The following is a 48,021-nucleotide window of genomic DNA, read 5'->3' as shown; positions in this document are numbered from 1 at the left end:
GGTGGTTGTGTGCAGGCGGTCAGGTGGGTCCCGTCGTCCCCATGTGTGCGGGAAAAGCCCGAAGGATTTAGCTTTTGCCGTGCCCATGGGGGCGAGGGGTTAGGAAGCCTCAGCGGCACCGTCGCGCTGGGCCTTCGGTTTGCGGGGACGACCGCCGACGTTCCTGGGATTCGGTTCGATGCCGAATCCTTTAAGGTCTGCTTCGGTCCAGCCGTGTGTGGTCGCCTGGCGGTGAAGCTGGCTCAGCTTCCGTTCTGATTCCGCGAGTGATTCACGCGCCGCACGGAACCTCTCGGAAGCGGAGGCGATGTCGCGGATGAAGGCGATGCGCGCTTCGCGGTCGGCGTCAAGTTTGCGGGCGGCGGCCTCTTCGATCTGTTGAATGTTCATGACCACCATCCTAGCGACGTGGCGCGCGAAGACCAGCGCCTCCACAGACGGCCGGAGCTGGTGGCTTTGCTGTTCCCGGACGGGAGGTTTGAAAACCGGGCAAAGTCCTGAGGGAGGAGCAAGCTATACATTTACTCATGGGTAAATGGCTTGTCAGCTCGACCGGGCGTCGTGCTTCTGACACACTGGTGTGTGAGCCCCCGATCTTTCGGGGTCGCTGCGCTGGGCATGTGAAGGGATGTTTCGGGGATGGACGACTCACCAGAGGCCAAGCGCCTTGGTAAGTCGCGCCGTGACAATGTTCCCGGTGGCCGCACCCGCAAGGTCGAGGTGTACGTCACGGATGAAGAGAAGGCGGCACTGGTCGCCCGGGCGATCCAGGAGAACGTTAGTGTTCCCCGGTTGTTGTTTGATTCCGCGTTCTCGGAATCGGGTGAAACGGCGACTGACCGCCGCAACGTCGCTGTGGAGCTGTTGGGCATCCGGACGTTGTTGGGTGCGATTTCGAACAACATCAACCAGATCGCCAGGCACGCCAATGCTACGGGTGAGTTCCCTGAAGATGCGGCTGCTGCGGTGGACGCGGCACGGCGGTTGATGGTGCGTATTGATGATGCGGTTGTGTCGGTGATGCGTCCATGATGCCGAACATCACCAAGGGCACGCGCATGGTCGGGCTGATCATGTACCTTGCTGGTCCGGGGCGCTCCAACGAGCACACGGACATGCGGCTCATCACTGCGTCCGATGCCATTGTCAGCGTCGGGCATGGCGATGCCTTGAACGCGGCGAACGCGAAGACGCTGGCTCAAGAGATGGACATTCCGAAGGCTGTCTTCGCCGCGGACTCCACGGGCAAGCATGTGTTCCATGTGTCGCTTAGTTTGAAGGCGGAGGACGGTTCACTCTCTGACGAGCAGTGGGCCAGTATCGCGCAGGACTTTGCCGAGGAGATGGGATTCAGCGGCAGTGACGGGAAGCCGCCATGCCGGTGGGTCGCTATTCACCACGGTGTGAGCAAAGCCGGTAACGATCACATCCATCTGGCTGTTTCGATGATTCGTGAGGATGGCACCCGGTGGAGCCAGCACAACGACCAGCCGCGCTCTCAGAGGGTCTGCGCTGCGCTGGAGGAAAAGTACGGGCTGCGCGTTGGACGTGGCGAGCACGCTGAACGCGGTTACCACCCCAAGGAGCAAGCCGCCGCTCGTGCCCAGGGACTGGCGGAATTGCCACGTGAGACGCTGCAGCGCAGTGTCCGTGCTGCCAGTACGGCGAGCGTTGATGAGGCTGAGTTTGTTCGCCGGCTGCGCGGCACGGGTGTTCTCATCCGACCTCGCTTTGCCCAGGGAAGTACGACCGTTGTTGAGGGTTACTCGGTTGCGTTGAAGCCTGCCAGCCGCTCTGATAAACCTGTCTGGTTTGGTGGCGGAAAGCTCGCCCGCGACCTGACGCTGCCGAGGCTTCGTTCGGGCTGGGACGGTTCGCAGGATGCTGCCGATGCCGCGGCTGTTGAGTGGCAGGCCGTAGCGGGCGGGAAGCGCATTGTTGCCCCCGGACGGGAGGCCCTGCAGCCCACGGCAGAGCAGTGGGAGAAGTACACCGCCGAGGTCGGGTCACTGTACGAGCGGATCAAGTCCGTGCCGGTTGATGACCCTGTCCTGTGGGCGCGGGTTGCGCGGGAAACGTCAGGGGTTTTCGCAGCGTGGAGTCTGCGTACCGAGGCTGTTCCTGGACCGCTTGCTGACACGGCCAAGGCGTTGTCCCGGACAGCGCAGTTGCGTCGGTTCCCGACCAGGACCGAGCACGCACCTCTGCCGAGTGCCAAGGGCGCCGGGATGCTGCTGATGCAGTCTGCTGTCGGTCCGTCGACGACGGCAGGCGAAGCCTTGTTGCTGGCCCAGCTGCGGAACACCATGAGGGCCATTCACGACATGCACCAGGCGTCCGGCAGGCTCGCAGACGCCGAGCGAGTGCGCGTGGCCGCTGTAGATCGGCTGCGGGAAGTGAAGGCACGCATTGACGGTGCCGTCGTGGCCCCGGCCCAGCCGGCCATGGCGTCCCAGCCTCCTTCTGCGACGTCGAAATGGATTAATGCGGCAGAGGCGAAAAAGGGGGTGGACGAGAACCTTGAGCAGCTGAAGTTCCTCATGGAGGTCAGCCGCCCGCCCATCTCGCCAAGTGCCGACCAGGAAGGCGTGGCTCCTGTCGCGGAAACTGCGAAAAGCAAGAACGGCAAGGCGCGCGGAAAAAGCCGCTAACCTCCGGGGCCCAGGGGAGGGCCTCGCGGGCTGAGGGCTCCCGCGGGGATAACATTAGGGGCCAAGGGGACCTTCGGCGCTGGCGAGGGCGAAGGAATCGGAGGGTGATTATGCTACTTACGGCCAACTGGCGCGAGTGGTATCACTTCCGTCACCAGCAAGCGTGCTTTGAGTCCGGGACGAAGTTCGAGGACTATGTGTCTCGAGTCCTCGGTCTGTTCCACGATGACTTCGTCAACCCTGCACCGTCAGGTTCTCTCGGGGATGGTGGGTGTGACGGACTCGCCGAGTCTGGAACGATCTTCTATGCCTGTTACGGTCAAAGGCCAGGACGAGACGCTGAACGGGAGCTCGCAAACAAGATCAAATCGGACTTTGCGCGAGGGCTTGCCGAGTGGGATATGTTCCACACATGGCGATTCGTGACTAACGCCCCGGTCGGGCCAGTTGCCCTCAGGGCCTTCACTGGTCTCCAACAAGATCATGGAGCATCCTCGCAGCGCCCGCTCACGATGCGTATCTTCAGGACCGAAGAGCTATGGGTTGTTGTGGTTGCCACGCTCGCTGCTGCCACCCTCAATGATCTTTTCCCTGGTGCCCCGGGAGTTGAAAACATCGAGCTTGCAGATCTGCTCCCTTTGCTCGACTCGATTGGCTCAGCGGAGGAGGAGCCCGAGAGCGGCGGAGCTGTGCTCCCTGTTCCCGTAAACAAGATGGACTTCAACGAGTTGCCCGAGGCAAGTCGAATCGAGTTCAACGCTGGACGGCTACTCGCTCCACGGATTGACCGCTGGTACGAAGAGTCTTCGGACCCTAATCTCTCCGCCAAACATGGTGAGCGGTTCCGCGCGCTGTATCAAAGTGCACGGACAGTCACTACCAACCCGGTTGAGATCCTTGAAAGGCTGTATGTCTCCGTGGCTGGGGCGAACTTCCGCATGGACGGGCGACGCGCGAATGCAGCATTCGCAGTCGTCTCGTACTTCTTTGATACTTGCCATATATTCGAGAGGCCGTTGGACAATGCTCCTGCCCACTAAAGGGTTGTCGTCGGAGCGAGCTCTCTTGACCATTGGGTCCGAGATTCTCGTTCATCTCCGGGGGCCGATGTCTGTCTCCGCATTGTGGGACGCCTTCAACAGGAGGCAGCGTTCGTCGGCGCGGGTCACGTTCGACTGGTTCTCGCTCGCTCTGGCCGCTCTCTTCGCCCTCAAACTAATAGATGTGACCGAGCACGGCTACCTTAGGCGGTCCATTGTTTCTTGAGAGCCTGACCTCATCTGACAACCGGTTCAAGGGTCTTCGCTTCAAGGACGGTCTGAACATCATCGTCGCTGACCGCACGGACGTTTCTGACCAGGGCGATAGTCGAAACAGCATCGGTAAGACGAGTTTTGTGAAGATTCTCCGCTATCTCCTTGGCGGTGACCTCGCGCCCGAGTTTAAGGCAGCAGAACTTAGCGATCATTCATTCACGGCCACCATGTTGCTCCCTTCAGTTTCACCTGGGGAGTTCGACACAGTCACAGTGACCCGCACAGTCTCCCCCACGACACGCCTCCAGGTCTCGGGATGGTCTGGCCTCGAAACGACCGGTCTCCACATTGATGAATGGCGTGCTCTGCTCGCGAGCAGAGTCTTCCAAATCCCCGAAGACGTAACGCGTCCGACCGTGGGTCAAATTTGGGGACAGCTCATCCGCAGCTACTTCGGCAACCCCATCAAGGGGCACCCGTCAGAAGCGGACTGGGAGTCGGGAGTGAAGCTGGGATTCATGCTGGGACTCTCCCCCGAGATCCTTTCGGGCGCCGGAGCTCTAGACCGGATGACAAAGCAAGGCAAGGCGATTAGAGCTGCGGTGAGAGAGGGTGCGCTTACGCACCTGTCGCTGGACGAACCAAGGCTTCGCGCCCAACTTGCGACCGCACGCCGCCAGCGGGATCACATGCAGAACGATTTGCACGCATTCAAAGTCGACGACCAATACGCTGAGCATCAGCTGAAAGCCGATCGTCTGAGCGCCTTAATCCAGCAGCTCAACGATGAAGCCCTCGCGCTACAACGACGAGCAAGAGAGCTGGACGACGCACTGCGGGAGGAAGCCGGCGAGTCCGACCATGATGCGTTGGCTGCGAAGCTGGTCCGTGTCTACTCGGAGATCGGCCTCGTTCTCCCGGAGACCACTCGTCGGCGCTACCACGAGGTTGCTGCGTTCCACGACTCAGTCGTGAGCAACAGACGGTCATTCCTGGAACAGGAACAGGAAGCCGTCACTGTGCGGCTGGAAGACATCGACACTCAACGCCGCCGCCTGGACGGCCAACGTTCGCTGGTTATGCAACTGTTGAGCGAAACAGTAGCCCTAGACACCTTCCTCAGGGCGCAGCGGGATCTCGCCGAACGAGAAGCCGGTGTCGCTGACCTGGAGCGCCGACTTGAGGCGGCTAACTCGGTCAACACGATCAACGACACCATCAAGCTAAAGACCGCAGAGTTGGTCACCTCAGTGCGCTCCGAGTTGAACGAGCGTGAAGGTAGTGTCGACGAATCGATCTCCCTGTTTGGTGCTCTCGGGGCGGAGATTTACACCGACCGTGAAGCATCCCTCTTAGTCTCACCCACAGCTAATGGAATCCTCAGTGTCACGCCTCGGATATCCGGGGACGCAAGCACAGGTATTCGCAGCGTTGAGACCTTCATGCTTGATGTCGTATGCGCCGTAGCAGCTATCAAGGCAGATAGGGCGCCCGGCATCCTCGTCCACGACAGCCACCTCTTTGATTCGATCGACGGGAGACAGGTGGCCTCGTGTCTAAATGTCGGAGCTCGGCTCGCCGAAGAGTACGGTTTCCAGTACGTTGTGACGCTGAATTCAGATTTCCTCAAATTGGTCGAAAGCCAGAGCGATGGGGCCTTTGATGCTGACCCCTACATCTTGAGCACTCGACTCACCGACGAGACGGACACGGGCGGGCTCTTCGGGTTCCGCTTCGGATAGGCTGCATGCCGCCTCTGCGCGATCCGGCACGCTGGGCTGGCCCCTCCTGAGCGCGACACTAAGCGGCAGCAAGATCCTTCCGCAGGCTATCCAAGAGCTCGTGCACCCAAGGGCCAGGCTCGGGCACGTTCAGGCCGTAATCGTCCCGTTCCCGGATATCGAGTGTTATCCCATTGGCGTACTTCGCTACAAATACCGGGGAACCTTTGTCGCTGCGGTAGTCCTTGGCGCCGCGGATCTCAATCTCGGTTATTGAGCTGCGGGGTACGGCCTGAACAAGAATTTGAGGATCTGCGCCAGCGCTCGTGAATTCCACGTAGCCCAGGATTCCCCGGCTGAATACTGCGAAATGGTAGTCGCGGGAGGCGGGGTTGCTATTTGGAGCGTTGACGATGGTTGCATGCTCGATGTCTGACCCGACGGCCGCAATAAGCTGGGAAATCGCCCGATTGACGTTCTCTGCGTGCTGTTCGTCGTAACCAGAGAGTTTTCCGTGGCTTTTTATGGTGTCTTCATCCACTAGCCGGTGGTTGTTGAAGGTGCCGTTCGATCGTTCGAACCCCTTAAGAATTTTGGCTGCAGCTTGTTCGGTGCTTTCCATTGCATGTGACCCTTCGTCGTTTCGTTTCATGAGGCTGCAACCACCCTACTCGTGGGGATCCAGTCCACATTCCGATGAGCCTGTACCCACAGCGGGGGACCAGCTTTGGGGAGTGGAGTGTGTGTACTGGTGTAGCACGTTCCCATGTTCGTCAGAGAGCCATTGTGCGAGCACAGAGGAGCCGCCCTTCAGTTTGAAGGGCGGCTCCTCTGTTGTTCCCGCCAAGCAGTGCTGTTCCGGTTCAGCTCACCGGCAGCCAGGCCGTGGTGTAGGCGCCGTCGCGCATGAACGTCGCGAACTTCTGTTGAGAGGTCACAACCTCGGCGGGGACTTCGGCGTGCGTGACGATCACCATGAGGCCTCCCCAATCCTTGATGGCATCGAAGGCCTGGGGAGGCATGTCGGCTTCGTATCCCATCCCGATCGGAAACAGACTGAAAGCCACAGCGTTCCCGATCCATTGGGCCGTCCAGTTGGGATCGGAAGGTGCGCCTAAGGGAAGCTTTCCGGGCTTGGAAAAGCCTTGGGACAAGTACCAGTCGTTCAGGCTTGGCGGCCACTGCTCGATACCAGCGCGGAACGCGAAGCCGTCCACGCTGGGGTTCAAGACCGCAACAGCAACGGGGCGGGGTTTCTGGAACGCGGTCCCCCCCGACAGGGATCAGCACTCCCGAAGTCGTCCATGTCATTTCGGTGATCATGGACGCTGCCATGGGTGTGGCCGTCGTAGGTGGGCAGGTTGCGTGACGCGCCCAGACGTGGGGGACGAAATCCGTCGCGGCGTCCAGCCGGACCTTCTGCCCGGCCGCCAGAGGCTGCCCGCAGGCGCGGCAGTCTCCGCCTGCGTGGATGGAACTGCGCATATCCGCAGCAAGCTCCGGGCCGAAGTAGGCGTCCAGGCTGGGGTCTTTTACTACGTCCAGTCGCATCAGAAGCTTCCTTTTGTAAGTTGTGGCATCGTCTAGCGTCCACCTTTGCTTATCTGGTGGGCGCGGGGGATGTTGCTGTTCTTCCGGGCCTTGGTGGCGCTGGGGGCCGGTCCTTTCACGGCGGCGGTTGGGTGGGTGCCTTGGCTGACGTCTGCGAGGATTCGGGCGTCGACGGTGGCTTCGTCTGCTTTGCCGTGGAGGGTACGGGCGAAGTCCTGGCGACGGTCTGCGGTGTCCCAGTTCTCCACGGCCAGCGCGTCGGCCTTGGCAGCTTCCTGTGCGTACCAGGCGGCGTCGTCCGTGGTGGGTCCGCTTTCCATCTCCAAGGGGATGATGTCCCGGAGGTCCTCAGCGCGTGCAGCTGCAGTGTCACCGTCCAGCCGGGAGCCGGTGGCGGCGGCTTCCTTGAAGTAAGCAGCGGAGCGCAGGTCGTCGGCGCGGGAGAAGTCCGGCTTCGCGGCAGGTAGGGTCGGTGCCTCCGGGCTGGATAGCCACGAGGCGACGAGTTGGTTGTTCAACCGCTCGCGGTCGCGGCTGTTGGTGGTGTTGATCATTTCGCGCGTGTGCAGGCTGTCAAGGAGCGGGTCCTCTTCTGCTGCCCACTGCTTGGCCTGCAGCAGAGCGGTGAGCTGTCCTGGCCCGGGGCCAGCGACGATAACGCCCCGCTTGGCCAGCTGTTCGTCCATCACTGTGTGGATCTTGGCAATGTCAGCGTCTTCCTTGGCCCACGCGGTGGCGGACTGGTAGGCGGCACCGATCTGTTCCGGGGTGGCCGTGTCCCACCACCGGTCCTCGGCTAGAGGAGCGAGGGCGACGCGGGCGGCGTTGCGCTCTGCGTCGAAACGCGCGATCGCTTCCCGGCCTTCCTGCTCGCTTTGAGCGCGTGCCTGCTCGATGTGCTGCTGGCGGGCACGCGCAGCTTGTTCACCGAGCCGCGCCGCGAACATCAGTGCCTGGCGCAGGAGGTCATCGAAGATTTCGTTGATTCCATCTGATTCGCTCATGGCCTTACTCCTCTGTGTCGTTTACTGATGGGCGTACATCGGGGAATAGCTCAGGCGGTGGGGACAAGAGTCGGAACGCCTTGATGCCGTCCGGTGCCGTGGCGTGCCCACGGTCAACGCTGCAGCCATCGAACGGGCCCTTGCCGTCCAACAGAATGGGCAGGTGGTGGTCCATGTGGTCTTTCATGAACACGCTCATGCCGGTCTTTCCGTCGAGTCGAAGGTGTTCCCATGCCCGCCACAGCGCTTCGAATCGGATGATGGCTTCGGCGTGCCGCCACCATTCCGGGCACCACGTCGTGGTGGAACCGTTGGCGCTGATCTCGCGCCGGTACATCGGCACCAGGTACTCCTCGACCCATTGGGCGGTCGAGCCGAACACCAGTTCCGCTTCCGGCTCTGGTTCATCTTGCGGTGATGCGTCCCCGGTTGCCGGTGCAGCTTGTGGGCCGGCCGCTTCCGGTTCGGGAGAGGCGGCAGTGAGGACACCGGAGGCGAACATCTCCGAGATCCAGTCCTCGATGGCCCGGAACGACCACAGCGGAGTGCGGCCCCAGTTCAGGGGTTTGGGGGCGTCGCCGTGGGTGACGAGTGTGCGGAAGGTGCTTACAGTCATCTTCTCGGCACGGTCACCAACCAGGGCGACGACCTCTCCGGCCGTCAGCTGGAAATCCTCGACTTCCTCACCGTCCTCTTCCGAACGGGCGGGAGCCTGCTCGAGGGCAGTGTCCGGCAAATCCTTTTCCGGAGGGGAAGGAATCTCCGTCTCAGGCTGGTCTTTCATGGCTGGCTCCGTGGTTTCTGTCGGGAGAGTGTCGGACCAGGCGTCCATGGGGCCGTGGTTCTCACTCATTGCCGGCCGCCGTGATCCATCGCGAGGCCTGAACCGCCAGGGTGGGTGCGGGTGCTTGGGCTTTGTAGGCGACCACGACGGGGTTGGTGTCGGCATCTTTGCGTTCGAGGATGGCTGCGGTCATTTCCTTGCTCTTCTCCGAGGGGTCGTAGATGTTCAGCGAGAGCCATACCGAGTCTGCGTGGCGGCCGTCTTTCCATTGCTGGGTTTTGATCATGGTGGCCGGTGCGCCGGAACGCTTGACCACGGCACGGCCGATGGGAAGTGCTGAGAGGTCCGCGACGGAGAGGATGCTCTCTTTGCCGGCGTCCGGGTTCACTGACCGGGACTGTCCTGTCTTGGATGAGCTCCTGGAGATGGTGTCGTAGGTGTACTCACCGACCAGGGACGAGAACTGGCGCAGGAAGCCTTCCTCATCGATGCCTGAGCCGATGACCTTCACGGAGCTGGCGGAGTAGATTTTCCGCATGCCCTTCTCTCCCCACAGTTCCTCTCCTTGCGAGTAGGACTGCAGGTAGGCCTCGGGAATGATGCCCTTGGAGCCGTAGTGGCTGTACTTGTCGGGCAGGTCCTTCCAGGGGCAGACGTTCGCGATTTCATCGAGCGGCATCAGTAACGGCACTGCGAGGCGGCGCCCAGGCTGGGTCATGGCGTATTCCTCTGCCGCGTCTGCCACAGCTACCGTCAGCGCCGTGGTGAGCGCTGCAGCTGAGCCTCCGCCTTCCTTGGAGAGCACGTACAGGGTGTCCTTGGCGGACCGGACGAACTCTTCGGGGCCGAACTGCGGCCGCGAATCGGAGGCCGAGAGCGGGTTGACCCATTGGAGGGTGCTGACGAATTTGAGGGTCTGCACCATTGCCTTGGCGGTACCCACCACGCCGTCCCGCTGTGCCGGTTCGTATTGGAGCTGCGCCTCCAGCGACGCGGCGTAGGCGGCGTAAATCCCGTTCTCCTGCTCGCGGAGCAGGCGGCTGGGTTCGGTGGGCTTGCCCTGGTTGATCCAGTCATAGACGACGCTGATCGGCTTGTTGCCGATCGCGGCCGCGAGGAACAGGGACGTGAGCATGTCCTTGCCCTCGTTATCGAAGTACGCGTCTCCGGTGACGTTCGGGCCGCGGCCGGCGACCATGAAGATTTCGGCAAGCTTCATGGCCCGCTCGTCATTGCGCACGTAGGACAGTGGGTTCCACCACCAGGTCGCGGCGTCCCCGCTGATCATTTGCGGGTCGAAAGCCCAGACTTGGCCTTTAACAGAGCGGGCAAGGCGCGTCGCGTCGATCACGTCAGGTTTGTTCGACGTCGTGGCCACGGCACCGGGCGCGTCCAGGATCCGCGGGATCACCTGTGTGGAGGACTTGCCCTGACGGGGACCCCAGATTTGCAGGACCACTGATTCGAAGTCGGCGTAAACCTTCTGCGCACCAGCCACGGTGATACCGATGAACGCCCCGATGGAGCCTTGCACGCCGAACCTGGCCGCCGAGGCGGCCACCGACTTCTCGGTGATCTGTGCGATGTCCTTGCCGCGTCCCATCAATGTTGCCTTGTGATCCACACGGGTCCGGCCTTTGCGGGACCGCACCACCAAAAGAAGGACCAGCAGAGCCAGTACCAGGATCAGTACCGCTGTCGCGGCGGCCACCACCGTGGACGACCCAGACCAGCCGACTTTGCCGCCGACCAACAGGAACGGTGTTCCGAACGGGTTGGCGGGGAGTTTCTGCCCGTCGCCGCTGAGCATTGAGCCGCCGTAGATTCCGGCGTCCAGGACGCCGATGATGATCACGCACAGGCCAAGGAGAGCGAAGCCGGCCTTCTGGCCGGACGTCATCGTGTTCCCTCTACGCTGCTGCATCATGGTCGGTCTCCTCAACGTCGGGGTCGGTAATGCCCAGCTGGCGTTCGATCTCTTCCGGTGCCAGGCCTTCCTTACGCAGCACCTCCCAGCGCTGGTTGGTGTCTGCTACCCGGTCCTCGACGGATGTCAGTCGCGTCTCGACGGGGATCCCCGGACCCTGCCCGAGCTTGATCAGGAACTTTCCCCGGCCGAAGGGAGCCTGCTTTCCGCCACGGGAAGTTATGTTCTTCGAGTCCGACCAGGACACGATCCGCTGCCGCTCGGCCCGGGTCATGTTGCGAAGATTCTGGACGGCATCCATTTCAGAGCGGCCCAGGCCGCCCATGACGAGCATTGAGCAACGCTCGGCGAAGCCCTGGGCTTTCTTGCGGTCGGCCTCATCGGCCACTGCATCGAAGTCCTTCAAGGTGTGGGAGATCATCATCTGGCCGACGCCCTGATGCCGGTTCAAACGGGTCAGGGAGTCCGCCCGGTCCACGATGCCGCGACCGATCCGCAGCGCCCGCCAGAGTTCATCGAGCACGACGTTGTAGTTCCGGCGAGGTTCCAGGCCGGCATCTGCAAGGACCTGGGAGACCTTGACGGCCGCGAAACCGGTCGACCACGAGGCGAGCATCGCGGCTGCCTGTTGTTCCGGCAGGGTGTCATCGATGGCGGACAGATCAAAGACGCAAGACCGGGTGATATCCAGCCGGTCTTCTTCCCGTGTGTGTCGGGAGAACATGCCACCGATGGTGCTGCCGTCCGCGATGCCGTTGAGGGACTTCTGCAGGGCATCGGTGGAATCCGCGTACCGTTCGTCGTCTCCACGATCCAGGACCGCGTTGCGGATAGCCTCTGGCCTTTCCGCAATGACCTGGGCCAGGTCTTTGACCAACGGCACGCCGTCGAAACGGTCAAAGAGGATGCGCAGCGCCTTGTCCAAAACAATGGTTTCTTCCTCAGAGATGGAGGAACCACGAGCTACTGTCAGCAACGCCATCAGCAAGGACTTGCGGTGATAGTGGGCCTCTGTCAGGACTTCCTGACGCAACCCACCGGTAAGCCGCTCGGCTGCGCGCTCAGCAATGGCCGAATCCAGCGGGTTCAGGTAGCCGCGGTCATTGCCGAGCCTAATGACCTTGCCGCCCACCATCCGGGTCCGGAGAACGTGCTCTCCCTTCACATCACCCAAGACCATGGACAACACCCCAAAGGCGTCCAGACCCATCATGATCTTGCCCACCAGCGTGGACTTACCCAGCGCCGGGTTGGACATGAAATACGCGCTCGGGTTCGGGATCAGACCCCGCTGGTAGGCAGTGAAGTGGTCCAAGCCGACGATGTTTCCGGTCAGGATGTTCGAGCCTAGAGGAACGCCGGCCAGCGGTGACCCGGCCCCGGATGAGAACGGGAACAGCCCACAGATCTGACGGGACGAACCCCGGTATTCGGCGGGCAGGTCGATGTAGGACGCCTGTCCGCCACCAGCCAGCGCGTACCCGCGTTTGGATGGGGCCATGTACGCCCGTCGACCGGCCTTGCGGATCCGCTCAACATCGGGAAGCTGGAGGGCGGGTACCTCCAGCACGTCGTCGTTCTTGGTGAAGGAACGGAATTTCATCAGATAGCCTCTCGGACACGGGCAGGGACGGCAACGTAGTCAGGCAGCACCAGGCCAAGGGGCAGGCTCGCGGCGAATGCCACGTCCTGTGAGCCGTATGCCGGACGGATGGTCAGCTGCGCGGTGCCGGCAAGGTCTTCGATCTCATAGGACGCTGCACGGGCGTCTGTCGAGCGCATGACCGTTGCGGTGATCACCATGCCGAAGTTGATCAAGGACGCATCCTTGGCCACCTCTTTTGCTGTCTGTTCAGCAGAAGCCAGTTCCGCTGCGGCACGGTAGCTGGGACGGGCGGTGGCCGTTGCGCGGACCTTGGCGGCGTTTACGTCGGCCTCGGCTACGTCCATGGCCGAACCGGCTGAGACCGGGCGGTAAAGCATCGTGACGCGCTTGCGGTCAACGTCGGCGCTGGGGGTCAGCAGGTCCTCGAAGACATTGGAGAAGACGACCCCACGCGGCGCGATGGACATGATCCAGGACTTGGAGAAGCCCGACGCGTGCCGGTACCACTCCCAGCCTGCTTCCGCGGCGACCGGCCCGGCGTTGTCCCAGGTAACAGGAGGCGTCACGCCTTGGCTGTGGGCCGCGTCGAAGTGTTCAGCGAGCATCGGGTCATAGGCGCTCATGACAACCTCGCAGAGCTTTTGCGCGGTCACAGGGTGCGCATCCCCGGCACCGCACACCTCCAAATGCTCTGTGAACTTACCCAGACGGGAGCCAAGATCAAGCCCGATGTCCTGAATCTTGCGGTTCCGTTCCGCTCCCGGACGCCACGTGGTGAACGTCAGAGCAATGTAGGCGCGCGTCACGGCCGACTGCTGCGGGAAGGTGGCTTTGACCTCTTCCATCATTTCCCGAGCCGTAGCGGAAGCCCCGACGGCCATGTTGGCGTCGATCTCGTGCCGGAGACGCACTCCGTAATCAGGTGCGGTTTCGACGGTAACCGATGCAGCGACGATGTCAGAGGTCTTGGACAGGCCAGAGAGCCAGGCTCCCCAATTCGCCACGTAGGAATCGATGTTCTCCCGGTCATCAAGAGCAAGCCCGGTCGGTTCCACTTCGATGACAACGCTGACGTGGTTCGTCGTCGGCATGTGCAGCAGCGCGAACGGCCGCATAAAGCTGTCCTCGAACTGGTGCAGCTCAGAGGTTGCCAGAAGCCCCGGCAGCCGGCACTTGCCCGTGGGGACGTGCCCAACCGGCCCGGAACGGTAAACGTTCCGCCTTGCCCGAGAAGACCGGTCAAACAGGCGTCGGGCGATGATCCGCTGGCTCATTGAACGGCTGTGCTTATCACGCACCGTCAAGGCCGAGAACGCCAGACCAAGGACAACCAGGCCAATAGCGCCGCCCAAGGCCCCGGTGAAACGGAACAAGATGATCACTACCAGCAGGCCGCCGATCAGCAGCCCGGTTTCCAGCGACCCCAGCTTGCCGATACCGCCAGTGCGGGGCTTGCGCCAGTTCCCATAGGTCGGTTCCGCATAAATCGTCGGTTCACTCATGACCAGCGTCCCTTCTTCTGGAGAGCGGTCATGGAGAGATCGGCCATGTCAGGCGAAGGTTCGATGAACCTCACGGGATCAATGACCGGCATTCCCGAAACGAGCGGATGGGTCCACCTTGCGGCCTTGCCGTCCCGCGGCTTGCCGGACACGTGTGTGCTTTCGTTGAGGCTGCTGAACTGGATGTTGTGGCTGTTTTCCATGGTTTGTTTATCCTTTGCTTCCGGACGGGCCCTCGCCCGTAGATGATTCCGCCGCACTCTTAGCGGCCTCTGCGCCCTTCTTGGCGACCCGCGTGGCGACGGCGATCCCGGCACCTACGGGGCCTGCAGCTGCAGCAGCACCCGCACCAGCACCAGCTCCAGCGGTTGCCGCACCTGACCCGGCCGTCGTTGCGCCGGCTCCAGAGGCCGGGTTTGTGGCGGCACCCTTCGGGGTGCTTCCCCCGCTCCCCTGACTCGGTTTGGAGCCCGACTCAGTTGCGCCCTTCGGCCCCTTCTCCCCTGCCGTACCGGGAGAGGAAGAGGAGGAACGGTGCCCGCCCGAGCGGCTACCGCCCGAGAAGCTGCCCTTGTTGATGGCACCCGTGGCCAGCGAGCCGGCCATTGCACCCATTGCCGCGCCGCCACCGCTGCCACCGGCTACTGCCCCGACCATTGGACTGACAAAGCGCATCAATGCGGGCAGTGCGATCAGAGCGATGAACATCAGGCCGAGACCGGCGAGGATCTTCACGCCACCGGTTCCGTCGTCCTCCTTGCCAAAGACGTTCGCCCCAGTGAGCTTGAAGGCCGTCGCGTAAATCAGCGCAGCCGCTGGCTTGTACAGAACGAACGCGATGATCCAGCCCACGCAGCGTTGGAACCACTGCCGGCCCATCTCCGTGTTCGTGAAGGCCGCCGTCGTGGGGAATATCCCCGCCAACACAACAAGAAGGCCCGAACGGAACACCATCAGCACCAGCTGCATGAGGGAGATGATCACGGCGATCAATCCAAGGACGATGACGAGGATGACGCCGATGTTGCCCGACAGGTTGATCATCAATGCCAGGTTCGCTCCGAAGCCAACCCCGGCCGTTGCCTCGTCTATCAACCATTTCGCGAGTCCATCCGAAGCCGTGACGAGCAGCTGGATTGCTGCCACTCCCCCGGCAGAAACCAAGATAAAGCGGACAAGACCCACAGCGACCTGGCGCAGCGGTTCGCCGCGCTGTTCCCAGATCATGCGGCCAGCGCCGATAAGGACGGCAAACACAGCCAAGGAAAGCGTCCAGAACCACAAATGGCCCTGCAGGAACTCGACCTCAGCAGAAGCGGCCGTTCCCGACGAGATCAGCGGAGGGGTATCCACGTTCACCCAGAACGTGCCCAACCACGCAATCGCCTTACCAAAGGCCTCAGTCACACCCTGGGCAACCTGCTCCAGAGCACTACCGGCCAGGTCCTTGACGACATTTCCGGCGGCACAGCCGATTCCGAATAGCCCGCAGTCCGCATCCTTTCCTTCGAGGGGAAGCATGATCAGACTCCCGACCACGGGACGAAGTCAGCCATGTCGTCGATCGGAGACAACGGCGAGAAAGAGGACAGGTCAACCTTCCAGTCACCCTGCACCCATTTCAGCGGAAGCGTCTGCGAGCCCAATCCGCCTTGCGAGTTCTTTATTGCGACGACCACAGCGGCAGTGTGGTCACTGTAAGCCTGAATGCGAAAGCCTGCGATCTGAACATTGGTTCCCTCGCGCGGTGCGCTAAAGGGCGGCGGAGTGGCGAGATATTTGTCGCGAGTCTCACTTGGAGCCGACAGGCGTTCGATCATGATCTTCTGACCGTCCGCCCGGCTCGAAGTACCTACGAAGTTGGCGGCCGCGAAGAGAGCTCCGGTGGGATTATGGGCATAGCAAGTCCGCGCTCCGGAGTCTGTCTTTCCAGGTCCAAAATCCGCTGGAGCGGTAGGGACGGCTGTTTTGCCGTTGAGTTCCCATTTGGATGTGAGCCCAGGGCCGGGGATCGTCTGGTCTCCCTGAGGAAGACCGCAAATGCTGTCCCCACTCGTTGCGGAGGGTTGGGCGGAGTCAGTCGTTACGGTGGGTGTTGGCTGTCCGTTGGGTGCTGCCCCAACAGGCGGGAGCAGTGCATAAACCAGAGCCAGAACCAGGATCACGACGATAACCCCGCCCGAGACCAGGAACCATGGCCGGGTGAAGGGGTTCTCTGCCTTGGGTGTTGATTCAGTGCCCTCGCTCATGCCGAACCACCCGAGGCTGTTACGACGGCCCCTACGAGGCCGGATGCAACCGCGGCAACAATGCAGCCACCGAGGACCCAGATCAGACCGGTCGCAGCCTGTCCGCCACCGTTGCCCTGCCGGTGGTCGAACATCATCTTGCCCGCGACGACCATAACGCCGGCGACGGCCATGGCGAAGACGATCCATGAGACCCAGCCCAGGATGGTCAGCAACCCGTTCGCGCCCGGAGGAGTGCCCTCAATGGGCTTGGGGATCTCCGCGAAGACGGACCCTGCGGCCAGGACGGTGTTGGTGAATACAGACATGTTTCGTTCCTTACTGTGATGGTGTGTGCGCTGCAGTGTGCAGCTGGATATCTGCCACGACGTTGCGGACTTGCCGGGGCAAATCCGGCAACACCGGGCTTAGGCCCCGCCGCCAGTCCTCCACCCACGGCATCCGCCACATGTGGGGCACAGCGCCGGAGACAGTGATGATGAGGTCTTGCAGGTCTTTTGGCAGTTTTGACGGCGCGTCAGAGACGATCACCAAACCGGCCAGGGCCAAGGGATCGAGCGCCCCTGAGGCCCATTCAATGGCTGCGGACTGAGCCGAACGCAGGCCCTTGGCGTTGGAACGGCAGACAAGCAGCGCGCTGTCCTTACCCTCAAGGAGTGGCAGGTCCTCCCGGACCGGCCACGCATGTGAAGCCCGCATGGAACCGTCCAGCATGGAGGCGATGGTTGCTTCCCCCGCCCCGCCGTGGGTTCCCAGAACCCACAGCCCTCCAGGGCTGCCGTCGATTTTGCGCCGGCCCAAGTGCCCGGCACCGGCCATCGGGCCGATACCCTTCTGAGGGCGGGCCGGACCCAGTGGCAGACGGGCCACCGCAACCGGGGCGCTTACGCTTGCTTCCGGGTCTCCGTTCACCGCCTGAATCCATTTCGATTCCTGCCCTGTGGTCATCATGGTTCTTCCTAGTGAGCTTGCGTCGTCTGGCCACGGCGGCCGGTGGTGGTCAGTGTGGTGGGGTTGGCAACGGCATCCTGCAGCTGCACAACCAAGGCAGCTGAGATGCGCACCAGCGCCGCACGAGTAGCCGGTGCCAGCTTGTCCAGCGTGATCGCTCCCCGCTCGGCCAGGTGGGCGTCGTAGGGGACGGTGAACATGCGGTCAGCGGCGACGCCGGTCTGGTGCATGAAGTCCTTCACCAGACGCTCGACCTTGTATTCAGGGCGGCCGTCCGAGACCCTGACGACGATGGCCCGCTTGGCGAGCTCCCGGAAGTGAGGATCGTCGTGGGACTCAAGGAAGTGGAACAGCTCCACTGCCTCACCCATCGAATCCGAAGCGTTCATCATCGGGACCAGGAGAGCGTCCGAGGTTGCCATCGCGCCGGCAAATGCCGAGCTCGTGTACACGTTGCCGGAGTCCATGGCACGGATTGTGTAGAACTGATCGATGAGCGCGGACACAGTCTCAATAGACTCCCGGTCCAGCGGAGCGCGGCGGGTCGGGCTTGATCCGAAGGTGTGCGCAAACGAGGTTTGCGGGAGAGCGTAGCCCTCCAGCTGGGCCTTGGTGGTCACGTAAGCGGCGTTGAGCACCAGCTCCCCGATGCCGCTACGCTGCTCACCCTCTGAGCGGCCCGCCAGCTGGCCGGGATCATCCGAGACTTCCATCATCGCGACGGAACCGCCACGGATGGAGGCGAGGATCCCCGAGACAGAGACGGTCGCCGGGGTTTTGGCCGAGTTGCCCTTCTTATTGGCAACCGTGAAGGCCACAGAACCGCGCTGCCACGTGGCCTGACGGATGATTCGCTCGCAGCACAAAAGCTCAGCCTGCTCGCGGCGTGCAGCTGTTTCACTCAAACCTGGAGCCAGCTTCGAGGAGCCTCCGGTGGCCTTATTGAGCCACCCGTTGAAGCCTTGCTCTGCAGGTCCGTCCTGAAGGAAGTCGTCCAGGTCGTAGCCGTGACCGAGCACGTAGAACAGCGAGTCGTCCTTCTCCCGCTCAGCAACGGTCGTCACGGTGGACGCATTCACGAACTCTGGATTCCACCGCCTGGAGGCCGCGGCTGCGCTTTCAACCATCCCATCCGTTTCCACCGAGACTGGTTCCGGAGCAATGACCGGCGCAGGACGGCTGGCCCGCTCCCGCGTTACAGCAGGGGCGCGGTCCTTCACAGCCACGGCCGTGGCCGGCGCTTCCCGCCGCACAATGACAGGCTCGGCCTGAACTTCCGGCTGAGGAGCCTCAACCGGGTCTGCCGGTCGCTTGTCATCGAGCCTGAGTGTGCCGTCAGGGTGGACGAGCAGCACCTCGATGCCCTCGTCGTCGCTGGTCGTGACGCGCAGGGTCTGGCCCGCCAGTTCTGCTTCCTTCTGCACCATACCGATCAGCGCGCGCCGGACGTCGTTGGTCGACTCTCCGGATACCAGCTGTTCGTTCGTGCCGATCATCAGCACGCCAGTGTTGTCCCCGTTGATGCGGGCACTCATGGGAGGGAACTCCCGGATGGATTCCTTGTCGGTTGCCATGTCATCTCTCTTTCTCGTCAGTTCCTATTTGCCGTATGTGTACGGCCCTGCAGGGGTCGGGCCTGATGGATCAGGCGTCCTTTGGTGCGATTGAAGTGACCAGCCACGGCTCGTGCTGGTCCATCCGATGAAGGAGCAGCACCCACGGGCCGTTGTTCGTGGCGAACTCCGCCATGACCGTCATCGGGTTACCCTGCTCCCGGGTCAGTACCGGTCCGGAATGGATCGTGTTGACGCGGACCCTTGCCGGGTCGATGTACTGGGCATCGACGGCGTACTCCTTCGACAGGTGCGGGAAGATGTCCGTGTACCACTGCCGCTCGGGCACGTCGGGGCGGGCGAACAGGCCCATGACCTTCGTGGCGACGGCCTTGACGTCTTCTTCTGACCTGGCATCCCACGTCACTTCCGGGACGTTGTGATAGTGCTCCTCTGCTCCGTGCTCGTCTGTCGTGGCGCTCGGGATGGGTTCCGTGCTGGAGGCCGGCGAACACGCGGACACGGCCAGCGCGGACACGGCCAGGACGAGGCTCAGCTCTTTCCAACGGTTCATTTACAGCACTCCCTTTTCCTTGAGGATTGGACCGGGGTTGGTAGTGGCATTGGTCGGGACCATGGGATTGGGCAGCGCTCCCGGGAAGAACTCCATATGCAAGTGGCGGCCAGTCACGTTGCCGGTAGCACCCTCGGTGCCCAAGGGGGTCCCAGCGGAGACGACATCGCCTTCCTTGACCTTCACCGACCCGGCTTCCAGGTGGTACATGCCGATGGTCAGCTTGCCGTCCATCGTCTGGCCGGTCACGCCAGTGCCGAAAAGCCCCTCAAGGTTCCGGACCTTGACGATTTTCATGTCGGTGACCGCGACGATGGTGCCGGCGCGGCCCGGCATCGCGAAGTCGATCCCGTAGTGGAAGTTGGCCAGCACTCCCCCGGCCGTGCCTGCAGGGGCGGGACGGGGACCGTAACCGCTAGTCATGATCGCGCCGTCCATGGGGTGTACCCACTTGCCGGCCAGTTGGCCCACCACAGAACCGCCAGCTGCAGGGCACGCGCCGGAAGCGTCGATGCCTGAGGCGGCTTCCCCGCCAAGAGCCTTCACGATCTCAGTAGCAGGACCACGGAACTGGGCGTAGTGGTTCGGGTTGTCGTTGCGCTGCACGCGATGAATCGCGACGCTCGGCTCCAGATCTTCCCAACCAGGAAGATTCTGCAAAGCCTTGAAGAAGTTCGTTGCCGAGATCGTGGGGTCCATGCGGTCCTTGTAGGAACCCCACGCGCCATTCGCCCGCTGCTGGAACAGTCCGCGGGAATCCGGGCCCGCCCCGTCACCGTGGTCAATGACGCGCAGCGTCGATTCGCCAATAGCAGCCTGCACGCCCAACAGCTGAGCTGATGCCGGCAGCGCGAGTGCCTTCGCCGCCTTCATGATCGCCGCAGCGTTCTCCAGCTGCACGCCCGAGAAGGCCCCCACCGCGCCGGGAGTCTTGGACCCACTCACTGATGCGGAAGGTGCCTTGCAATCCGCTGCCGTAGCCGGGGAACCACCCAGAAACACGGGGATCCCCAGCAGAATAGCGATCGGCAGCAGGAAAACAGTGACGGCGGCAACTGCGCCGACTGAACTCTTGTTCACGCGGACACCCCCGTGGCCCTGCTTACCCACGACAGAGGACCAGCTGCTTCCACGGTCAGGACAACATCCGGGCGGCGGACACGGAACACTTCACCAGGGCGGCCGTCGTCGAAGACGCCAGCGGCGGAGTGGCACGTCAACAGGCCGGCGCTCACCAGATCACTGACAACGCCGCCAAGGGACTTCCCCAACCCGGTACGCCGGGCCAGACCGGCCTCATACGTCCCGCGGGCTGCACGGCCCTCTACAAACTCGCGCTCATCCATCAGGCCCAGGAGCTCAGTGAGTATCTTTCGCTGGCCTGAAGGGACAGCGAGGCCGTCAACCCAAGAGCGGAAAGCCTCACGCTCGCGGGCCGCGCGCTCCCTCAAAGTGGCGTTCATCGGCCACGGCGTGCCGAACGGCAGCAAGTTCTTCAAAACTGTCCTCCCCCTGGAACATCGCTTCCTACCTAACCAGCGGCCTCCGACAAGCTGACGGATTATCCATTCGATGGACCGGGCGCTATTGTCCACACAATCCGCCAAAAACGCTTGTCACATGACTCCCCTGTGGAGAAGATCACGCCGCCTCCAGCCAGTGCGGTTCAACATCGTCATATCACATTATATGGCATATCATCGTGAGTGCACAGTTGATAGACAATAGGGAGGTGCCGAAATATGTCCCACTCGCGATTCCTGGCTCCACGGAGGAGTCCTTGAACATGCTTGGGGTCAACGCGCTCCGATCATCGATCCTTAGATATCTTGCCCAGCACCCCGAGGGAGCGACCTCCGGTGAGATTGGGCGCGACATCGACGTGGACTACCGGACCGTCTGGAGATACCTGAAGGAGATCGAGACGCAGGGCGGTGTGACCTCCGAACAGGCCGAAGGCAAAGGGCAATCAGACCGGTGGCGCGTCTACAAATTGAACGTGGACGCGCGAGAAGAAGCCGTCAAGACGTACCTGGGCTTCCTTCGAGGGAACTAGCACCGCCATGTCGCATTTAACGGCACAACATCGCGATTTGGGCGTGTCGCTCACCAATTCGGTCTACGTACATCATTAGGTTGGGACCATGGCTGATCGACTCCCTTGGGGTACCCGGAAAGAACCTGTCCGTCTTGGTTGGGCGATTGAAGGAGCGCGTAAAAAGCGCCTCGATGCCATGGCGGAGCGGGCCGGCGTGTCCAGCGCTGTGTTCCTGGAAGCCATGATCGATCATGTGGAGGCGGAAGTTACCGCCGAAGGGCTGCCGTCCTGGTGGTCCCATCAGAAGGGCGTGCTGCCTCTTCCAGCAGCTTAAAAGCTGAAGGCCCGCACTAGGCGGGCCTTCAATAAGTATGCGTTCAGATCCGAAATCTTGGCGGACGAAGATCTGAACTCTTGTTGCAAGCCACCTCTCGCGAGGCGGCTCCCTTTGCTTTACCTAAAGAAAGGTTGTTGCTGCGTCTATGGTACCGGAACCGGTTACCGCGTCAACGCATGCCCTTGCGGGTGTCGGCGCGACGATTACACCTGAGCAGGCGTGGAGCCTTGCCCCGTTGATCGCGGGAGCACCGTTCTACCGTCCGGGCCGGAAGATCGCCGGACGGTTCCAGTACCGGCGCCCCGCAAGAGCCCCGAAGATCACCAGGGCATTGCCTAAGCAGCCCGCAGCGGTGATGATCCACGGCACAGACGGCAGCGTGTCCACGCTGTGCCTGGACCTCGATGCCCCCACAAGCAACCAGCAGAGCGCCGCGACCGACGCAGCCCGCCTTCGGGCTTTGCTCACCAGCTGCGGCATCGTCTTCGTGGAGGACTTCTCCCCCAGCGGCGGCCGGCACCTGTACATCCCGCTCCAGGAACGCCTGGACGCGGCCGCGGCACGCGAGCTCGTGGAAGCCATGGGGCTCATAGCCCAGACTCTGGACCCGAGTCCGCACCAGAACATCACGGACGGCTGCATCCGCGTCCCAGGATCGGTCCACAAGTCCGGGGGACACCAAACCCTCATCACTCCCCTCACAGAGGCGTACGCCATCCTGCGCCGCAGGAACTCCGCCACCGCCGTAGCTGCACTCCGTCGTGCGCTGGCCCCCCAGTTGGACAGCATCCGTGCCCTGAAAGCACGGAGCGCCGAAACCGTAGCCGCCCAACGCACCGGAACCCTGCACCTGCCAACACCGACAGCCCACAGCACATCCTTCCTTCGCGAGGTCGCCAAGACCGGCTCATACCCGTCGAAGTACAAGAGCCACTCAGAGGCCCGCATGGCCGTCCTGAACCACTTCGCAGGCGGAGGCTGGACCCTGGAGCGCCTGCAAGCCGCCATGCCCTCACAATTCCCCGGACTGGTCTCCCTGTACGGCGACCAGTCCAAGCAGGACCGCCTCCTCCACACGGAATGGGCAAGGGCAGGCGCCTGGACGCAAAAACCCAGCCCCAAACAACCCGGGGAGAAAGATGCGTCTATTAACAACACAAGCCCTACTAACTCACAGGGGGGGACCTCCGAACGCAGCGCTGCCGCCATCCACCAGCTCGCGAACGATCTGGAAAACGTCCTCTACGCAGTCCTCGATCACAGACTCAAAGAACGCGGACGCGAAGGCATCAGCCTACGGCTCCTGATCCGCGGACTGCTGGGCTACATGCGCACCAGGGAAACCGACGTGCTGGACGTCGGTTGCCGGACACTCGCGGCCGCGCTGGGAAAACACCACGTAACCATCGCCCGGCTCCTGCCCGTCCTGGTCGAGGCATCAGACGGGATCCTCACCAAAGTCGCTGACGCCTGGCACAAAGGCGCAGACGTGTACCTCATCCAGCTGCCCGAACACTTCCAACAGCTGGCCCGGCAACTGACCTGGCACCGCGGAAAAATCCATGCAGTACGCCCCGTGTTCCGGGCACTCGGAGACGTCGCAGCGCTCACCTACGAAGCCATCGAACGCGGCCGCCACTCCCCCACCAGCGCAGAACTGATCCGTTCCACCGGGCTCAGCCGCTCCGCCGTCGAAAAAGCCCTGTACGACATGGAAGCCCTCGGCATGATCCACCGCGATGGCCGGCACTGGAAAACCACCGCCACAGCCAACCTCAGCGCCCTTGCCGAACGCCTCGGCGTCATGGACGACTACCGAGCCCAGGTCAGCCGCAACAAGCGCGACCGCGCCGCATGGCATGCCTTCCTCGAACGCTTCACCGAAGCCAGGATCGAGGAAGCAGACCTGTACGACGCTGAACAGGAAGAACACTGGATGCCACCGGATGACCAGTTCTCCCTCTGGCTCGCAGCGTAAGACATCTTTAGTATCTTGGTAGTATCATCTCGGTATCGTCACAGTATCGTCAGGATTTCACTTCCAGGGGTCCCATAGTGGGGTCGCCGTAGTGCTCGCCGAAAATGGATGGGTCTGCAGTTGCTCCGTCCAGCGGTTACATCGGGCGGCCATCATCTGTGCCGGACGGGCCGAGATGCCTGCCCCTGTGCGGGATCGGCGGCAGTCTGCGACGTCCCGGAGGGTCAACCCATCCTGCGGGCATGGACGCCAACCCTGTTGGCCAACGCCGCGACCAACTACTGCCGGTCTGACGAATCTAAGTTGAGGCAGTCTCACTACAGACGATGCATTGGCCTCGAACGCTCAGCTGGGCCTTCTTATTGAAATGACAACCCCCACAATGACTGTCAGCACGCCAAGGATCAAGAGGACTAAAGACGCCGAAAGAATGCCCACATACGTACTGGGGGAACAATCGGGAACCCATGCTGGACCGCAATAGGGAATCATCGGCACGAGGCCGAACATCGCACCGATGAAAGCGAGCCCGCCACCGACCCATAACAATACTTTTGATGCAGTACTTCTCTCCAAGATCCCCCTGTCTGAGATGTCAACAAAAGCTTATGGCATGGGGTCGAATCCCGCCGATTAGCCTCGATCTTTCATGAGAGCCGGTTCTGACGTTTCAGGGCTTACCGGCTGCCTGACGTTGCTGATTTTTGCGTGTGGGTGTGACAATTTTGCCGCTGACCGGTGGCGGCTGGGCGTGATGGTTCCACGTCCATCGTTTTGTGGTTCTTGCTTGTGGTTGGCTGGTGGATGCGCGCGACTATTGCGGGCTGAGTGCCGCGAGCCGGTTCAGGGCCGTGATGAGCAGCTCCGTTTCGGGTGCCTTGGCAGCCAGGTGGACGGTGACCGCGCGGGCGTGCCGGCTGATCTTGGCGGCAATTTCAAACATCCGGGTCCGGAGTTTCTTCGTCCCATCTGGGCGCTTTAGTGCCGGTGAAGGCGAGCATCTGGGTCCAGGCCATGAGTTCGGCGGCGAGCATGACCAGGTGGCACCAGAGCGTGTTCGCAGCGAAGGACTGAAGATTCTGAAGTCCGGTGTCCTTGGCGTTGCGGATCCGGTCTTCGCACCGGGCACGGAGCCGGTGCCGTACTTCGAGGTCGGCGAGCTGGCCGCGTTCCTGGTTCGTGGCGAAGGCTGTGTAGCGCAGGCCGTCGATGTCTGTGATGCGCAGTTGCGCGCCGGGGTGAGATTCTTCCTTGCGCACGATGACCCGCAATCCTGCCGGCCACGAGGAGAGGTCCAGCAGGCCGGTGATCTCGGCGATCCAGGCACCGTCGTTCAACCCCGTCGCTGTTGTAGGCCCGGGTCCAGGCGGTCTTCGGGACCCGGGGCAGGGCCGCTTCGACGGCACCGTGGATGGGGAACCCGACCGTGTAGCCCAGATTCCGGGACCGTGCGGTAAGCCAGTGCAGGAATGCGTGGGTGCCGCCGGCGGAGTCGGCGTGGGCCTACCCCGAAGCCGTTGACCAGGCCCACGCCGACTTCGCCACGCTCCAGCCGAGCACCTGACGCGACTGAACGGCCGGGTTACCGCTGGTCAGCCATATCCGCCCGATTTTCGGCGAGTACGACGGCGACCCCGTAGTGCCGGTGACCCCCACAGCACTGGTTGGAGCGCAGCGGAGACCAGCACTCCCTGAAAGGTCTCGGGGCGTCCGGATCCCGGCGGCGCTATTTTGTCAGTGCCCCCCAGACTGGACACCGGCGGCTGAGAGGCTATCGGTAACTCGCGGAGTAGCTTTTGAACGAATAGCTCGCCGAATCGACAGGTTCAGCGGTCCTCGCCGTCCGGCGACCTTTCGGTCATACGCTTCGGGCATCTATTTGTCAGCCCGTCATTGCGGCACTGTCCACCACGTAACCGTTTCACGCTGGGGATCCTCCTGCCGCACAGTTTGATGTGACAACAGTTTGATGTGACAGGTGTAAGAGCTGACGTTGACAAGGGCCAGCGCCTTCAACCGTCAGAGGACAGGTGAGGTTGTCGTGAAATGAATGGGCTGCCAGCTCCGTGGGGGCTCTGATCATCACCTGTTCCGCAGCGCGGGAAGGATCCTTCGACTTCATCCCCACGTCTTGACCGAGTTGACCCGCACTTAAGTCTCCTGGCGCATCTCGGACCACTACCCTGGACTGAATTCCGCTCCTGGAATCCTAGAGGGTGGGCGCACCGCCGCTTCAGGAACGGGTCGTGTTGATCGCGTTCTGCGGCTCATGGTCCTGCAGGTTTTCCGCAGGAACCATGCTTTTACGCAGGCCCGGCGCAGGTGTCCCAGAGAAGCTCAAGGGTTGGGCGAGCTTCATCCAAGCATTCGCTGGCCGGGATGCCGCGGCTGTTAGCTTCGAATAACCGGGAGGAATCCGCTCCAGCCGCGTCGTTTTGCGAACAGGCCGCGGGCGGAGCGGATTCTTCATCCGGGACTTACCGTGATCGATCCACTCTTTAGCAAAGGTCTCAACCCATGCGTAGTATCTCCCGTATTTCCCTTGTTGCAGCCGCATCTGCCGCACTCATCGGATCCGTGGCTATTCCTGCTTCAGCGGACACCATCAACTCCACCGTGTCCGGCAGCACCCTCACCGCGACCACCTCAGGCGCCACCCTTTCCGGCGTCACCCTGAACGGAACCGGCACCCAGACGGCAACAGCCGCAGCGTCCTCCGCCTGGAGCATCACCGATGCCCGCGGCACCGGCGCAGCCTGGACACTCTCAGCCAGCGCCACAGCACCCACCAGCGCAGCCGGCTCAGCTGAATTGGTGGAGCGGACCCTGCCCGTTGGCAACCTGAAGATCACTCCGGGCACTGTAACGGCAGGATCCGGCGCTGATCCTGCTTCCAACATCACCGGACCCTTGCTGTCGTTGACTGGCTCGGCGCAGGCTCTTGTTTCGGCCTCGGGCACGAGCAAGGGAACCTACAGCCTGACCCCGACCTACAGCCTTGACATCCCGGCCAACGCCTACCGGTCCAACTACTCCGGGGCGGTCGGCTCCACCGCACTGAACCCCTACACCTCAACCATCACCTACACCATCGCCTAGTCGCATTTACAGGGTGCGGCCGGTCCTTCCTCAGCGGCCGGCCGCACCCCAGCGCTACAGCATGCGCCGCAGTATGACAGGCCAGGACAAGCACGCCGCTGTCGCAGCCATTCCCTGCCATCAACAACATCAACGGATCCCTCCGCATGTTTCCCAAGGATTGAGCTTTGAACACACACAAGAAACCCCGCCCCTTAGCCGCTCTGCACACCGCGCTGATGATCTTCGGAGTGCTCCTCACCGCGTTTCTTACCGCCGGAGCGGCTCATGCGGTTGACGACGGAACCCTTGGGATCAGGCCGGAAAAGGAATCAGACTTCTTCCATCTCTCTGTCTACCCAGGTTCGGCCCTGGACGCGACCGCCATCGTCACCAACCACACTTCAGAGCCCGTCACCCTGCTGACCTATCCCGTGGACGGGCAGAGCACGCCCCAGGGGACTTTCGCGCTTGCCGCGGAAGCCGACGAGCGCAAGGGCATCGGCGCCTGGGTGGAGCTGGAGTCTGGCAGCATCACAGTGCCGGCCAAATCAGAGCAGAAAGTACCGTTCCGGATCAGTGTCCCGGCCGGCACCGAACCAGGTGATTATGCCGGTGGCCTGATCATCCAGAGCCCGCCCGTCAAAGGCGAAACCTCCATGGTCGACGGCGACACCGCACTGCGCCTGGACATCATCCAGCGCCAAGGGGTCCGCATCTACCTCAACGTCGCCGGCGAAGCAGTCAAATCCCTCGATCATGGCTCCCTGGATTGGAAACGGGACGGCGACACCCTGACCTTCACCCTGCCGGTACACAACACAGGTAACGTCACCCTGCACCCCACCGCCGACCTCGACGTCAGCGAGTGGACCGGCACGGACACAAGACTGACCTTCAACAAACCCGAAAGCATGTTGCCCGGCGCGAGCCTGGACCTGCAAGCGACGCTTCCGGACGCGCCTCCCGTTCACATAGGACGCGCACAGGCGAACCTCACCTCGGAAGCCGGTACCGCCACGGCCGAAACATCCATTCTTCATGTGTCCTTGCTGGTCATCGGGGTTGCCCTCCTGTCACTGGCAGTGATCGTCTTCGCCGCGTGGCGCATCATCCGGTTCATCCGACGCGCACGCCAGGCAATGGCCAAAGTTTCACAAACCGTGCTGGAACCAACGGAGCCGGGCACCCGGCGGGCCAACCGTCAGAGGACCGGTGCCTCAAGATAGGGGCGGCCGCCTGCGCGCCCCCCACCTGCCAGCATCTGCCTCCACCGTCCCCGCAGCTCCCGGAGACAGTTCCCAGCACCAGGTTCAGGACGATTGCACTGATCCTTCCGGACGGCGCATGCTTGCCTCGGTGCTGACCATCCAGGTGGCGTTCGCCTTGGCGTCCGGCGCAGCCCTGCTGCTCGTCCCTTCCGATGTTTTCGGCCATTCATGGCCTCAGCTGGCAGCTGCCGCCCTCGTCGTGGTGCTGGTCGCCTCCGCCGTTCTCGGTATCCTGCGCTTCACCCGGGCGTACCGTATCGAGAAGATCCGGGCACAGGGCACCGCAAACCTGATCGATACCGTGCTGAGCACCAGCAGGGAATGGCTCTGGGCCGTTGATGACCAAGGGTTTTTCACGTTTTCCAGCAAGACCAGCGCCACCATGCTCGGGTACCAGCCCTGGGAGCTGATCGGCAAGCACTGCCGCCTTGTGATCGGGCCGGAGGACCTCGCCCTCGCCCGACAGGCGGTGCAGTCCACACAGCCCTCTGATGATCACGTCCCGGCAGGGTCAATCGTGCGCTTCCGGCACCGCGACGGCAGCCTCGCCTGGGCGGAAGTGTCCGGAAAGATCCGTCCGGCCACGGACGGACACGGCGGAGGCGTTGAGGGAACCAGCCGTCTCCTCCCACCACAGTCCGTCACGGAAATGGCTGCGTCCGTCAGCAGGGACCGGATCCGGGACATGGTCAGCAGCAAAATGATGCTCACAGCATTCCAGCCCATCCGTAACCTGACCACCGGAAGCCTCATCGGAGCCGAAGCGCTCTCACGCTTCGTCACCGAGGACGGGTCCGGCGCCGACTACTGGTTCCCCGAAGCAGCAGCCGTAGGCCTGGGAGCCGAACTCGAATTCGCTGCCCTCACGGCTGCATTGACAGCCGCAGAAGAACTGCCCGCCCACGTCTATGTGGCCCTGAACATCTCCCCGGAAACCTGCCTTGATCCCAGATTGCCCGTATTCCTGGAACGCGCAGCAATACCACTGGGCAGGATCGTCCTGGAACTGACCGAGCGGCACGCCGTTGACGACTACGACACCCTGGCCACGGTCCTCGCACCCCTGCGCAGCCGCGGACTCCGCGTTGCCATCGACGATGCCGGATCCGGCTTCGCCTCCATGCGCCACATCCTCCAACTGCGCCCGGAGATCATCAAACTGGACCGCAGCCTCATCGCCGGAATCCACGACAACACCGGCCAGCGGGCACTCGGAGCAGCCATGGTCGAATTCGCCAAACAAACCGGCGCAACCATCGTCGCCGAAGGAATCGAAACCCACACCGAACTCGACGCCATAACCGCACTCGGAATGAGCGCAGGACAGGGCTACCTCCTCGGCCGGCCATCCATTCAGCCAAAGGACTGGACACTATGGCGCGCCCCGATCAAAGAAACATAATGTTTCAACGCTCCAGCGGACGGTCGTGCCTCCCACTGGGTGCTGATTAAGCTCCTGATAACCGCCGTCGCCAGCGTCCTGCTGCTGCTCCACCTGCAACCAGTGACATAGATGCCAGACTTCGTAGCCACGACCGACATCGGGCCCGGCGAGATGACCGGCAGACGCGTCCAGCTCCTCGCCGACACAAGCTGCTCCTCAGCACAGTACTGTCGGTCTACAAGCCGCAGGGACTCACGCGCTACAGCCAGGCACGGACCCAGCGGCAATCAAAAGTCCGACCCGCGGCAGGTCAGCGGTGCCCCGGCTCCGAATCCTACAGCCGACAGCCGACAGCCGACAGGTGAGCAACGATCGTCCCTTCTAACCCATTCGATGGTGAAACCTATGCGGCTGTACTGTCGCAAGCGGAAGGCCTGCCGATCCCCCAATCGGTAGGCCTAGCAGCACTGGCTATTTGTACCTCACCCGCCCGTGGTTATTGACGGAGAATGGCGGCTAAATCGCCGCCGTACCCCTGATCCGGCTAGCCCCGAATCGACGAGTTCATTGAGGTCAGCGCCCGCACCAGCCCAATTTCCCAACGCGCTCATCGGATAGCGGATGCGTCATTTAACCGTCGAAGCCGAGGCTTACGATCGGCGGGTTTGCTACTGAAAGGGCAGCCTGCTTTGGATCTCCCCCGGTACTTGATCGGCCCCGCCGTTCTGATGGGCATCATGCTCTTGTCGCCAGTACCGGTGCAAGAAGCGGGTCAAGCCTGACATGGTGAAATAGCCATGCCCTATATCGACATCAACCCGCACCGCCGGCGGCCAAGGTGGTTGGCATACGCTGGCCTCGGCATCCTCACCATCGCGTGCACCGTAGTCGTGTTTCTGGCCTGACCTCCCGTTAGTCGTCACCCGCTTCTGGCGGCAACGGGATCCTAACAACTCTCTGTGGCCGGACATAACAGATCCACTGGCTTACATCGAAACCATCTGCGCGCTGAGGGGTTCGCGCCGGTTCGCTCACACGCTCATCTAAGTCTGCCCAGGTTGCGTGGTCCGACATGGGGGACGCCGGACCACGCGCGCTCAGACTACCCCAGCGCCACGCAACCCGTGAAAAGCAAGCACTGGCGAGGCCTGCCCGGCGATGAGCGGGTGTTTGGTGCACAGAAAACGTGCCGTTTGGGGCGTGCTTTGACGATTCCTGCCGCAAACATGCACCCGCGCTGTGCATAACAGTCGGAGTTCTTGATGCCGACGAGGCATTCTAAGTCCAACAGAACGCCGGTGTTGCCCGGTTAGTGCCGGCGAAGTTAGCAATATAGGGATGCAAGGAAGCAGGCACGCCATGGGTCAAGCCGCAGCTCTTGACGACGTCACCGCGGACGTTCGCAGTTACACCGGTGACCGGTGCGTGGACTTTCACGCGTTCGGGCTCGCCGGCTGCATCGACAGGCTGACGACGCCCCTTCGCCAGGGAGGAGCCTCCGTCCGGTGGGAGACGCCCCACCACGGAATAGAGATACCGGCAACCACTGCCGCGCTGCTCTACCACTGTGCAGAGGAAATACTTAGCAACGCGTTCAAATACGCCCAGGCCACGGAGTTGACGGTCCGTTTGGCCGCTGTCTACCACGGCATCCGGCTGGTCATCATGGACAACGGCATCGGCTTCGACGCCAAGTCCCTCGACGGTCCGCATCATGGGTTCGGGCTGCGTCTGATGGCTATCGCGGTGCACGAAGCAGGCGGGACGATCAACGTTGGCTCCTGTCCCGGACGCGGCACCCAAGTGACCATCACGCTTCCCCTGGACTAGAGACGGCCCGATCCACTGGCCACCCTGGCCTTGAGCACCGTGAGTTGGCGATTTAGCCGGGAATGGCGGCCCTGCAAGGATAGCCACAGGGTTTCCGCAGGATAAGCGGGAGTCCCGTGTATCCCCGAATTCCGAAAGTAGCCTTAAGAGATGTCCCTTTCAGACCCGAGCCCTCGCGGAGGAGATGCCGACGGCGTCCCCTCGGAGGCGTCGGCCGGAGCGGACCAGGCTTCGGTCCCCCAGAACGGCGGTCGCAGGCAGGCGGTCGATCCGGCAGTCCTTGACGAGCTGGCGGAACAGCTGCAAAGCCCGGACATTGCCCATAGGTTTGCCCGTGACTATGCCGCATTGTGGGAACAGCGGCAGCGTCGTCTGACCTCTGCGGTGGAGGGCCAGGACCATGCGGCGGCGCTGGATGCTGTCATCAGCCTGAAGACCTCTTCCGCCATGGTCGGAGGGAGGCACCTGGCATTCCTCGCCGGGAAGCTGCAGGCCCACATCCAGGCAGGCGACCTGCACAGCGGGCAGGCGCTGCTGCTGGCGGTTGCAGATTCCGGTAGGGCGACGGTACATGAACTGCGTCTCGGCTACCTCCTCAAGAAGAAGTCGTAGGGCGGCCGTATGCCCCGGGCAGGGTTAGGTTGGCTCTTCAGGGGTGCCCTGCCTGAGCCGGTAACCCACTCCGCGGACCGTCTGCAGATAGCTTAGGGAGTTCGGATCATCCCCGAGCTTCCGGCGGAGATTGCCGATGTGCACCTCCACGGAGCGCTCATCTGATTCACTGACATAGGCGTCGTCACGGTCGAAATCCCCGCGCGCGACGCGGACCAGCTCGGACCTCGTCCGGACGGCTCCCGCCGCGCACATCAGGTCCTGCAGCAGGTCGAATTCACTTCGCGTCAATCCAAGCGGCGCACCCCGAACGGCAGCCGTGCGCGTCCTGGCATCCAGCGTCAACCCGTTGTACCGGAGAATCGAATCCTCCTGCGGGAGCGCAGGCGGCGGGACTGATGCAGGCGGCGTCGCTCCCGTGGCTTCGTGCCGGGGCCGGCGCATCATCGTGGCTATCCGGGCCCGCAACTCCCGGGGGCGGAACGGTTTGGTGATGTAATCGTCGGCTCCGGAGTGGAACGCTGTCAGCACGTCCAGCTCCTCGGTCCTGCCGGTGAGCATCACGACATACGCGTTGCTGATTTCACGGATTCGCCGCAGAACCTCGAACCCGTCGATATCCGGGAGGCCAACATCCACGGTAACCACATTCGGCAACTGACGCCGGACAACTTCGACGCCCTCGCGGCCGCCACCTGCCGTATGAACGGAAAAACCACTCTGCAATAAAACGGCCTCCAGAAGATTGCGCATGTCCGCGTCATCTTCAATTACTACGGCCACTCCCGGATCGCTCATGGTCTCCACGCCCGATGAATTCCCCGCACCGGCCCAGCGCCAACACGGTATTCATCGCCCCCGGTGTCCACCGTACAAGGCAGAAACTCCCCTTGGGTATTCATTGCTTGCTTCCTGCCCCAGGGCAAGGGGTCAATAGACGTGACGATCGACACAAATGCGGGAAATCCGAAAAGGGCCGCCGGCGATGCACAAGCCCGGCCGGTCGACAGCGTGTGTCACTTCTATTGCCCGTGCCAATGGAACGCCCTTACCGTCGGGCAGGATGCTCCTTCTGCTGTTTTTCAACTTTCGCCGGGCCAGGCAGGGTAACTAATGGGCTTCAATTGGGCTGGCAGCGGGGAGCTGGTGGAGTTCTGGGAAATTCCGCCAATGGACGCTGTTAGCCTTTTGGGATGGCAATTAGAAGAATTACGATTTTGGAAGATGACCTTGATGGTTCGGATGCCGAGGAAACCGTCGTTTTCGCCCTGGATGGCACAGCTTACGAGATTGATCTGACTGACAAAAATGCGAGTGATTTGCGGTTGGCCTTGCGCCCCTATATTGAGGCTGGGCGGAAAGTGTCCTCGTCACGGATCAAAGGACGTTCCACTCGCGCAGGGAAGGCGCCGTCCACGGCGCAGATCCGCACTTGGGCCGAAGATCAGGGATTGCCGGTCAATGCCCGTGGGAAGATCCGCGCAGAAATCCTGGAAAAATACCAGGCAACACACTAAGAGCAGCCTTAGAAGCGGGCGCCCATGCCCTTCAGACCGGCGCTCCGGCAGCTAGCTTGATATTTCGGCTGCCAGCGGCGGATATCGTCGGCCATGAAGCGGACCCTAGGTATCGAGCGTCTAAGCGTTAGGCTCAGCTCCGCTTCCACCACAAAAAGCGGCTTCCGGGTCTCCTGGAGATCGGAGAAAGGTGGTCAGCCGGGCCAGTATGACCGGGGGCAGCTGCATCGCAAGTTGGCCCATGGCGGTACTGCGCGCAGGCGCCGGTTCCAGTCCGATCGCGCTGAGCCACCGGATCATGGTCGAGGTAGTAACCGGACGGCCGTGGATCGGCCCGGGGAATAGCCAGTCGTGGTCTTCACCGATGCCGCCAAATCGTGCCACAGAGCATGCCGCTATCGCCGCTCGGGCGTGGATTTCGAGCGTTTTCGGGAGCTGGAGCGGTTCCGGACCGAAACAGATGTAGATGGTGGGCTCTGGATCGAATTGAGACGGTCCAGCGGGCGCCATTCCCAGCTCCCAAAGGATCGTCTGCACAACCAGCAGGGACTCGTCTGGCATTTCATGCGGGGAGCGGGCCGCGAGTGGATCCATCGGGACGAGAGCCCGCATCACGGCTGGAATCCGTTGTATATGGAGGGGTACCCGAACACCGGCCAGCCGATACTTCGCTGCACATCTTGTGAACTCATGGGGGTGGTTATAGAACTCGTAGCCGCCCAACGCTCAATCTTGACCCAACCTTGAGCTTGACTGTGTATATCCGGTCGGTTGAGTTAGGATCGGCGAGTTTGCTATTGAAAGGTAAAGCCCGCTTTGGATTTCACCCGGTATTTGGTCGGCCTTGCCGTTCTGATGGGCGTCATGCTGTTGTCTCTGGTGTGCGCGCACCTCCTTTTCAGGTGGGGGTTCAATCGCCAGTATCGGTGCACGAAGCCGGTCGTCCCGGGTCCGGTGGACTAGGCATGCCGTACATCGACATCAACCCGCACCGGCGGCGGCCGAGATGGCTCGCTTACGTCGTGCTTGGCATTCTCGCTGCCGCCTGTGCCGTGGTCGTTTTCCTTGCCCTCACCGCCGGTTAGAAAAGTACAGACCGTGCCGTGATTCCCGGCCGGCACCCACCCCGCACGGCAGACGGGCTGGAGAGATCGGCGCTAGGGGCAGATGGCCCGGGCGTCTGAATTATCCACGCGGACCAGTCCAGCGCGTACACCGACCAGCGGCCTGAGGGAACAGGTGTTTTCTGCGGGTATTGAAAGACGCTAACGGGACAGGCGTCCTTGGCGCTGCACCTCAGAGACGATCCGGAGAATATTCCTGGAAAGCTCCTCCCGGACAGTCTTGGCATCGGACCAGTCACCGACGTGCAACTGACGTTCCAGTGCCCGGGAACTTTCCTCCATCTGCAACGCACCAGCCATGGCGGAGGTAACCCTCAGGCTCACCACCGCATCCAGAGTTCTTCCCCTGTCCTCTGCGGCGAGACCGGCAACGATGCTGGCCGACCGGGCCGGCAACAAGTCCAGGTAGTCATTGAAAAATCTCTCAGCGACGGCGCGACCCGCCTGCTCGGTCAGGACCCATAAGGGCTGGGCATCAAGCACCGGCAGGCACCCCCCGCCCATGTCCTCATCGGACTGCTGCCCGCTCACAGGAGTCCAGAGGTCCGGAGGCGCGACGAATGGACCGGCCTGTGTTGGGCGTCCTGCTGGATGATACTCACACCTGTCCGATCCTGTTGTGCGCGTCAAAGGCGCCGTGGCGCTGCTGCACGGTGCATGTTTACTTTCCCTCACAAGGCTCAAGCCCGAGGCAGCGTTTCCTCAAGATAGGCTCAGGCTTTCCCGGATCCTGTTTTCGTCGCACTCCCGGGGGCCGTCCAATCCCCCCGGGTCGTGAACAGAATCATCACTTATTCGATGCGTGCGGTGAACCTCACGGGCACGCTGCATGGCCTGCCCGGAGACCCTGGCCATCTGGTTCCGCCCGGCAACCCGGTACAGGTCGCAGGCCCATTCGAATTCTGCAGCCGCATCCCGGTATCTGGCTTCATCGAAGAGACGCCGGCCGATCTGATGGCGCGCCATCGCTTCCCTCGTGCGGGTGGACGCCAGACGCAGTGCCTCCTCCTGGAGCTGGGCCGCCTCATGCCACCGGTACTGGCGCTGATAAACCTGGGCAAGGACCAGCAGCGGTTTGAACCTGTCTCCCGCATCCGCCAACAACTTCCAGCCCTCGTCCAGGGCTTCCTTGTCACGGCCCAGCAGCGACAGGAGCCAGACCCGCTCCAATGGTGGACAGCCCCCGAGCCGGCCCTCCACCGCCTTCCGGTCCAGGACGACGTCGCGCAGCGTGGCAGGGTCAGTGCGCCAAATCTCTGCCCCGCTCCCCACTGAACGCACCCACCTCCGGAATAGTCGATCCAGGAAATGGCCGCGGCGTCCGGACAGACGTCTCGGACAACAGCCTCGGCCAAATCAATGCTCTCACGCACCCGCCCCGGCTTCCCGTTGAACCGTTTGGGTCACCGGTACCGAAGGTAAGTACACTGACAGACACCCCACGATTTCCTGGGCAGTTCCCGCAAAGCGCCTCGGAGGCCCCTTGACCACTCATCCGCCTGACGGCGCCAAGGGCGCCGTTGAAGTCTCTGACGGCGTCTTGATGCTGAGGTGGGGCGCCGGAGCGGTCATAGGGGAGAAAGACGCCCGGGAGGCGATGGCGAAGATCACGGAGCTATGCGCCGGACGTGACCGTCCCCTGCTCGTCGAGATCAGGGGAATCCAATGGATGGACCATGGAGCCCGCCGCATACTCGCCAGCTCGTGGCCGCTGAGCCGCGTGGCCATCATCGTGTCCTCACCCGTGGACCAGGTCATCGTGAACTTCTGGCAGGCCAGGCATTCCCCGCCCTACCCCACCCAAGTGTTCAGTTCCTCCCGGGAGGCGATGGGCTGGCTCCGGGGGAACGTCAGCCCCGACGAAACTACCGCTGCTGTTGCCGCCGCTCAGGATGAGCCGGAATGAATGATCCCTCAGCCTGCCAGCCAATCTCCGGTGATGATGCCAACACAATCTTGGCCCGGCTGCTGGAGAGCCTGGAAGCAGTTCTCCAGAACACCCGGGAGGACTCGACTGGCCGTCCGCTCTTCACCGTGGAAGCGGTACTTACCGGCAGGCTTCGGGCAGCCCTCCCCGGAGTCCGCTTCTCACCGGAAGACATCAGAGGGTGGGCGGCGCAGATTTCCAGTTGATCAGAAGTTACCCACTGGCCAACACCTGTCCCTGCGGAGAAATGGCCGCCCGCGGCGACTCCGGTGCCGGGCGGATTTCGTCTTGGTAGAGTTCCCTCATAGGGCAGTGCTGCTGGGGCGGCCCTTAGGGGGATGCGTGATGCCGGGTACGCGCACGGCTGTGGTGATTGAGGACGACGCGGACATCGGGCGTCTCATTGACGCGGTCCTGGGCCTCTCCGGAGTGGCTGTCCGGCTCGCCGCAACAGGCACCGGCGGCGTCGAGGCGGTGCGCAGCCACTCCCCCGATATCGTGATCCTGGACTACGGGCTTCCCGACATCAACGGCCTGGAAGTGATCGCCCGGATCAGGAGCTTCAGCAACGTCCACATTCTCATGCTCACCGGGCGTGAAGACCTGTCAGAAACCCTAATGGCCGCCGGCGCCAACGCCGTCATGACCAAGCCATTCCGCCCACGGGCGCTCAGGACCCGCATCGAAGAAACGCTCGGGCTTCAACACGAGCAACTCTAACCGGATCTTCCCGGCCCCGCGCCCCCGACTTGAAGCAAAAAGGTCGTAGCCCGGACATGGGGACGCCCGGGCTACGGCTTCACTGTCCGGGACAGACGACAACCGCCAAAACCACGACCACCCCGGGGCACGTGCCTAGAGTTTCGCGACGTTGGTCCCAACCGGAGATGCTGCCGCTGCCAGCGCCGCCTGCGGGTGTTCGCCCGTGTCAGCCGCTAGATGAGCAGCTCCACATGCTTGCCGACGCCAGTGGGGCGGCCGGTCTTCTTGCCGATCTTCTCCAGGTGCTGGTCTACGCAGATCGATACGCGGGCGCTGATGTGCTAGAGCTCGGCATGAATCTGTTTGGGCGAGGTGAGCACGGCGGGTGTGTAGAAGACGCTGCGTGCCCCGGCGAGTGCGGCATAGATTTTGATAGTCGGAATCGTTCCGGGGACCCCACTGTTCCAAGAGGTTCTCTGCTGACAACCACAGCTGCCGGGCGGCGGTAATCACCACCACGTTCCGTAGGCACCTGCCTGATCCAAGCATCGTTCGCTTTGTTCCGCGCCTGCGACGCCAAAGACAACGAGTTCGTGGAGGAACTCTAGGCCGAAGTTACGCAGGTTGAGACGCCGGAATCCCACAAGCGATGCGAAGTGGTAACCATCGGATATGCCAGGGTCAGCAGCAGAGCAGTCTGCAGTGCTTCGAACATCCGCGCTGCGGGAAGCCCGGCTGTGACCGGATTTTCACAGAGAATGGCGTGAACGGCACACGGGCCGGCAGGCCCGAGCTGGACAACATACTTGATCACCTGCGCCCCGGCGACGAGCTGGTGATCTGGAAGCTGGACCCATTGGCTCGCTCCACGAAGACGCTGCTCCCGTTCATCGAACTGCTGGAGGCGAAAGGCGTGACGTTCAGCTATTCGAACTGGATGCCGTCGCGATTACTGTGCAATAGGCTGTCCAGCGTTCGGGGGGATCACGACAGGTCTCCCGACGTATGTGGAAGCCGCCGTGGCCTCCTGCTGAATCGGGAATCCTGGACCGTTTCGATTCGAAGGCTGAAGCCAAAGATGATCCACCCTGCACCGAACAGTGCCAAGGCGGCACATTTGGTGTGCGGGGCCACGTTCCGGAGCGATGGCACTGTGGGCCGGCTGGCAGGTTCTCAGGCGCTCGGGGGGCTACCAGCACGGTTACGGGCGGTGACAACCACAAGCTGCAGGGCGGCGGTTAATCACCACCCAGTTCCGCCAAGCAATGCCACGTCCCGATGGATCGCAGCGAAATCCAAGACTCCAAGAGAGCTAGTGGTATCAAAACAGTATCTTTGTGATACTGTCGCAGCATCACAACAGTTTCACTTGAAGGGTCCTCACATGGGAGATACCAGTTTGGCCGGTTCTGTGCCAGCCCCGCACCGGACGTCCCCCCGAAAATATTGCTCAAACGCCCCTGCAAATCGCGCCACCACCGCAGCGCCACCGAGATGATGCCCGGATAGAGTGAACCACGAGACGCATACCATTTTGATATCACCCTGATATTAGTATCAAAACAGTTTCATTTCTATACTGTTTTGATAGCACCATGTAACTAAAGACAACTCGCCTTGATACCAAGGCAGTATCATTTGATTCTCTTGAGAGGAAGACAATGCCAGTAATCCTTGTCGCCAGCCAGAAGGGCGGGACGAGCAAAACGACGACAACGGTCAACATCGCGGCCGAACTTTCCCGCCTAGGCCATGACGTCCTAATCGTTGACTGCGACAAAAGCGTGCAGTCCTCTACGACCTGGGCGGAAGACCGCTCCCAAGATGACTCACTCCCCCGCGTCCACGCCATCCAGAAGACCGGCAATGTCAGGGAAGCGTTGAAGGACCTGACGAACCGCTACGACTATGTAATCGTCGACGCTCCCGGACACGACAGCCAGGAAATGCGGACAGCCATGACCGTCGCGGACCTCATGGTCATCCCCGTGCGACCCTCCCAGCTCGACCTGGACACCATTCCCGGCATGGTGGGCCTTATCGAAGCCGCACAGGACATGAACCCAAAGCTCAAGGCCACAGCCCTGCTGACACAGGTTCCCACATACTCGAACGCCACCGAAGAGGACGAGGCCAAGGACTACCTGCGGGACTACCCGCAAATCCCACTGATCGACGCGGCGCTGAAGATCAGGAAGGCCTACCGGGACAGCATCCCCGCCGGCCGGGGCGTCATCGAGCTCGCAAACGCCTCGGCAAAAGCCGAAGTGCAGGTACTGGTAAAGGAGATTCAAGGATGGCTATAAGGAAACGCGAAGCACGCCCAACGACCCCCGCGGCGGCGGACGAAGACGCCGTCGCCAAGCAGGCCGAGGAATTCGGCAAGGGAGGCTACGCGCCGGAAGTGCACGAGGCTCCCCTGGACCCCAACGCACCCATTGGCCCGCAGGGAATCCTGTTCCGTTTCAACGATTACCAGAAGCAGCTGCTCAAGGAGTCGGCAGATGCCGACAGGCGCAGCCAGCAGAAGCTCCTCGAATCCATCATCTGGCCGGAACTGGAACGCCGACGCGCAGCCCGGAACCAGTAACAAACCAGTATCACGACGGTATCGTTTTGAGGACACAACAGTTTCACTTCTTCAAAGCCAAGGCAGTATCAATGCGATATCACCGCAGGACCCCTGCAGTGTCGCATCAGTGTCAGTGGCCGCCTGCCCATTCATCTAACGGAGACTGCATGGCCGGGGGAGTGGGCCCATGTGACAAGTAAACCGACCGAATCCCCGCTAGCGTGACCTTCGAACCACACGAGGCACCAGGGGGAGAAGTCTATGGCGGGGCGCAAGAAGCAAATCGATGGCCAGCTGAGCTTTGAAGCTCTTTGGGCGGCACCAGAGGAGGACCGCAATGAACAAGTACGGCAGGCAGGCTCAGGAAGCCTGGAAGACAGCCAGTCCAACGCACTACAGCCAGATGCAGGACCCGGAAGACTTCTTCACCAAGCTGGGGGAGCAAGCCCAGGAACAAGTGATCGAGTTGCAGCGGAAGCTCGCGGGACCGGACCCGGCAGGGGAGAGCTACTTGGAGAAGGTAGGCCGGTTGAACGCGGCGCGGAACCAGGCCGAGGAGATCGTCCGGTACGACCTGCTCTCGCCACCGGAGACGGAGGACGAGGACGAGAACGTGAATCCGGGGCTGCAGCAGTACCTGGACTCGATGGCCGAAGCGGAGGACCTGCGCCAGCAACTGTAGCCGGCACGCATGGCCGCTTCCGTCCGGCCTCCCAGGACGACCTGGCGCCGTCCGGAGCGCGCAGCCGCATCAGGGCGAACCTCGAGGCCGTCGAGGTGCTGCAAACGCTGCAGACCGAGAACCGCCCGGCCACGGACGCCGACAAGGCCGCGCTGGCCCGGTGGGGGAGTTGGGGAGCGCAGGGCGTCTTCCAAATCTTCGATGAAAGCCGTGAGGAATACGCCGCGGACCGCGAGCACCTGCGCAGCCTCCTGACCGAGGCCCAGTACGACGCGGCGCGCCGGACCACGATCAACGCCCACTACACGGACGCATCCTACGTCCAGGCCATGTGGTCCGCCGTGCAGGAACTCGGATTCAACGGCGGAAACGTGCTGGAACCGGGATCCGGCGTCGGAACCTTCATCGGCTTCGCCCCGGACACCGCCAACATGACCGGCGTGGAGCTGGACCCCACCACCGCCGCCATCTCCCAGGCGCTCTACCCAGACGCCACCGTCCGCGCAGAGTCCTTCGCGGACACCAAACTGCCAAGAGGTCACTTTGACCTTGCCATCGGCAACGTGCCCTTCGCCAACGTCACGCTGCACGACCCCCGCCACAACGCCGGGGGACACTCGATCCACAACCACTTCATCCTCAAATCCCTGGAGCTGACCCGCCCGGGCGGCATGGTGGCCGTACTGACCTCCAGCTTCACCCTGGATGGCACCAACCCGGCAGCACGCAGGGAAATGAACCAGCTGGCCGACCTCGTAGGCGGCGTCCGGCTGCCCACCGGCTCCCACCGCAAAGCAGCCGGCACCGACGCCATGACGGACCTGCTGATCTTCCGCCGCCGGGAACCCGGACAGGAACCGGCCTCCACCCTCTGGGTAACCGTCACCGCCCGCCGCATCGACGGGACCATCACCCGCCTGAACTCCTACTTCGATGAGCACCCCGACCGGCTGTTGGGCGAGCTGCACGTCAGCAACGGCATGTACGGAGCCGAAACCCTGCAACTGACCACCGACGACCTCTCAGCCGTCCCGGCACGCCTGAACGCCGTCCTGGCCGACGTCGTGGCCGAAGCCAAAACCGCAGGCATGGTCATCACCGAGCGAACCGCCGACCAGCAGCGCCAGCAAGCCGCCTATGTTCCGGCCGCCGCCCACGAGTGGGACGGCCACATCAGCGCCAACGACAACGGCTTCACCATCGTCGAAAACGGCTCCCATGCCGACCTTCCAGTGCCCAAGACCCAAACCGCCGAACTTCGCGCGCTTCTTGGACTCAGAGACGCCGGCCGGAAGCTGCTCACCGCAGAAGCCGAAAACCGCGACGACACAGCCGACATCGATACGCTGCGCGAGGAACTGAAGACCGCCTACATCCAGTACACGGACACCTACGGCCCGATCAACCGGTTCACGCTCCGCAACACCGGACGCGTTGATGAAGAGACGCAGGAGCCCATCCAGGCCCGGACCACGCCCAAGGCAATCTCCATCCTTGCCCGCGACCCGTTCGGACCGTTGGTCATGGCACTGGAGAACTTCGACGAAGGCACGCAGACCGCCTCCCCGGCAGCCCTGCTGTCCAGCCGACAGGTCCAGCCCCGCCGCCCGGTCCTCGGCGTGGACACCGCCGAAGAAGCCCTCACCGTCACCCTCGACACCGTAGGCGAAGTTGACCTGGACTACGCCGCGTCCCTGCTGGGCATCAGCCGGGACGAAACACGGGCAGCGATGGGGGAGAGCATCTACCAAGTCCCCGGCCCCGAAGAAACCTTCCAGACCCGGGCCGAATACCTCTCCGGGAACGTCCGCGACAAGCTGGAAGTCGCCAAGGCAGCCGCACTCTCCGATGACGGATACGCCCTCAACGTCCACGCTCTCACCGAAGCCATGCCGGAACCACTGCGCATGGACGAAGTGGAAGCACGCCTTGGTGCGGTCTGGATCGACGCCGAAACCCACCAGCAGTTCGTCCGCGAAATCCTGAACGACCCCTACGCCACCGTCTCCAACGCCGCCGGCTCCATGTGGGAAGTCAAGGCCAACCGCCACACCATCGCGGCCACCAGTAACTGGGGCACCCAACGGATGCCCGCCTCCGACGTGCTCAAGCAGGTTCTCGAACAGCGGCCCGTCCGCGTCACCGATGAAGGTGAGAACAACCGCCGCGTTCTGAATCCCACGGAAACCGCAGCGGCCCAGGAGAAAGCCCAGCTGCTGCAGGAGCGCTTCAGCGAATGGGTCTGGGAGGAACCCGAACGGGCCACCCGCCTCATCGACGAATACAACCGCCGCTTCAACTCCATCGTGCTGCGCGACTACAGCACCGAGGGAGAGCGGCTGACCCTGCCCGGCATGGCCAAGGACTTCTCCCCACGCCCGCACCAGCGCGCAGCCGTGGCCCGCATGCTGTCGGAACCGGCCGTGGGCCTGTTCCACCAGGTTGGCGCAGGCAAGACCGCCGAGATGGTCATGGGCGTGATGGAACTGCGACGCCTTGGCATGGTGAATAAGCCAGCCGTCGTCATTCCGAACCACATGCTGGAGCAATTTGCCCGCGAATGGCTCCAGATCTACCCCCAGGCCAGAATCCTTGCCGCATCGTCCGACGATCTCGCCGGAGACAAGCGCCGGCAGTTCGTCGCCCGCGCGGCCGCCAACGAATGGGACGCGGTAATCATGACCCGCACCGCGTTCCAGCGCGTCAGCCTCAGTCCCGAGGCCGAGGCTTCCTACCTGAAGGCCGAAGTCGCCCAGCTCCGCGCCGAGCTCGAAGCCGCCAAGGACAACGGCCAGGAGAACGGCCGCGCCAACTCCAGCATCGTCAAACGCCTCGAAAAGGCGGTCCTCGCCCAAGAGGAAAGTCTCAAAGCCAAACTCGACACGCCCGCCGATCCGGGGATCAGCTTCGAAGAGACCGGCATTGACTACCTCGTGGTGGACGAACTGCACGACTACAAGAACCTGCGGACACCGAGCAACATCCCCGGTGCCGCCATCCAAGGGTCCCAGCGCGCATCCGACCTTCACATGAAGACCGAGTACCTGCGCGAACGCGAAGGACGGCGCGTGATCACCGGGGCCACGGCTACACCGATCGCGAACTCCGTCACGGAAATGTACGTCATGCAGCGCTACCTCCGCCCGGACCTGCTCCGGGCAGCCGGCATCCAGGACTTCAACACCTGGGCCGCCACGTTCGGCCAGGTCGTGGAAGAAATGGAACTCTCCGTCGCCGGGGGAGACCGGTTCAAACTCAAGAGCCGCTTCGCGAAGTTCCAGAACGTCCCCGAACTGCTGAAGATGTTCCACACCTTCGCGGACGTCAAAACTGCCGAGGACCTGAAACTTCCCGTCCCGACCCTTGCCCCGCGGGACGGGGACGGGCTCCGCCAGCCGAACATGCTGGCCGTGGACCCCAGCCCTGAACTGCGCGAGTACATCCAGGACATCGGTGACCGCGTGGACCGCATCCAGCAACGCCTTGTCGAGTCCGAGGAAGACAACATGCTCAAAGTCTCCTCAGACGGCCGGAAGGCCGCACTGGACATGAGACTTGTGGATCCCGCACTGTTCCAGCGCGGGCCCACCAAGATCAGCGCCACCGCTGACCTGCTGGCCAGCGTGTACGCCGAACACAAAGACCGCATCTACACCGACCCCACCACCGGGGAACCGGAACCCGTTCCCGGTGCCCTGCAGCTGGTCTTCTGCGACTTCGGCACACCATCGGAGCGGTGGAACGTCTACGGCGAACTCAAAGACCAGCTGCGCCGCCGGGGCGTGCCAGAACACATGGTCCGGTTCATCCACGAAGCCAAGAACGACAGCGAGAAAGGCCGGCTTTTCGCCGCCGCCCGTTCCGGACAAATCGCGGTACTGGTGGGATCGACGTCGAAAATGGGCGTCGGCACGAACATTCAAAAACGTGCCGTGCACCTGGTGGACATGGACGCCCCATGGAGGCCGGCCGACGTCGAGCAACGCCACGGCCGCATCCTGCGCCAAGGCAACCAGAACCCCGAAGTCCGAATCTCCCAGGTCGTCACCAAGGAATCGTTCGATTCCTTCATGTGGCAGGGACTGGAACGCAAATCCCGGTTCATCAACCAGATCATGCGCGGCCGCCTCGACGTGCGCGAGATTGAAGACATCGGGGACAACACCCTGAACTTCGCCCAGGCCAAGGCCATCACCAGCGGCAACCCGCTCGTGCTGGAAAAGGCCGTCGCGGACCAGGAACTTGCCCGCCTCAGCCGCCTGGATCGGGCCTACAACCGCAACATGGTCGCCGTCGCCCACACCAAACGCGGCGAACAATCCGCAGCTGACGCCGCCGCCCAAGACCTGCCACTGATCCAAGCAGCCGCCGCACGCACCGTCGACACCACAGCGGATGCCTTCAAAGCCCGCATCGACGGCAGAATCCTCGACAGCAGGGGAGACGCCGCAGAAGCGCTACGGGCATGGGCAGGACGGCAAGGCCACCGGCTCATGAACCTCTACGGCTATGACGAGCTCGGCACCATCGCCACCCTCGGCGGACACGAACTCCGCGCCAAACTCGTGCCCGCCCGCGACCTCGACCGGGCCACCGTCGAAGTCCGCATCGAAGGAGTCCCCAGGGCAACCACGCAAATCTCCCGCAAGGGCCTGCTCTCCGCTGATGTAGGTACGATCAGGCAGCTCGAAATCAGGGTTTCCTCGCTGCCACGGCTCGCCGCCGACGTCGACGGACGCCGCCAGGAAGCACTCTCCCGCGTAGAACAGGCGGACAAGGCCCTCTCAGAGCCCTTCAAATACGCCGAAGGGCTCAAGGACGCCCTGGCGAACTCTGCCCGCATCGACCAGCTCATGGCCGACGCGGCAAAACCGGAGGAACCGGAACCCCAGCCCGCGACCGGACTGGACCCGGAGCTGCAGGAGCTGCAGCAACTACAAAGGACGTCATTCCCGACACGGCCTGTCGCGTCCACGGCCTCCGCAGCAGCGTCTGACCAGCGGACACCGGACCAACGGACCCAACGTCAAACCGAATACCGCCGCTAAAACCCGGCACGCAAAAGCCCTGCACAGCCGCCAGCTGTGCAGGGCTTCCTTACTGTCCTGTCTCATCTAGGGTGACCCACGGCGTGTCCCTGCGTGTATGGGTCAACTAAAGTGAGACAGGTTTCTCCGGCCTGTCTCACTTTAGTTGACCCAAACCGTTGTAATCCCGCCGTTTCTTCGCTTAGGCCGTGTGGCTGCCCATGATCCGCATCAGCAGTTGCGCCGGGCACCAATGCGTCTTGGGCCACTGAGGGAACTAGTACACGCGATTGGTGGTCACTGTCGAGTCGAACTCCCTGTTTGCGCCCTGGCCTAAGACTTTCGTGACCCTGTCGTTCGCGTCGAACGTTACATCTACTGCAACGAGGTCGCCGTCAGGGCACGTCATCTCTCCGCTCAGAACGGAACCAGAACCAGGAGAATACCAGGCTGTGGACAGCCGGCATCCCTCTAAGGCAAACCACACCCCGCTGTAATGGAACCCAACAGTCGGGGAAACGATCTCCATGGCATTGCGGCCGCGGCTGAGTGCGTTGATTAGTTTGCTGGCAATCTTTGACTGCGTGGTGTTGACGGGCGATAGCTCGGGAACGGTCGGGGCAGACTGATATGTCGATGGACTCGAGGGCGTCGATGACGCCGAACAACCGGATACGAGGAGAGCAACACCAGCGAGGCAGGCTCCTAGCTGGCGGATCTTTGGCTGCACTGGGTCCGTGGCGTCAGTCAAGTTCTGGTTCACGGACTCACCCTAGCTGAATCCCAAGGGGCGACCGATCACCTGTTAACGCCAGCCGAGAACAGGACCAGTTTTGCCGGTTGGCGCTATGATTCGTCACCGTTCAGATCGGGGAACGCGATGAGGAAACAATTCACGTCCCGCATTGGATGTCGAAGTTAATCACTCTTCGAACTTATGGGGGAACACATGAACAAGAGGGATTGGTCGGCAGTGCCAGCCGGGTGGCGGTGGTGGAGCCTCGGACGGATGTAGGATCAGAAAAATTCAAGATGGAACTCCTGGGGGACTTCATGACCGACACCGCCGCGCCGATCCTGCCCAAAAAGCGGCGCCGATGGCTCCTTGTTGCAATCTTGGCAGCCGTGCTGGTAATTGGTGGAGGAACCGCCGGCGGGCTCGCTTGGAGTGAAGCGGAAAAGAACCGCCAATCCCTTGCCCGAGCTGAGGAGGCCAAGCGGGCGGAGGATGAAGCCGCGGCAAAGAAAAAAGCTGCCTCGGACGCGTTTTGGGCCAAAACTTATGCGGACGAGCAAAAACGCAAGGCTGCAGCGGCACAAAAAGACGCCGACAATTCCGCCGCGTCACGGGCCGCCGCAGCAGCAGACCTGTCAGCCAAAGGATGGACTGAGAAAGCAGCCGGCATCTACATGGCGGACATTCCCAATGCCACTTGCAGTTACAGCGCGTGCAGCAGGTTCTTGGTCATGACCACCCTGCCCGGAGGCTGCCCGCATGGCATTGTCATCCGCGGCCGGTGGCTCAAAGGCGACACAGTCACCGGACCGGTCACCGAAATTACCGGCCCCGTGAATGCCAACGAGCAGGCGGCCGTGGAGGCAGCCGACTACACGGGCTATGCCGATTCGATAGATCTGACCGAATTCAGCTGCCGCTAGGAGTCTGGGCGTTCGCAGCATCGTAGAGCCGTCGCCTATCCATCAAGACTCAGTGGCGGTCCACCGCGAATCGCGCTCCTGTCGTCGTAACGTCCAGCCCGGCAGGTTCCACGGCACACGAGCTGACGCGGCTGGCTGCCCTCCGCGACCAAGGGGTCCTGACGGTGCAAAGAAGCAGCGACTCCTCCGTGGTTAACGGTGCCCGCCACTCTTGATGGCGAAACCTCGGCCCTAGTGCGCGGTTTTGCACACAGACAGAAACCACCAATGGGTCAACTGTAGTGAGACAGATTGCCCTGATGGTCAACCTGTAGTGAGACTGGGCAACCTTAGATGAGACAGGACACTTACGTGGTCTCGCGGCGAACCAAAAAGGATCCGCCATCTTGAGGGCGCCAGATCAAGCCTTCCCACCCCCGTGCTGGGATATCGACGCATGTCTATTGGTATGGACCCAAATGAACAGAACCAGCGTCAGCCTGAGAACCGCAGCGCCAACTGGATGGAGCTGCTTTTGATCGGCGGCGTAATCCACCTGATCGAAATCAGCATGGATCGACTCGGAGTGTTGACCGGCCTCATACCACCAGGGTAAGAGTCACTGCGTTCGGATAACGATGAGCTTGTGTTCATCCGGGATCAGCTCCAGGAGCGCCGCGTGCGCTGTGGCGTAGTCCTCACCAACTGCCGTTATGCGCGCTTGACGGCCGTCAGGGGCTTCAATGGTGCCTGTCAGTTCCACTGACCCAGCTTAGCTGCCGGCCCTCCGCGCTCTGGCTCCAGATGTTGGATCACCGCGGTTGGTCTGCGGGAGGCTTTCCCATGGTCCAAGCCAGGCGTTGCCGTCTCACTTGGTCGTCGTGGGTTGGGTTCTTTTCAGCCGGGACGACACACATTCGGTGTGCGGGGCCGAGTTCCGGAGCGATCGCACCGCGAGCCCGTGGACAGGTTCTC

45 protein-coding genes and 1 pseudogene are annotated in these 48,021 nt (G+C 62.4%); 23 read left to right on the top strand and 23 right to left on the bottom strand.

Annotation, left to right across the window (positions count from 1 at the left end):
• Window positions 1-99 precede the first annotated feature (99 nt).
• Complete coding sequence (locus ASG92_RS11200) at window positions 100-390, bottom strand: hypothetical protein (RefSeq protein WP_056627988.1); 291 nt, start codon at window positions 388-390, stop codon at window positions 100-102.
• Window positions 391-639: 249 nt separating this feature from the next.
• On the opposite strand from ASG92_RS11200, the gene mobC reads away from it, so the two are divergent.
• From mobC to ASG92_RS11175, 4 genes are all read left to right on the top strand, one after another.
• Window positions 640-1,032, top strand: coding sequence for a plasmid mobilization relaxosome protein MobC (mobC, locus tag ASG92_RS11195; protein WP_240987094.1), 393 nt, complete (start codon window positions 640-642; stop codon window positions 1,030-1,032).
• Window positions 1,029-2,651 carry a relaxase/mobilization nuclease domain-containing protein gene (locus ASG92_RS11190; RefSeq protein WP_056627985.1) on the top strand — a complete coding sequence of 541 codons (1,623 nt, stop codon included), beginning with the start codon at window positions 1,029-1,031 and terminating at the stop codon, window positions 2,649-2,651. Before mobC ends, ASG92_RS11190 begins: the two co-directional genes overlap by 4 nt.
• A 110-nt stretch (window positions 2,652-2,761) precedes the next feature.
• Complete coding sequence (locus ASG92_RS11185) at window positions 2,762-3,691, top strand: ABC-three component system protein (protein ID WP_346762991.1); 930 nt, start codon at window positions 2,762-2,764, stop codon at window positions 3,689-3,691.
• A 215-nt stretch (window positions 3,692-3,906) separates the two neighbouring features.
• Complete coding sequence (locus tag ASG92_RS11175; protein ID WP_056627980.1) at window positions 3,907-5,649, top strand: ABC-three component system protein; 1,743 nt, start codon at window positions 3,907-3,909, stop codon at window positions 5,647-5,649.
• Between the two features lie 58 nt (window positions 5,650-5,707).
• Here the strand turns inward: ASG92_RS11175 and ASG92_RS11170 are convergent, their stop codons facing one another.
• From ASG92_RS11170 to ASG92_RS11095, 16 genes are all read right to left on the bottom strand, one after another.
• A complete protein-coding gene (locus ASG92_RS11170; RefSeq protein ID WP_056627978.1) occupies window positions 5,708-6,250 on the bottom strand; it encodes a hypothetical protein in 543 nt (180 codons plus the stop codon).
• Between the two features lie 241 nt (window positions 6,251-6,491).
• Complete coding sequence (locus tag ASG92_RS11165; RefSeq protein ID WP_157372186.1) at window positions 6,492-6,845, bottom strand: hypothetical protein; 354 nt, start codon at window positions 6,843-6,845, stop codon at window positions 6,492-6,494.
• A 366-nt stretch (window positions 6,846-7,211) separates the two neighbouring features.
• A complete protein-coding gene (locus ASG92_RS11160) occupies window positions 7,212-8,183 on the bottom strand; it encodes a hypothetical protein (protein ID WP_056627973.1) in 972 nt (323 codons plus the stop codon).
• A gap of 4 nt (window positions 8,184-8,187) precedes the next feature.
• Window positions 8,188-8,967 carry a DUF4913 domain-containing protein gene (locus ASG92_RS29755; RefSeq protein ID WP_240987093.1) on the bottom strand — a complete coding sequence of 260 codons (780 nt, stop codon included), beginning with the start codon at window positions 8,965-8,967 and terminating at the stop codon, window positions 8,188-8,190.
• Between the two features lie 61 nt (window positions 8,968-9,028).
• Window positions 9,029-10,894 (bottom strand): type IV secretory system conjugative DNA transfer family protein, encoded by a 1,866-nt coding sequence (locus ASG92_RS11150; RefSeq protein ID WP_082579457.1) that lies wholly within the window; start codon window positions 10,892-10,894, stop codon window positions 9,029-9,031.
• On the bottom strand, window positions 10,878-12,497 hold the full coding sequence (locus ASG92_RS11145; RefSeq protein WP_056627967.1) for a hypothetical protein: 1,620 nt from the start codon (window positions 12,495-12,497) through the stop codon (window positions 10,878-10,880). Before ASG92_RS11145 ends, ASG92_RS11150 begins: the two co-directional genes overlap by 17 nt.
• A complete protein-coding gene (locus ASG92_RS11140) occupies window positions 12,497-14,002 on the bottom strand; it encodes an SCO6880 family protein (protein WP_056627965.1) in 1,506 nt (501 codons plus the stop codon). The genes ASG92_RS11145 and ASG92_RS11140 overlap by 1 nt, the downstream gene beginning before the upstream one ends.
• Window positions 13,999-14,205: a hypothetical protein gene (locus ASG92_RS11135; protein ID WP_056627964.1), complete on the bottom strand. Its 207-nt coding sequence runs from the start codon at window positions 14,203-14,205 to the stop codon at window positions 13,999-14,001. Before ASG92_RS11135 ends, ASG92_RS11140 begins: the two co-directional genes overlap by 4 nt.
• A 7-nt stretch (window positions 14,206-14,212) precedes the next feature.
• Window positions 14,213-15,523, bottom strand: a complete 1,311-nt coding sequence (locus ASG92_RS28275; RefSeq protein ID WP_157372185.1) for a hypothetical protein — start codon at window positions 15,521-15,523, stop codon at window positions 14,213-14,215.
• A 2-nt stretch (window positions 15,524-15,525) separates the two neighbouring features.
• Window positions 15,526-15,822 (bottom strand): hypothetical protein, encoded by a 297-nt coding sequence (locus ASG92_RS11125; RefSeq protein WP_056627961.1) that lies wholly within the window; start codon window positions 15,820-15,822, stop codon window positions 15,526-15,528.
• A gap of 425 nt (window positions 15,823-16,247) precedes the next feature.
• Window positions 16,248-16,559 carry a hypothetical protein gene (locus tag ASG92_RS11120; protein WP_056627959.1) on the bottom strand — a complete coding sequence of 104 codons (312 nt, stop codon included), beginning with the start codon at window positions 16,557-16,559 and terminating at the stop codon, window positions 16,248-16,250.
• Between the two features lie 10 nt (window positions 16,560-16,569).
• The gene (locus ASG92_RS11115; protein ID WP_056627956.1) at window positions 16,570-17,202 is read right to left on the bottom strand and encodes a DUF6668 family protein; all 633 of its coding nucleotides are present in this window, start codon (window positions 17,200-17,202) and stop codon (window positions 16,570-16,572) included.
• An 8-nt stretch (window positions 17,203-17,210) separates the two neighbouring features.
• The gene (locus tag ASG92_RS11110) at window positions 17,211-18,776 is read right to left on the bottom strand and encodes a hypothetical protein (RefSeq protein WP_056627953.1); all 1,566 of its coding nucleotides are present in this window, start codon (window positions 18,774-18,776) and stop codon (window positions 17,211-17,213) included.
• A gap of 70 nt (window positions 18,777-18,846) precedes the next feature.
• Window positions 18,847-19,329 carry a hypothetical protein gene (locus ASG92_RS11105; RefSeq protein ID WP_056627950.1) on the bottom strand — a complete coding sequence of 161 codons (483 nt, stop codon included), beginning with the start codon at window positions 19,327-19,329 and terminating at the stop codon, window positions 18,847-18,849.
• Complete coding sequence (locus ASG92_RS11100) at window positions 19,330-20,409, bottom strand: M23 family metallopeptidase (protein WP_082579459.1); 1,080 nt, start codon at window positions 20,407-20,409, stop codon at window positions 19,330-19,332.
• Window positions 20,406-20,828: a hypothetical protein gene (locus ASG92_RS11095; protein WP_056627947.1), complete on the bottom strand. Its 423-nt coding sequence runs from the start codon at window positions 20,826-20,828 to the stop codon at window positions 20,406-20,408. Before ASG92_RS11095 ends, ASG92_RS11100 begins: the two co-directional genes overlap by 4 nt.
• A 203-nt stretch (window positions 20,829-21,031) precedes the next feature.
• Between ASG92_RS11095 and ASG92_RS11090 the strand changes: the two genes are divergently transcribed.
• From ASG92_RS11090 to ASG92_RS11085, 3 genes are all read left to right on the top strand, one after another.
• Entirely contained in the window at window positions 21,032-21,385 is a 354-nt protein-coding gene (locus ASG92_RS11090; RefSeq protein ID WP_056627944.1) for an HTH domain-containing protein, read from the top strand.
• An 88-nt stretch (window positions 21,386-21,473) separates the two neighbouring features.
• Window positions 21,474-21,701 carry a hypothetical protein gene (locus tag ASG92_RS28270; protein ID WP_157372183.1) on the top strand — a complete coding sequence of 76 codons (228 nt, stop codon included), beginning with the start codon at window positions 21,474-21,476 and terminating at the stop codon, window positions 21,699-21,701.
• Between the two features lie 148 nt (window positions 21,702-21,849).
• A complete protein-coding gene (locus ASG92_RS11085; RefSeq protein WP_056627941.1) occupies window positions 21,850-23,682 on the top strand; it encodes a hypothetical protein in 1,833 nt (610 codons plus the stop codon).
• A gap of 814 nt (window positions 23,683-24,496) precedes the next feature.
• On the opposite strand, the pseudogene ASG92_RS29750 reads toward ASG92_RS11085, so the two are convergent.
• Window positions 24,497-25,176, bottom strand: a pseudogene (locus ASG92_RS29750) (transposase); the annotation flags it as partial.
• Between the two features lie 1,023 nt (window positions 25,177-26,199).
• Here ASG92_RS29750 and ASG92_RS11075 point away from each other — a divergent pair.
• The 5 genes from ASG92_RS11075 to ASG92_RS11055 all read left to right on the top strand — a co-directional run bounded on the left by ASG92_RS11075 (window position 26,200) and on the right by ASG92_RS11055 (window position 31,857).
• The gene (locus tag ASG92_RS11075) at window positions 26,200-26,781 is read left to right on the top strand and encodes a hypothetical protein (protein ID WP_056627935.1); all 582 of its coding nucleotides are present in this window, start codon (window positions 26,200-26,202) and stop codon (window positions 26,779-26,781) included.
• Window positions 26,782-26,948: 167 nt separating this feature from the next.
• Window positions 26,949-27,989 carry a DUF916 domain-containing protein gene (locus ASG92_RS11070; protein ID WP_240987092.1) on the top strand — a complete coding sequence of 347 codons (1,041 nt, stop codon included), beginning with the start codon at window positions 26,949-26,951 and terminating at the stop codon, window positions 27,987-27,989.
• A gap of 118 nt (window positions 27,990-28,107) precedes the next feature.
• Window positions 28,108-29,433 (top strand): EAL domain-containing protein, encoded by a 1,326-nt coding sequence (locus tag ASG92_RS11065; RefSeq protein ID WP_056627932.1) that lies wholly within the window; start codon window positions 28,108-28,110, stop codon window positions 29,431-29,433.
• 1,341 nt (window positions 29,434-30,774) lie between these two features.
• On the top strand, window positions 30,775-31,245 hold the full coding sequence (locus tag ASG92_RS11060; protein WP_056627930.1) for an ATP-binding protein: 471 nt from the start codon (window positions 30,775-30,777) through the stop codon (window positions 31,243-31,245).
• Between the two features lie 150 nt (window positions 31,246-31,395).
• A complete protein-coding gene (locus tag ASG92_RS11055) occupies window positions 31,396-31,857 on the top strand; it encodes an Hpt domain-containing protein (protein WP_240987091.1) in 462 nt (153 codons plus the stop codon).
• A gap of 24 nt (window positions 31,858-31,881) precedes the next feature.
• On the opposite strand, the gene ASG92_RS11050 is transcribed toward ASG92_RS11055, so the two are convergent.
• Window positions 31,882-32,655, bottom strand: a complete 774-nt coding sequence (locus ASG92_RS11050; RefSeq protein ID WP_056628043.1) for a response regulator transcription factor — start codon at window positions 32,653-32,655, stop codon at window positions 31,882-31,884.
• 395 nt (window positions 32,656-33,050) lie between these two features.
• Between ASG92_RS11050 and ASG92_RS11045 the strand changes: the two genes are divergently transcribed.
• On the top strand, window positions 33,051-33,374 hold the full coding sequence (locus ASG92_RS11045) for an Lsr2 family protein (RefSeq protein ID WP_056627928.1): 324 nt from the start codon (window positions 33,051-33,053) through the stop codon (window positions 33,372-33,374).
• 1,265 nt (window positions 33,375-34,639) lie between these two features.
• Here the strand turns inward: ASG92_RS11045 and ASG92_RS11035 are convergent.
• The gene (locus tag ASG92_RS11035; RefSeq protein WP_056627922.1) at window positions 34,640-35,029 is read right to left on the bottom strand and encodes a hypothetical protein; all 390 of its coding nucleotides are present in this window, start codon (window positions 35,027-35,029) and stop codon (window positions 34,640-34,642) included.
• 171 nt (window positions 35,030-35,200) lie between these two features.
• A complete protein-coding gene (locus ASG92_RS11030; RefSeq protein WP_240987090.1) occupies window positions 35,201-35,770 on the bottom strand; it encodes a tetratricopeptide repeat protein in 570 nt (189 codons plus the stop codon).
• 211 nt (window positions 35,771-35,981) lie between these two features.
• Here ASG92_RS11030 and ASG92_RS11025 point away from each other — a divergent pair, with 211 nt between their 5' ends.
• The 8 genes from ASG92_RS11025 (at window position 35,982) to ASG92_RS10995 (ending at window position 45,429) form a co-directional block, all read left to right on the top strand.
• Window positions 35,982-36,404, top strand: coding sequence for an STAS/SEC14 domain-containing protein (locus ASG92_RS11025; protein ID WP_056627919.1), 423 nt, complete (start codon window positions 35,982-35,984; stop codon window positions 36,402-36,404).
• Window positions 36,401-36,631: a hypothetical protein gene (locus ASG92_RS28970; RefSeq protein WP_056627916.1), complete on the top strand. Its 231-nt coding sequence runs from the start codon at window positions 36,401-36,403 to the stop codon at window positions 36,629-36,631. Before ASG92_RS11025 ends, ASG92_RS28970 begins: the two co-directional genes overlap by 4 nt.
• Before the next feature lie 139 nt (window positions 36,632-36,770).
• The gene (locus ASG92_RS28965; protein WP_056627913.1) at window positions 36,771-37,145 is read left to right on the top strand and encodes a response regulator; all 375 of its coding nucleotides are present in this window, start codon (window positions 36,771-36,773) and stop codon (window positions 37,143-37,145) included.
• A gap of 631 nt (window positions 37,146-37,776) precedes the next feature.
• The gene (locus ASG92_RS27265) at window positions 37,777-38,625 is read left to right on the top strand and encodes a recombinase family protein (protein ID WP_082579450.1); all 849 of its coding nucleotides are present in this window, start codon (window positions 37,777-37,779) and stop codon (window positions 38,623-38,625) included.
• Between the two features lie 163 nt (window positions 38,626-38,788).
• Window positions 38,789-39,433, top strand: coding sequence for an AAA family ATPase (locus ASG92_RS11010; RefSeq protein WP_056627910.1), 645 nt, complete (start codon window positions 38,789-38,791; stop codon window positions 39,431-39,433).
• Window positions 39,424-39,717: a hypothetical protein gene (locus ASG92_RS11005; RefSeq protein ID WP_056627909.1), complete on the top strand. Its 294-nt coding sequence runs from the start codon at window positions 39,424-39,426 to the stop codon at window positions 39,715-39,717. Before ASG92_RS11010 ends, ASG92_RS11005 begins: the two co-directional genes overlap by 10 nt.
• A gap of 319 nt (window positions 39,718-40,036) precedes the next feature.
• Window positions 40,037-40,381, top strand: coding sequence for a hypothetical protein (locus ASG92_RS11000; RefSeq protein ID WP_056628040.1), 345 nt, complete (start codon window positions 40,037-40,039; stop codon window positions 40,379-40,381).
• A gap of 329 nt (window positions 40,382-40,710) precedes the next feature.
• Window positions 40,711-45,429 carry a helicase-related protein gene (locus ASG92_RS10995; protein ID WP_240987098.1) on the top strand — a complete coding sequence of 1,573 codons (4,719 nt, stop codon included), beginning with the start codon at window positions 40,711-40,713 and terminating at the stop codon, window positions 45,427-45,429.
• 256 nt (window positions 45,430-45,685) lie between these two features.
• On the opposite strand, the gene ASG92_RS29745 is transcribed toward ASG92_RS10995, so the two are convergent.
• A complete protein-coding gene (locus ASG92_RS29745; protein WP_240987089.1) occupies window positions 45,686-46,171 on the bottom strand; it encodes a hypothetical protein in 486 nt (161 codons plus the stop codon).
• 290 nt (window positions 46,172-46,461) lie between these two features.
• Between ASG92_RS29745 and ASG92_RS10990 the strand changes: the two genes are divergently transcribed.
• Window positions 46,462-47,067: a hypothetical protein gene (locus ASG92_RS10990; RefSeq protein ID WP_157372181.1), complete on the top strand. Its 606-nt coding sequence runs from the start codon at window positions 46,462-46,464 to the stop codon at window positions 47,065-47,067.
• 436 nt (window positions 47,068-47,503) lie between these two features.
• A complete protein-coding gene (locus ASG92_RS28260; RefSeq protein ID WP_157372180.1) occupies window positions 47,504-47,662 on the top strand; it encodes a hypothetical protein in 159 nt (52 codons plus the stop codon).
• Between the two features lie 3 nt (window positions 47,663-47,665).
• On the opposite strand, the gene ASG92_RS29235 is transcribed toward ASG92_RS28260, so the two are convergent.
• Window positions 47,666-47,809 (bottom strand): hypothetical protein, encoded by a 144-nt coding sequence (locus ASG92_RS29235; protein WP_200951948.1) that lies wholly within the window; start codon window positions 47,807-47,809, stop codon window positions 47,666-47,668.
• Window positions 47,810-48,021 lie beyond the last annotated feature (212 nt).

Source organism: Arthrobacter sp. Soil736 (assembly GCF_001428005.1).
Lineage (GTDB): Bacteria > Actinomycetota > Actinomycetes > Actinomycetales > Micrococcaceae > Arthrobacter.
The sequence above is the reverse complement of the archived record's forward strand: the minus strand, read 5'-3'. Positions and strand labels throughout refer to the sequence as shown.

What these genes read in the sequence shown, in the direction of transcription:
- ASG92_RS11005 (WP_056627909.1), top strand. Translation starts at nt 39,424, where the DNA reads ATGGCTATAAGGAAACGCGAAGCACGCCCAACGACCCCCGCGGCGGCG.
- ASG92_RS11055 (WP_240987091.1), top strand. Translation starts at nt 31,396, where the DNA reads ATGTCCCTTTCAGACCCGAGCCCTCGCGGAGGAGATGCCGACGGCGTC.
- ASG92_RS11120 (WP_056627959.1), bottom strand. Translation starts at nt 16,559, where the DNA reads ATGTCTGTATTCACCAACACCGTCCTGGCCGCAGGGTCCGTCTTCGCG.
- ASG92_RS11110 (WP_056627953.1), bottom strand. Translation starts at nt 18,776, where the DNA reads ATGGCAACCGACAAGGAATCCATCCGGGAGTTCCCTCCCATGAGTGCC.
- ASG92_RS11160 (WP_056627973.1), bottom strand. Translation starts at nt 8,183, where the DNA reads ATGAGCGAATCAGATGGAATCAACGAAATCTTCGATGACCTCCTGCGC.
- ASG92_RS11190 (WP_056627985.1), top strand. Translation starts at nt 1,029, where the DNA reads ATGATGCCGAACATCACCAAGGGCACGCGCATGGTCGGGCTGATCATG.
- ASG92_RS11105 (WP_056627950.1), bottom strand. Translation starts at nt 19,329, where the DNA reads ATGAACCGTTGGAAAGAGCTGAGCCTCGTCCTGGCCGTGTCCGCGCTG.
- ASG92_RS11135 (WP_056627964.1), bottom strand. Translation starts at nt 14,205, where the DNA reads ATGGAAAACAGCCACAACATCCAGTTCAGCAGCCTCAACGAAAGCACA.
- ASG92_RS10995 (WP_240987098.1), top strand. Translation starts at nt 40,711, where the DNA reads ATGTGGTCCGCCGTGCAGGAACTCGGATTCAACGGCGGAAACGTGCTG.
- ASG92_RS11060 (WP_056627930.1), top strand. Translation starts at nt 30,775, where the DNA reads ATGGGTCAAGCCGCAGCTCTTGACGACGTCACCGCGGACGTTCGCAGT.
- ASG92_RS28970 (WP_056627916.1), top strand. Translation starts at nt 36,401, where the DNA reads ATGAATGATCCCTCAGCCTGCCAGCCAATCTCCGGTGATGATGCCAAC.
- ASG92_RS11145 (WP_056627967.1), bottom strand. Translation starts at nt 12,497, where the DNA reads ATGAAATTCCGTTCCTTCACCAAGAACGACGACGTGCTGGAGGTACCC.
- ASG92_RS11115 (WP_056627956.1), bottom strand. Translation starts at nt 17,202, where the DNA reads ATGATGACCACAGGGCAGGAATCGAAATGGATTCAGGCGGTGAACGGA.
- ASG92_RS10990 (WP_157372181.1), top strand. Translation starts at nt 46,462, where the DNA reads ATGACCGACACCGCCGCGCCGATCCTGCCCAAAAAGCGGCGCCGATGG.
- ASG92_RS11185 (WP_346762991.1), top strand. Translation starts at nt 2,762, where the DNA reads ATGCTACTTACGGCCAACTGGCGCGAGTGGTATCACTTCCGTCACCAG.
- ASG92_RS11150 (WP_082579457.1), bottom strand. Translation starts at nt 10,894, where the DNA reads ATGATGCAGCAGCGTAGAGGGAACACGATGACGTCCGGCCAGAAGGCC.
- ASG92_RS28275 (WP_157372185.1), bottom strand. Translation starts at nt 15,523, where the DNA reads ATGCTTCCCCTCGAAGGAAAGGATGCGGACTGCGGGCTATTCGGAATC.
- ASG92_RS11000 (WP_056628040.1), top strand. Translation starts at nt 40,037, where the DNA reads ATGAACAAGTACGGCAGGCAGGCTCAGGAAGCCTGGAAGACAGCCAGT.
- ASG92_RS11125 (WP_056627961.1), bottom strand. Translation starts at nt 15,822, where the DNA reads ATGATCGAACGCCTGTCGGCTCCAAGTGAGACTCGCGACAAATATCTC.
- ASG92_RS11200 (WP_056627988.1), bottom strand. Translation starts at nt 390, where the DNA reads ATGAACATTCAACAGATCGAAGAGGCCGCCGCCCGCAAACTTGACGCC.
- ASG92_RS11050 (WP_056628043.1), bottom strand. Translation starts at nt 32,655, where the DNA reads ATGAGCGATCCGGGAGTGGCCGTAGTAATTGAAGATGACGCGGACATG.
- ASG92_RS11045 (WP_056627928.1), top strand. Translation starts at nt 33,051, where the DNA reads ATGGCAATTAGAAGAATTACGATTTTGGAAGATGACCTTGATGGTTCG.
- ASG92_RS11140 (WP_056627965.1), bottom strand. Translation starts at nt 14,002, where the DNA reads ATGAGTGAACCGACGATTTATGCGGAACCGACCTATGGGAACTGGCGC.
- ASG92_RS11075 (WP_056627935.1), top strand. Translation starts at nt 26,200, where the DNA reads ATGCGTAGTATCTCCCGTATTTCCCTTGTTGCAGCCGCATCTGCCGCA.
- ASG92_RS11010 (WP_056627910.1), top strand. Translation starts at nt 38,789, where the DNA reads ATGCCAGTAATCCTTGTCGCCAGCCAGAAGGGCGGGACGAGCAAAACG.
- mobC (WP_240987094.1), top strand. Translation starts at nt 640, where the DNA reads ATGGACGACTCACCAGAGGCCAAGCGCCTTGGTAAGTCGCGCCGTGAC.
- ASG92_RS28260 (WP_157372180.1), top strand. Translation starts at nt 47,504, where the DNA reads ATGTCTATTGGTATGGACCCAAATGAACAGAACCAGCGTCAGCCTGAG.
- ASG92_RS28965 (WP_056627913.1), top strand. Translation starts at nt 36,771, where the DNA reads ATGCCGGGTACGCGCACGGCTGTGGTGATTGAGGACGACGCGGACATC.
- ASG92_RS11170 (WP_056627978.1), bottom strand. Translation starts at nt 6,250, where the DNA reads ATGGAAAGCACCGAACAAGCTGCAGCCAAAATTCTTAAGGGGTTCGAA.
- ASG92_RS28270 (WP_157372183.1), top strand. Translation starts at nt 21,474, where the DNA reads ATGGCTGATCGACTCCCTTGGGGTACCCGGAAAGAACCTGTCCGTCTT.
- ASG92_RS11065 (WP_056627932.1), top strand. Translation starts at nt 28,108, where the DNA reads ATGCTTGCCTCGGTGCTGACCATCCAGGTGGCGTTCGCCTTGGCGTCC.
- ASG92_RS27265 (WP_082579450.1), top strand. Translation starts at nt 37,777, where the DNA reads ATGCGAAGTGGTAACCATCGGATATGCCAGGGTCAGCAGCAGAGCAGT.
- ASG92_RS29755 (WP_240987093.1), bottom strand. Translation starts at nt 8,967, where the DNA reads ATGAAAGACCAGCCTGAGACGGAGATTCCTTCCCCTCCGGAAAAGGAT.
- ASG92_RS11085 (WP_056627941.1), top strand. Translation starts at nt 21,850, where the DNA reads ATGGTACCGGAACCGGTTACCGCGTCAACGCATGCCCTTGCGGGTGTC.